At 58.5% G+C, this 42311-nt stretch carries 38 protein-coding genes, 1 other RNA gene and 1 pseudogene; 20 read left to right on the forward strand and 20 right to left on the reverse strand.

All coding sequences use genetic code 11. From position 1 onward, the window contains the following. Window positions 1-93: 93 nt before the first annotated feature. Window positions 94-231: non-coding RNA, RtT sRNA (locus ABLV52_RS23440), on the forward strand. An 88-nt stretch (window positions 232-319) separates the two neighbouring features. Here ABLV52_RS23440 and ABLV52_RS23445 read toward each other — a convergent pair. Next, window positions 320-466, reverse strand: a pseudogene (locus ABLV52_RS23445) (hypothetical protein); the annotation flags it as partial. Between the two features lie 69 nt (window positions 467-535). Here ABLV52_RS23445 and nadA point away from each other — a divergent pair. Further along, window positions 536-1579: a quinolinate synthase NadA gene (gene nadA, locus ABLV52_RS23450; RefSeq protein WP_023288879.1), complete on the forward strand. Its 1044-nt coding sequence runs from the start codon at window positions 536-538 to the stop codon at window positions 1577-1579. Between the two features lie 35 nt (window positions 1580-1614). Continuing rightward, window positions 1615-2334: a nicotinamide riboside transporter PnuC gene (pnuC, locus tag ABLV52_RS23455; protein ID WP_004151689.1), complete on the forward strand. Its 720-nt coding sequence runs from the start codon at window positions 1615-1617 to the stop codon at window positions 2332-2334. Here the strand turns inward: pnuC and zitB are convergent. After that, window positions 2331-3275, reverse strand: coding sequence for a CDF family zinc transporter ZitB (gene zitB / locus ABLV52_RS23460; protein WP_348890989.1), 945 nt, complete (start codon window positions 3273-3275; stop codon window positions 2331-2333). The two genes, pnuC and zitB, sit on opposite strands and share 4 nt — an antisense overlap. A gap of 118 nt (window positions 3276-3393) precedes the next feature. Next, window positions 3394-3795: a YbgS-like family protein gene (locus tag ABLV52_RS23465; protein WP_226327895.1), complete on the reverse strand. Its 402-nt coding sequence runs from the start codon at window positions 3793-3795 to the stop codon at window positions 3394-3396. Window positions 3796-4110: 315 nt separating this feature from the next. On the opposite strand from ABLV52_RS23465, the gene aroG reads away from it, so the two are divergent. Beyond that, window positions 4111-5163 carry a 3-deoxy-7-phosphoheptulonate synthase AroG gene (gene aroG / locus ABLV52_RS23470; RefSeq protein WP_023288882.1) on the forward strand — a complete coding sequence of 351 codons (1053 nt, stop codon included), beginning with the start codon at window positions 4111-4113 and terminating at the stop codon, window positions 5161-5163. A 73-nt stretch (window positions 5164-5236) separates the two neighbouring features. On the opposite strand, the gene gpmA is transcribed toward aroG, so the two are convergent. The 7 genes from gpmA to modE all read right to left on the reverse strand — a co-directional run bounded on the left by gpmA (window position 5237) and on the right by modE (window position 13079). After that, a complete protein-coding gene (gene gpmA, locus ABLV52_RS23475; RefSeq protein ID WP_002895089.1) occupies window positions 5237-5989 on the reverse strand; it encodes a 2,3-diphosphoglycerate-dependent phosphoglycerate mutase in 753 nt (250 codons plus the stop codon). Window positions 5990-6280: 291 nt separating this feature from the next. Further along, entirely contained in the window at window positions 6281-7324 is a 1044-nt protein-coding gene (galM, locus tag ABLV52_RS23480; protein ID WP_023288883.1) for a galactose-1-epimerase, read from the reverse strand. Beyond that, the gene (gene galK, locus ABLV52_RS23485; protein WP_032455171.1) at window positions 7318-8466 is read right to left on the reverse strand and encodes a galactokinase; all 1149 of its coding nucleotides are present in this window, start codon (window positions 8464-8466) and stop codon (window positions 7318-7320) included. The genes galM and galK overlap by 7 nt, the downstream gene beginning before the upstream one ends. A 2-nt stretch (window positions 8467-8468) precedes the next feature. After that, complete coding sequence (gene galT / locus ABLV52_RS23490) at window positions 8469-9515, reverse strand: galactose-1-phosphate uridylyltransferase (RefSeq protein WP_117135801.1); 1047 nt, start codon at window positions 9513-9515, stop codon at window positions 8469-8471. Window positions 9516-9524: 9 nt separating this feature from the next. Then, complete coding sequence (galE, locus tag ABLV52_RS23495) at window positions 9525-10541, reverse strand: UDP-glucose 4-epimerase GalE (RefSeq protein ID WP_023288886.1); 1017 nt, start codon at window positions 10539-10541, stop codon at window positions 9525-9527. Between the two features lie 209 nt (window positions 10542-10750). Next, window positions 10751-12223 (reverse strand): molybdate ABC transporter ATP-binding protein ModF, encoded by a 1473-nt coding sequence (gene modF, locus ABLV52_RS23500; protein WP_023288887.1) that lies wholly within the window; start codon window positions 12221-12223, stop codon window positions 10751-10753. Between the two features lie 67 nt (window positions 12224-12290). Next, window positions 12291-13079 (reverse strand): molybdenum-dependent transcriptional regulator, encoded by a 789-nt coding sequence (gene modE / locus ABLV52_RS23505; protein ID WP_348890990.1) that lies wholly within the window; start codon window positions 13077-13079, stop codon window positions 12291-12293. A gap of 152 nt (window positions 13080-13231) precedes the next feature. Here modE and ABLV52_RS23510 point away from each other — a divergent pair, with 152 nt between their 5' ends. The 4 genes from ABLV52_RS23510 (at window position 13232) to modC (ending at window position 16047) form a co-directional block, all read left to right on the forward strand. Then, window positions 13232-13381, forward strand: coding sequence for an AcrZ family multidrug efflux pump-associated protein (locus tag ABLV52_RS23510; protein ID WP_002895156.1), 150 nt, complete (start codon window positions 13232-13234; stop codon window positions 13379-13381). A gap of 142 nt (window positions 13382-13523) precedes the next feature. After that, a complete protein-coding gene (modA, locus tag ABLV52_RS23515; protein ID WP_023288888.1) occupies window positions 13524-14297 on the forward strand; it encodes a molybdate ABC transporter substrate-binding protein in 774 nt (257 codons plus the stop codon). Then, complete coding sequence (gene modB, locus ABLV52_RS23520) at window positions 14297-14989, forward strand: molybdate ABC transporter permease subunit (protein WP_023288889.1); 693 nt, start codon at window positions 14297-14299, stop codon at window positions 14987-14989. Before modA ends, modB begins: the two co-directional genes overlap by 1 nt. Next, the gene (modC, locus tag ABLV52_RS23525; protein WP_044521712.1) at window positions 14989-16047 is read left to right on the forward strand and encodes a molybdenum ABC transporter ATP-binding protein ModC; all 1059 of its coding nucleotides are present in this window, start codon (window positions 14989-14991) and stop codon (window positions 16045-16047) included. Before modB ends, modC begins: the two co-directional genes overlap by 1 nt. Here the strand turns inward: modC and ABLV52_RS23530 are convergent, their stop codons facing one another. Next, window positions 16048-16866 (reverse strand): pyridoxal phosphatase, encoded by an 819-nt coding sequence (locus tag ABLV52_RS23530; RefSeq protein ID WP_072413656.1) that lies wholly within the window; start codon window positions 16864-16866, stop codon window positions 16048-16050. Between the two features lie 227 nt (window positions 16867-17093). Between ABLV52_RS23530 and pgl the strand changes: the two genes are divergently transcribed. Next, window positions 17094-18089, forward strand: a complete 996-nt coding sequence (pgl, locus tag ABLV52_RS23535; protein WP_348890991.1) for a 6-phosphogluconolactonase — start codon at window positions 17094-17096, stop codon at window positions 18087-18089. 108 nt (window positions 18090-18197) lie between these two features. Here the strand turns inward: pgl and ABLV52_RS23540 are convergent, their stop codons facing one another. From ABLV52_RS23540 to ycgZ, 3 genes are all read right to left on the reverse strand, one after another. Beyond that, complete coding sequence (locus ABLV52_RS23540; protein ID WP_004886050.1) at window positions 18198-18464, reverse strand: biofilm development regulator YmgB/AriR family protein; 267 nt, start codon at window positions 18462-18464, stop codon at window positions 18198-18200. Between the two features lie 51 nt (window positions 18465-18515). Beyond that, entirely contained in the window at window positions 18516-18821 is a 306-nt protein-coding gene (locus ABLV52_RS23545; RefSeq protein ID WP_023288893.1) for a hypothetical protein, read from the reverse strand. Between the two features lie 124 nt (window positions 18822-18945). Next, on the reverse strand, window positions 18946-19191 hold the full coding sequence (gene ycgZ / locus ABLV52_RS23550) for a regulatory protein YcgZ (RefSeq protein WP_023288894.1): 246 nt from the start codon (window positions 19189-19191) through the stop codon (window positions 18946-18948). A 327-nt stretch (window positions 19192-19518) separates the two neighbouring features. Here ycgZ and ABLV52_RS23555 point away from each other — a divergent pair, with 327 nt between their 5' ends. Together ABLV52_RS23555 and ABLV52_RS23560 are read left to right on the forward strand one after the other, a co-directional pair. Further along, the gene (locus tag ABLV52_RS23555) at window positions 19519-20730 is read left to right on the forward strand and encodes a diguanylate phosphodiesterase (RefSeq protein WP_032455180.1); all 1212 of its coding nucleotides are present in this window, start codon (window positions 19519-19521) and stop codon (window positions 20728-20730) included. Between the two features lie 154 nt (window positions 20731-20884). Beyond that, the gene (locus ABLV52_RS23560; RefSeq protein ID WP_023288896.1) at window positions 20885-21619 is read left to right on the forward strand and encodes a MerR family transcriptional regulator; all 735 of its coding nucleotides are present in this window, start codon (window positions 20885-20887) and stop codon (window positions 21617-21619) included. A gap of 41 nt (window positions 21620-21660) precedes the next feature. Here ABLV52_RS23560 and ABLV52_RS23565 read toward each other — a convergent pair whose 3' ends face one another. Together ABLV52_RS23565 and ABLV52_RS23570 are read right to left on the reverse strand one after the other, a co-directional pair. Further along, the gene (locus ABLV52_RS23565) at window positions 21661-22215 is read right to left on the reverse strand and encodes a helix-turn-helix transcriptional regulator (protein WP_017899620.1); all 555 of its coding nucleotides are present in this window, start codon (window positions 22213-22215) and stop codon (window positions 21661-21663) included. Between the two features lie 82 nt (window positions 22216-22297). Then, window positions 22298-22510 carry a biofilm development regulator YmgB/AriR family protein gene (locus tag ABLV52_RS23570; RefSeq protein ID WP_023288897.1) on the reverse strand — a complete coding sequence of 71 codons (213 nt, stop codon included), beginning with the start codon at window positions 22508-22510 and terminating at the stop codon, window positions 22298-22300. Window positions 22511-23242: 732 nt separating this feature from the next. On the opposite strand from ABLV52_RS23570, the gene ABLV52_RS23575 reads away from it, so the two are divergent. After that, the gene (locus ABLV52_RS23575) at window positions 23243-23749 is read left to right on the forward strand and encodes a hypothetical protein (protein ID WP_032455181.1); all 507 of its coding nucleotides are present in this window, start codon (window positions 23243-23245) and stop codon (window positions 23747-23749) included. A gap of 16 nt (window positions 23750-23765) precedes the next feature. On the opposite strand, the gene ABLV52_RS23580 is transcribed toward ABLV52_RS23575, so the two are convergent. From ABLV52_RS23580 to ABLV52_RS23590, 3 genes are read right to left on the reverse strand one after another with little or no spacing between them, the layout of a single operon-like run. Beyond that, on the reverse strand, window positions 23766-24689 hold the full coding sequence (locus ABLV52_RS23580) for an acyltransferase family protein (protein ID WP_348890995.1): 924 nt from the start codon (window positions 24687-24689) through the stop codon (window positions 23766-23768). A gap of 38 nt (window positions 24690-24727) precedes the next feature. Beyond that, window positions 24728-27793, reverse strand: a complete 3066-nt coding sequence (locus ABLV52_RS23585; protein ID WP_180266175.1) for an efflux RND transporter permease subunit — start codon at window positions 27791-27793, stop codon at window positions 24728-24730. Continuing rightward, complete coding sequence (locus ABLV52_RS23590) at window positions 27794-28879, reverse strand: efflux RND transporter periplasmic adaptor subunit (protein WP_023288901.1); 1086 nt, start codon at window positions 28877-28879, stop codon at window positions 27794-27796. It abuts the gene before it with no gap. Between the two features lie 534 nt (window positions 28880-29413). Here ABLV52_RS23590 and ABLV52_RS23595 point away from each other — a divergent pair. Together ABLV52_RS23595 and ABLV52_RS23600 are read left to right on the forward strand one after the other, a co-directional pair. Then, window positions 29414-29845 (forward strand): universal stress protein, encoded by a 432-nt coding sequence (locus tag ABLV52_RS23595; RefSeq protein WP_023288902.1) that lies wholly within the window; start codon window positions 29414-29416, stop codon window positions 29843-29845. A gap of 51 nt (window positions 29846-29896) precedes the next feature. After that, a complete protein-coding gene (locus ABLV52_RS23600) occupies window positions 29897-32584 on the forward strand; it encodes a cation-transporting P-type ATPase (RefSeq protein WP_072413653.1) in 2688 nt (895 codons plus the stop codon). A gap of 77 nt (window positions 32585-32661) precedes the next feature. Here the strand turns inward: ABLV52_RS23600 and ABLV52_RS23605 are convergent, their stop codons facing one another. Then, the gene (locus ABLV52_RS23605) at window positions 32662-33945 is read right to left on the reverse strand and encodes a putative acyl-CoA thioester hydrolase (RefSeq protein WP_348890992.1); all 1284 of its coding nucleotides are present in this window, start codon (window positions 33943-33945) and stop codon (window positions 32662-32664) included. A gap of 214 nt (window positions 33946-34159) precedes the next feature. Between ABLV52_RS23605 and hutI the strand changes: the two genes are divergently transcribed. The 6 genes from hutI (at window position 34160) to ABLV52_RS23635 (ending at window position 41998) form a co-directional block, all read left to right on the forward strand. Next, window positions 34160-35419 (forward strand): imidazolonepropionase, encoded by a 1260-nt coding sequence (gene hutI / locus ABLV52_RS23610; protein ID WP_074423100.1) that lies wholly within the window; start codon window positions 34160-34162, stop codon window positions 35417-35419. Next, complete coding sequence (hutG, locus tag ABLV52_RS23615) at window positions 35416-36372, forward strand: formimidoylglutamase (RefSeq protein ID WP_348890993.1); 957 nt, start codon at window positions 35416-35418, stop codon at window positions 36370-36372. The genes hutI and hutG overlap by 4 nt, the downstream gene beginning before the upstream one ends. A 57-nt stretch (window positions 36373-36429) precedes the next feature. Continuing rightward, a complete protein-coding gene (locus ABLV52_RS23620; protein WP_023288907.1) occupies window positions 36430-37155 on the forward strand; it encodes a histidine utilization repressor in 726 nt (241 codons plus the stop codon). A 141-nt stretch (window positions 37156-37296) separates the two neighbouring features. Beyond that, window positions 37297-38985, forward strand: a complete 1689-nt coding sequence (gene hutU, locus ABLV52_RS23625; RefSeq protein WP_348890994.1) for a urocanate hydratase — start codon at window positions 37297-37299, stop codon at window positions 38983-38985. After that, window positions 38982-40517: a histidine ammonia-lyase gene (gene hutH, locus ABLV52_RS23630; protein WP_032455192.1), complete on the forward strand. Its 1536-nt coding sequence runs from the start codon at window positions 38982-38984 to the stop codon at window positions 40515-40517. Before hutU ends, hutH begins: the two co-directional genes overlap by 4 nt. A gap of 98 nt (window positions 40518-40615) precedes the next feature. Next, on the forward strand, window positions 40616-41998 hold the full coding sequence (locus ABLV52_RS23635; protein ID WP_023288910.1) for an amino acid permease: 1383 nt from the start codon (window positions 40616-40618) through the stop codon (window positions 41996-41998). The last annotated feature ends 313 nt before the right edge of the window (window positions 41999-42311 follow it).

Consider the following 42311-nt stretch of genomic DNA (forward strand, 5'->3'; position numbering starts at 1 on the left):
GTAAAAAGGCGCCCTAAAGGCGCCTTTTTGCTATCCGCGGAACTTAACGATTCGACAAAATTGTCGGGAACAATTTTGAACAACGCGGTGGCGTTGGCCCGCAGGGCGAGTCTCAGGATGAGACGAGTGTCTCTGCAGCAGGTTCGGGTCGAACGTAGTGAGACAACGGAGCCGCTTGCGGCGACGGCCCGAAGGGCGAGGCGAAGCCGAGTCATCCTGCACGACCCACCAATGTAAAAAGGCGCCCTAAAGGCGCCTTTTTGCTATCCGCCCTCCCATCAATTTCCACAATATTGTATTCAGCGCTTTCCCACGGTCGCGCTGCGCTTACCACGCCTGCACAGGGCGCGAACCGGTAGCCCGGACAGCGACGCAGCATCGTCCCCTGGAACAGGCGCTGATGTACAAAATTCATCACGACTTTTGGCGCGTAATCGGCTATCTTGTTTAGCATATAAAACACCATAACCGTATCATGGCGCGGGCAGGCCATACTGACGGTCTTAGAGTTAAGCCAGTAAAACGAGATTGCATGATGAGCGTAATGTTTGATCCTGAAACGGCGATTTATCCCTTCCCACCGAAACCGCAGCCGCTGACCGTCGACGAAAAGCAGTTTTACCGCGAAAAAATCAAGCGTCTGCTGCGCGAGCGCGATGCCGTGATGGTGGCGCATTACTACACCGATCCTGAAATTCAGCAGCTGGCGGAAGAGACCGGCGGCTGTATTGCCGACTCGCTGGAGATGGCGCGCTTTGGCGCCCGCCATTCGGCCTCTACGCTGCTGGTCGCCGGGGTGCGTTTTATGGGGGAAACCGCCAAAATCCTCAGCCCGGAAAAGACCATTCTGATGCCGACCCTGAACGCCGAGTGTTCCCTGGATCTGGGCTGTCCGATTGAGGAGTTCAACGCCTTTTGCGACGCTCATCCTGACCGCACTGTGGTGGTCTATGCCAATACGTCTGCCGCGGTGAAGGCTCGCGCCGACTGGGTGGTGACCTCCAGCATCGCCGTGGAACTCATTGACCATCTGGATAGCCTTGGTCAAAAAATCCTCTGGGCGCCGGACCGCCATCTTGGCCGTTACGTTCAGCGTCAGACCGGCGCAGATGTGCTCTGCTGGCAGGGGGCGTGCATCGTGCACGACGAGTTTAAAACCCAGGCGTTGATGCGGATGAAGGCTCTGCATCCCGAAGCCGCTGTGCTGGTCCATCCCGAGTCGCCGCAGGCGATCGTCGAGATGGCCGATGCCGTAGGCTCCACCAGCCAGCTGATCGCGGCGGCGAAAAGCCTGCCCCAGCGCCAGCTGATCGTGGCGACCGATCGCGGTATCTTTTATAAAATGCAGCAGGCGGTGCCGGAGAAAACGCTGCTGGAAGCGCCCACCGCCGGTGAAGGGGCGACCTGCCGCAGCTGCGCGCATTGTCCGTGGATGGCGATGAACGGCCTGAAAGCCATTGCCGAGGGTCTCGAGCAGGGCGGCGCTGAACATGAAATCCACGTCGACGAAGCGCTGCGGACTGGCGCATTAATTCCCCTTAACCGGATGCTGGATTTTGCGGCTACACTACGGGGATAACCTATTGCCGCGTCATCTGGCGCTGAGAGGATAAAATGGATTTTTTTAGCACGCAGAATATTTTAGTACATATACCCATCGGCGCCGGGGGGTACGATCTCTCCTGGATAGAGGCCGTGGGGACCATCGCCGGGCTGTTGTGCATCTGGCTGGCGAGCCTGGAGAAGATCAGTAACTATGCCTTCGGTCTGGTCAACGTCACGCTGTTCGCCATCATCTTCTTTCAGATCCAGCTGTATGCCAGCCTGTTGCTGCAGCTGTTCTTCTTTGCCGCTAACGTTTACGGCTGGTATGCCTGGTCGCGGCAAAGCAGCAACCATGAGGCTGAGTTGCAGATCCGCTGGCTACCGCGCAGTAAAGCCCTGGGCTGGCTGGCGGCCTGCGTGGTGGCGATCGGCTTGCTGACCCTGTTTATCAATCCGTTTTTTGCTTTCCTGACGCGGATCGCGGTCAGCCTGATGCAAGCGCTCGGTTTGCAGGTCACTATGCCGGAACTGCAGCCGGACGCCTTCCCGTTCTGGGACTCCTGTATGACGGTGCTGTCGGTAGTGGCGATGATCTTAATGACCCGCAAATACGTTGAGAACTGGCTGCTGTGGGTCATCGTCAACGTCATCAGCGTGGTGATTTTTGCCCGTCAGGGCGTCTATGCGATGTCGCTGGAATATCTCTTGCTGACGTTCATTGCGCTGAACGGCAGCCGGATGTGGATAAACAGCGCGCGTGAGCGAGGTTCTCACGCGTTTTCTGGCTAATGGTGGTGGTGATGATCGTGCCCGGCGTGCATCGTGTTGAGATGGCACTCCGGGCCGCTGCAGGGCTGGTACTCCATCTGTACCGTGGCATGCTCAATTTCATATTTATGTTCCAGGAAATGCAGGATGCGGTTGAGTAACGCATCATGATCGTGCGGCGGCACAACCTGCACATGCAGCGTCATCACCGGTTTTTCCCCCACCAGCCAGACGTGGACGTGGTGAACATCGCGCACCTCCGGGATAGAGCGGCGGATATCCCGCTGCAGGGCCGTCACATCCAGCGAACGCGGCGCGCCTTCCAGCAGCTCATTCAGACTCTCCTTCAGCAGACGCCAGGCGCTACTTAACACCAGGCAGGAAACCAGCACGGAAAGGATCGGGTCGACAGGCGTCCAGCCGGTGGTGAGGATCACCACGGCGGCCACAATCGCGCCAACCGAGCCCAGCAGATCGCCGAGCACGTGTAGCGCCGCGGCGCGCACGTTGAGGTTCCGCTCTTCGCTGCCACGATGCAGGATCCAGAAAGCCAGCACGTTGGCCAGCAGGCCAGCGACCGCAATCACCATCATCGTCACGCCGGCAACCGGCTGCGGGTGCTGGAAGCGCTGAATGGCCTCCCAGACAATCAGCATGGTGATCACCACCAGAGCAATGGCATTGAGAAACGCCGCCAGGGTGGTCAAACGCAGCCAGCCAAAGGTATGGCGGGCATTCGGGGGACGGCTGGCGAAGCGAACCGCCAGCAGCGCAAACAGCAGGGCGGCGGAGTCGGTGAGCATATGGCCGGCATCCGCCAGCAGGGCCAACGAGCCGGAGATCGCGCCGCCGATGGCTTCTACCAGCATAAAACCGGCGGTGACGATGAACGCCCAGAGCAGCCGGCGGGCGTTGCCGCTATCCGGAGCCTGGGCGGGGGAGTGCGAATGCGAGTGCGCCATAGTGTCGTCCCTTGATAGTTATCATTATCACGCTATGACATCATAAACAGAGAACGATAACAAACAGAGAAAAGGCGAGCCCGGCTCGCCTTTTCTCTGTTTGCACTCACCGCATCAATTATTGGGTGGTGCCGTCGGTTTTGCTGTTGTCATGGTTCATGCTGTCGCCGTTGTCCAGCTTCTTACCGGTGTCCGGACAGCGGCCGTCTTTACACATCGAGTTTTTATGGACCTCATCGCTCGACATATTGTCCTGGCTCATCGTCGAGCCGTCAGGATGAAGCATGGTGCCGCCAGTGCCAGTGCCAGTGCCAGTGCCAGAGCCAGAATTGATTTGGCTATTATCGACGTTATTCGGCGCCACGTTTTCACGGGCGTCCGGCGCCACCTGACCGGCATCAGCGGAAGAGTTGGCCTGGCCATTGTTGGACTGGGCGCCGGCGTCTGCCGCCAGGGCCGCGCCGCTGGCAAGACCTAAGGTGGCGGTGAGCAAAAGGGTCGTCAGTTTTTTCATGTTCATCGGATACTCCTGTTGGGTCGGGAAGCGGTAACTACGCCTCCAGCGGTAAGTGTGCCAGGGATCTGACTCGCTATGGTTAAAGACTCCGCAGACGATCGCAGTGTCACTATATAATCCTGAAACGTAAGACTTAATTAGCTTTAACAGTTAAATATTGTAGTTCATGAGTCTGGTTTCGCTACTTTATGGCGTATTTTTGCCTATTTCCAGGATTATTCCATCACTACTGTAAAATCACGTTTACACTATTTCAGCGAAGAGATAGATTGGAGGGATTGCATTTCATTGAATAAGTATGGCAACGCTGGAAAGAAGATGAATTATCAGAACGACGATTTACGCATTAAAGAGATCAACGAATTATTACCTCCCGTTGCGCTCCTGGAAAAATTCCCTGCTACCGAAAATGCTGCAAACACCGTTGCACATGCTCGCAAAGCGATCCACCAGATCCTCAAAGGTGATGATGACCGCCTGCTGGTGGTGATTGGGCCCTGTTCTATTCACGACCCGGCGGCGGCGAAAGAGTACGCTTCCCGTCTGCTGACCCTGCGCGAGGCGCTGAAGGGCGAGCTCGAGATCGTCATGCGCGTCTATTTTGAGAAACCGCGCACCACCGTCGGCTGGAAAGGGCTTATCAACGATCCCCATATGGATAACAGCTTCCGCATCAACGACGGGTTGCGCATTGCGCGCAAACTGCTGCTGGACATTAACGACAGCGGCCTGCCGGCGGCAGGGGAATTCCTCGATATGATCACCCCGCAGTATGTCGCCGATCTGATGAGCTGGGGCGCCATCGGGGCGCGCACCACCGAATCCCAGGTGCACCGCGAGCTCGCCTCGGGGCTCTCCTGCCCGGTGGGCTTTAAAAACGGTACCGATGGCACCATCAAGGTGGCTATCGATGCGATTAACGCCGCCGGCGCGCCGCACTGTTTCCTGTCGGTCACCAAGTGGGGCCACTCCGCTATCGTTAATACCAGCGGCAACGGCGACTGCCATATTATTCTGCGCGGCGGCAAAGAGCCGAACTACAGCGCGAAGCACGTGGCGGAGGTGAAAATCGGTCTGGCGAAAGCGGGCCTGCCGGCCCAGGTGATGATCGACTTCAGCCACGCCAACTCCAGCAAGCAGTTCAAGAAGCAGATGGAAGTAGGCGCCGACGTATGCCAGCAGATTGCCGGCGGCGAGCGCGCCATTATGGGCGTGATGATTGAAAGCCATTTGGTGGAAGGCAACCAGAGCCTCGAGAGCGGTGAACCGCTGACCTACGGCAAGAGCGTCACCGACGCCTGCATCGGCTGGGAGGATACCGAAGCGATCCTGCGTCAGCTGGCGGAAGCGGTGAAAACCCGCCGCGGCTAAGCTACGTTGCGCTCGCGCAAGCCATAAAAAAAGCGTGGAGATTTCCACGCTTTTTTATTTTCACCGGGGGAAATTACTTCGCTTTACCCTGGTTGGCGACGGCAGCCGCTTTCGCCGCGATCTCTTCCGCATTGCCCAGATAGTAATGTTTGATCGGCTTGAAGTTTTCATCGAACTCATACACCAGCGGTACGCCGGTCGGGATGTTCAGTTCGAGGATTTCGTCTTCGCCCATGTTGTCGAGGTATTTAACCAGCGCGCGCAGGGAGTTACCGTGAGCGGCGATGATCACGCGCTCACCGCTTTTCAGGCGCGGCAGAATGGTTTCGTTCCAGTAAGGCACGACGCGGTCGATGGTCAGCGCCAGGCTTTCAGTGGTCGGCAGTTCCGCGTCGGTCAGTTTTGCATAGCGCGGATCGTGGCCCGGGTAGCGCTCGTCGTCTTTGGTCAGCTCCGGCGGAGTAACGGCGAAGCCGCGACGCCACTGTTTAACCTGCTCGTCACCGTATTTCTCAGCAGTTTCCGCTTTGTTCAGGCCCTGCAGCGCGCCGTAATGACGCTCGTTCAGCTTCCAGGATTTCTCAACCGGCAGCCAGGCCTGATCCAGTTCGTCCAGCACGTTCCACAGGGTGTGGATGGCACGTTTCAGCACGGAGGTATAAGCAAAATCAAAGCTGAAGCCTTCAGCCTTCAGCAGTTTACCTGCTGCTTTCGCTTCGCTAACGCCTTTCTCGGACAGATCAACGTCGTACCAACCGGTGAAGCGGTTTTCGTTGTTCCACTGGCTTTCGCCATGACGAACCAGTACCAGCTTAGTTACAGCCATTCTCTTACTCCTCTCTACACGCCATCCCTCGCGCCGCGAACGGTGCGCTGAATATGTTGGTGTATGTGTTATTGATTGATAACTATTCTCATTATATTGCCGTGATTTGGCTCACGGCAATGCTTATCCCTAACCATAGCGAAAATAGTGGCTCAGTGTAAGGTGCTTGTAAAACACAGGTTATTTTTTTGTCCTTTGATGACGGAAAATAGAGCAGGTTGCTGAAAAAAGAGGCAGGAGAGAAGAGGGCGGGGACGAAACTCAGCGCCCCCCGGCGGAGGGCGCTGGCGATTAGCGGGCGATAAACTGATATTCCGTCAGGCTGACGTACTCCTGGCCTGGACGTAACACACAGTCCGGCTGCGGCCATTCCGGATGATTCGGCGAATCCGGCAGGAATTCGCTCTCCAGCGCCAGCCCCTGCCAGTCGGCGTAGGGTTCCGTCGTCTGCGACGGGGTGCCGCCGAGATAGTTGCCGGAATAAAACTGTAGCGCCGGAGCGGAGGTATAGACCGTCATCTGCAGCTTACCGTCCTGCGACCAGACCTGCGCCGCAGGTTGACTGGCGTCGCCTCTGGCGTCCAGCAGGAAGGCATGGTCGTAACCCTTCACCTTTTGCTGATCGGCATCCGCGAGGAAGTCGGCGGCGATGGTTTTCGGCTGGCGGAAATCAAAGCTGGTGCCGGCGACGTCTTTGAGTCCGCCGCCCGGGATACCATCGCTTTCCACCGGCAAATAGCGATGGGCGAGGATCTGCAGCTGGTGCTGGCGCACGTCGCCCTGGTCACCGTCGAGGTTGAAATAGACGTGATTGGTCATGTTCACCGGGCAGGGTTGGTCCACGGTGGCGCGATAGGTAATCGCGATACGGTTATCGTCGGTCAGACGATAGTGCGCGGTGGCCTGCAGAGTACCCGGAAAGCCTTGATCGCCATCGGGCGAGGTCAGGGCGAACAGCGCTTCCTGCTCGTCGGCGCGGACGATGCGCCAGCGGCGTTTATCAAAACCTTCCGGGCCGCCGTGAAGCTGGTGGCCCGCGTCGTTTGACGGCGTGACGGTGACGAGCTGGCCGTCAAGCGGGAAGCGGCTATTGCCGATACGGTTGGCGTAGCGGCCTACCGAGGCGCCAAGAAACGCGGCCTGGCGGGCATAGTCTTCCAGCTTTGCGCAGCCCAGCAGCGGATGGCGCACGCTGCCATCGGCCAGCGGCACCTCGGCGCTGAGCAGCGTCGCGCCCCAGTCCGCCACGATGACGGTCATCCCCGCCTTATTGCGCAGGGTTACCTGCTGCCATGGCTGGCCGTCCGGCGCCAGCGCGGTAGTTTGCGTTACCATTGGCCAGCCCCCTGTGACGGTTTGCAGACATAAAACGTCTCTTTAATTCCGGTTTTCGCTTCATACTCGTTGGCAACGGCCTGCTGAACGGTATCGACCAGATCCTCCGGGACCAGCGCTACCACACAGCCGCCAAAACCGCCGCCGGTCATGCGCACGCCGCCCTTATCGCCGATTGTCGCCTTGACGATCTCCACCAGGGTGTCGATCTGCGGGACGGTGATCTCGAAATCATCGCGCATCGAGGCGTGGGATTCGGCCATCAGCTCGCCCATCCGCTTCAGGTCGCCTTTTTCAAGGGCGCTGGCGGCTTCCACGGTGCGGGCATTCTCCGTCAGCACATGACGTACCCGCTTCGCCACCACCGGATCCAGCTCATGGGCGACAGCGTTGAATTGCTCAAGGGTGACATCGCGCAGAGCGGGCTGCTGGAAGAAGCGCGCGCCGGTCTCGCACTGTTCACGACGGGTGTTGTACTCGCTGCCGACGAGGGTGCGCTTAAAGTTGCTGTTGATGATCACCACCGCCACGCCTTTCGGCATCGAGACGGCTTTGGTGCCCAGCGAGCGGCAGTCGATCAGCAGCGCATGGTCTTTTTTGCCCAGCGCCGAAATCAGCTGATCCATGATCCCGCAGTTGCAGCCGACGAACTGATTTTCCGCCTCCTGGCCGTTGAGGGCGATTTGCGCGCCGTCCAGCGGTAGATGGTAGAGCTGCTGGAACACGGTGCCGACGGCAACCTCCAGCGAGGCTGAGGAGCTTAAGCCTGCGCCCTGCGGCACATTGCCGCTGATCACCAGATCTGCGCCGCCGAAGTGGCTGTTCCGCTGTTGCAGATGCTTCACCACGCCGCGGACATAGTTCGACCACTGCTGGGTGTCGTGGCTGAGAATCGGCGCGTCGAGAGAGAATTCGTCGGTCTGATTGTCGTAATCGGCGGCAATCACCCGCACGGTACGATCGTCGCGCGGCGCACAGCTGATCACCGTCTGGTAGTCGATGGCGCAGGGCAGCACAAAGCCGTCGTTGTAATCGGTATGCTCGCCGATCAGGTTGACGCGGCCTGGTGCCTGAATGACATGGCTGGCCGGGTAGCCGAAGGCCTCAGCAAACAGGGTTTGGGTTTTCTCTTTCAGACTCATCATTACACTCCGGATTCACGAAAATGGACGTCGCTGACGGCGCGCAGTCGTTCGGCAGCTTGCTCGGCGGTGAGATCGCGCTGCGTTTCGGCCAGCATTTCGTAGCCAACCATAAACTTGCGGACCGTCGCGGAGCGCAGCAGCGGCGGATAAAAGTGGGCGTGAAGCTGCCAGTGGTTATGGTCTTCATCGTTAAACGGCGCGCCGTGCCAGCCCATGGAGTAGGGGAATGAGCACTGGAACAGGTTGTCGTAACGGCTGGTCAGCTTTTTCAACGCCAGCGCCAGATCGCTGCGCTGGGCGTCGGTTAAATCGGTAATACGCTGCACGGGCGCTTTCGGCAGCAGCAGCGTTTCGAACGGCCATGCGGCCCAGTAGGGCACGACCGCCAGCCAGTGATCGGTGTCGACCACCGTGCGGCTGCCGTCGGCCAGTTCGCGCCGGGCATAGTCCAGCAGCATCGGCTGGCCCTGGCTGGCGTAATACGCTTTCTGCAGACGGTCTTCCCGTTCCGCTTCATTAGGCATGAAGCTGTTGGCCCATACCTGACCGTGCGGGTGTGGGTTGGAGCAGCCCATCGCTGCTCCTTTGTTTTCAAAGACCTGCACCCACGGGTAGCTTTTCCCGAGGTCCGCGGTCTGTTCCTGCCACGCTTTAACCACGCCTTCCAGCGCTTCAAGGCTCAGTTCCGGCAGCGTTTTGCTGTGGTCTGGCGAGAAGCAGATCACCCGACTGGTGCCGCGCGCGCTCTGGCAGCGCATCAGCGGATCGTCACTCTCCGGGGCATCGGGGGTGTCGGTCATCAGGGCCGCAAAGTCGTTGGTAAACACGTAGGTGCCGGTGTAATTCGGATTCGTGTCGCCGGTGACCCGGGTGTTGCCCGGGCACAGGAAACAGTCCGGATCGTGGGCCGGCAAGGTCTGTTTTGCCGGCGTCTCCTGCGCTCCCTGCCAGGGGCGCTTGGCGCGATGCGGAGAAACCAGAATCCACTGCCCGGTTAACGGGTTATAACGACGATGCGGATGGTCAACGGGGTTAAATACGCTCATGAAGGTTCCTTAGTCTGGATAACCCTGCGGATGGCGGGACTGCCAGTTCCAGGTGTCCTGCGCCATTTCGTCCAGGTTGCGCGTCACGCGCCAGTTCAGCTCGCGGTCGGCCTTGGCGGCATCCGCCCAGTAGGCCGGGAGGTCGCCATCGCGGCGCGGCGCGAAATGGTAGTTAATCGGTTTGCCGCATGCCTTGCTGAAAGCATTGACCACGTCGAGCACGCTGCTGCCGACGCCGGCGCCAAGGTTGTAGATATGGACCCCGGCTTTGTCAGCCAGTTTTTCCATGGCCGCGACGTGGCCGTCGGCAAGGTCCATCACGTGGATATAATCGCGCACGCCGGTGCCATCTTCGGTCGGGTAGTCGTTACCAAACACGGCCAGCGATTCGCGACGGCCAACGGCGACCTGGGCGATATACGGCATCAGGTTATTCGGGATCCCCTGCGGGTCTTCGCCCATGTCGCCCGACGGGTGGGCGCCGACCGGGTTGAAGTAGCGCAGCAGGGCAATGCTCCACTCCGGCTGCGCTTTTTGCAGGTCGGTCAGGATCTGCTCCACCATCAGTTTGCTTTTACCGTAGGGGCTTTGCGGGGTGCCGGTCGGGAAGCTTTCGACATACGGGATTTTCGGCTGGTCGCCGTAGACGGTGGCGGAGGAGCTAAAGATGAAGTTCTTCACGCCCGCGGCGCGCATGGCGGAGACTAATTTCAGTGTGCCGGTGACGTTATTGTCGTAATATTCCAGCGGCTTGGCGACGGACTCCCCGACGGCTTTCAGCCCGGCGAAGTGGATCACCGCTTCAATGGCGTGATCGTGGAGGATCTCGGTCATCAGCGCTTCGTTACGAATATCGCCTTCAATAAAGGTGGCTTCTTTGCCGCCGAGACGCTCAATCACCGGCAGTACGCTGCGCTTGCTGTTGCAGAGATTGTCGAGGATCACCACCTCATGCCCCTGCAGCAGCAGTTGAACGCAGGTATGACTTCCAATGTAACCGCTACCACCTGTAACCAGAACTTTCATGATTCGCTCCATTCGGCTTATCGTGTATGAGGAAGATAGCATATCAAAGAAGTGAAAAGTGTGACACAGAACAAGTTAGTGGAATCGTTTACACTCGGGGATGAAACGGCATCGTTTAATATATTTTGTTTAAAATACATATTGTTAGGTGAGTAAGGCGCTATTTTTCTGAAAAATACCAGGGATCTTGCGATCCCCGGCAGGGGGCGTCAGGCCACGGGGCCGAGCTGATAAGTGTAACCGTCTCCACTGGGAACGAACGCCAGGCGATGGGTAATACAGTCCGGGGCATCTTCCGCATGGTGCGAGACAAACAGCAGCTGCGTAGCGCCTTCGCCAATCAGGACGTCGACGAAGCGGCGCACCAGCTGGCGATTGAGGGGATCCAGCCCCTGCAGCGGTTCATCAAGGATCAGCAGGGTGGGATGCTTCACCAGCGCGCGGACGATAAGCGCCAGCCGCTGCTGGCCCCACGACAGGCTGTGAAATGGCGCGTCGGCGGTGCGCTTATCGATGCCGAGAATATCCAGCCATTGCTGCACCAGCTTATGCTGTTTATCCGACACCGCCTGATAAATGCCGATCGAGTCAAAATAGCCCGACAGAATCACGTTGCGGACGTTGGTGCTGACCCGGTAGTCCAGATGCAGACTGCTGCTGACGTAGCCGATATGCTTTTTAATATCCCAGATGGTCTCGCCGCTGCCGCGCCGACGGCCAAAGAGGGTGAGATCGTTGCTGTAGCCCTGGGGGTGATCGCCGGTGATAAGGCTTAAGAGGGTGGATTTACCCGCGCCGTTGGGGCCGACGATCTGCCAGTGTTCACCCGGGTTTACGGTCCAGGAGAGGTGGTTGATAACCGGGCGATCGTTGTAGGAGACCACCCCGTCATTGAGGACGATACGCGGCGCCGTCTCCGTCAGCGTATGGCGGGCCGGTGGGGCATCCGGCTCCGGCAGGGTGATACCGTCCAGTTTTTCACTGTGCGCCAGCTGGGCGACCAGCGCCTGCTGCAGCAGAGCGTGCTTCTCGCCGGTCTCGCTGAGGAGGCAGTCAGCCAGCACGCCGGCGTATTGCACAAAGTCCGGGATCTCATCGAAACGGTTGAGCACCAGCACCAGGGTGATGCCGGCGCGATGCAGGTCGGCCAGCAGGGCGGCCAGCTGCTGGCGGGAGTTGACGTCGAGGCCGTCGAACGGCTCGTCGAGGATCAGCAGTTGCGGATCGCTCATCAGGGCCTGGCACAGCAGGGTCTTACGCGTTTCGCCAGTGGACAGATACTTAAAGCGGCGGTCCAACAGGGCGCTGATGGCAAACTGTTCGGCAAGCTGCGCGCAGCGGGCCGGATCTTTCACCTCATCCTGAATAATCTCCGCGGTAGTGCGTCCGGTATCTTCTTCTCCGGGACTGAGCAGGTCGGTGTTATTGCGCTGCCACTCGTCGCTGACCAGCTTCTGCAGCTGTTCGAAGGAGAGGCGGGTTACGCGGGAGAAGAGGCTTTCGCGCTGGCCGCTGAGCAGGGTCAGGTCGCCGGCCAGGGCCCGCGCGAGGGCGGACTTGCCGCTGCCGTTGCTGCCGACGAACGCCCAGCTTTCACCCGCCGCCACGCTCAGGTGGTCTATTTTTAAGGTTTTTGTATCGCTCAGGCGAAACGTGCCTTGCGAAATTTGCAATGATGACATGATGTATCCCATTTTTTGCAGCGATGTGCATCAGGGATACGACTTCAGGCGCGCAATGTCAATGGGGTCAGCATAACGTAGCGAGAATGATGCGATCGGCGCTGAAGTAAGCGATCGCCTCCGTCCCTTCCGTCAGGCCAGAGGTCTGGGCCTGCGGCAGGGTGGCGCACAGGGTCTGGCCGTCCGCAAGGGTCATCAGCACTTCGCACTGCCCGGAGCCGCATTCGATATGGCTGATGCGACCCGACAGCTGGTTCTCGGCCTGGCGGGCCACCGCCGGGTCGAGGGTGATGCCAACCCAGGGCGCTTTCAACAGGACCAGCACCTCCTGGCCCTCATCGAGCCCCAGCTTTTCAGCGCTCTGGGCGGTAATGGCGACGTTCAGGCGGGTCTGCCCGTCGGCCAGCAGCACCTCGACGTGCTGCTGCACCTGCTGGCGATCGCGGCCAGTGATAGTGCCGAACCACTGGTTGCGGGCGCTGGTTTGCAGGGAAAAGCGCGAGATGGCCGCCAGCAGGCTGTCCAGCGGCAGGGCGTCGTCATCGCTGAGCACATCAAACGCTTTCTGCTGGATCTGCGCCAGCAGATCGTACAGTTGGATCAGACGCTGCCCGTAGCGGGTCAGCACCGCGCCGCCGCCGCCTTTGCCGCCGGTGGCGCGATCCACCAGCGGCTGTTCGCTGAGCTGGTTCATCTCGTTGATGGCATCCCACGCGCTTTTATAGCTGATACCCGCGTGCTTCGCCCCCTGGCTTATCGAACCGGTCTGGTCAATCTGTTTGAGCAGGGCGATCCGCCGGGGGTCGGCAAACAGGCGCTGCTGAAGCTTAAGGGTGAGAAGAATTTCGGCCTGCATAATCGTTTCCTGACAAAAAAGCGTATTGTGACCGATAGTCACCCCGTTGCAAAACCTCTCTGCGCGGTTTGTCATTAACCACCGCACAAATGGGGCGTGTTTTTTCGGCTGAAACCGTTACAATCAGGGAATCATACTATCTGGAGTGAACCATGTTAGAGCTTTTGAAAAGTCTGGTTTTTGCGGTCATCATGGTACCGGTGGTGATGGCGGTCATCCTGGGATTGATTTACGGTCTTGGCGAAGTGTTCAACCTCTTCTCCGGCGTCGGCCACAAAGATCGCAGCCAGCAAAATCATTGATTTCCCGGCGCCCGGTTTAACCGGGCGCTGTGCTATTTCCCTCCTGTATCATTTCCCTTCATTTTATTGTCCTGCGTCACTATAAAAACGCTTCGCATATCGTTATATTGTCGAGTACATAACGCATTGACAGGAGATTCAGATGACAGGTTCTTGGTTACGCGGGGTGGTCGGGGTATCGCTCACGCTGTGCGTCGCGGGTCAGGCGCTGGCGGCAGAAGGGAAAGTGACCGTTTTCGCGGCCGCGTCGTTAACCAACGCGATGCAGGATATCGCCCAGGCGTATAAGAAAGCGAAAAACGTCGAGGTCGTCTCGTCGTTTGCCTCGTCGTCGACGCTGGCGCGGCAGATTGAAGCAGGCGCCCCGGCGGACCTGTTTATCTCCGCCGATCAAAAGTGGATGGATTACGCGGCAGACAAAAAGGCCATCGATCCGGCGACCCGCGCCACCCTGCTTGGCAACAGCCTGGTGGTGGTGGCGCCGAAAGCCAGCGCGCAGGGGGCGATAACCATTGATGAGAAAACCGACTGGACCAGCCTGCTGAAAGGGGGCCGTCTGGCGGTGGGCGATCCGCAGCACGTTCCGGCAGGTATCTACGCCAAAGAAGCGCTGCAGAAACTGGGCGCCTGGGAGACCCTGTCGCCGAAGCTCGCCCCGGCGGAAGACGTGCGCGGCGCGCTGGCGCTGGTGGAGCGTAGCGAAGCGCCGCTGGGCATCGTCTACGGATCGGATGCCGTGGCCAGCAAAGGGGTGAAAGTGGTTGGCACTTTCCCTGAGGCGTCGCATCAGAAAGTCGAGTACCCGCTGGCGATTGTCGATGGCCACCGCAATGCGGCCGTGAGCGCTTTCTATGACTACCTGAAAGGGCCGGAAGCGTCGGCGATTTTTCAACGTTACGGATTTACCACCCGCTGATGTTTCTGAGCGAACCCGAATGGCAGGCGGTGCTGCTGAGCCTGAAAGTCTCCTCCCTGGCGGTGGCCCTGAGCCTGCCCTTTGGCATCTTTTTTTCCTGGCTGCTGGTCCGGCGCACCTTCCCCGGCAAGGCGCTGCTCGACAGCCTTCTCCATCTGCCGCTGGTGCTGCCGCCGGTGGTGGTGGGGTATCTGCTGCTGGTGGCCATGGGGCGGCGCGGGTTTATTGGCAGCTGGCTGTATGACTGGTTCGGCATCAGCTTTGCCTTCAGCTGGCGCGGGGCGGTGCTGGCGGCGGCGGTGATGTCTTTCCCGCTGATGGTGCGCGCCATCCGCCTGGCGCTGGAGGGGGTGGACATCAAACTGGAGCAGGCGGCGAGAACCCTCGGGGCCAGCCGCTGGCGGGTATTTTTCACCATTACGCTGCCGCTGACTTTGCCGGGAATTATTGTCGGCACGGTGCTGGCCTTCGCCCGCTCGTTAGGGGAGTTTGGCGCGACCATCACGTTCGTCTCCAATATTCCCGGTGAAACGCGCACCCTGCCTTCGGCGATGTACACCTTGATCCAGACCCCAGGCGGGGAGGGGGCGGCGGCCCGCCTCTGCCTCATCGCTATCGGTCTGGCGCTGGTCTCGCTCTTGATTTCAGAATGGCTGGCCCGCGTGAGCCGCCAGCGAATGGGAGGATCATGATGCTCGAGCTGGACTTTACCCAGACCCTCGGCAGCCACTGTCTGCAGATCCGTGAAACGCTGCCCAGCAGCGGGATCACCGCCATCTTTGGCGTCTCAGGCGCCGGGAAAACGTCGTTGATCAACGCTATCAGCGGCCTGACCCGGCCGCAGGCGGGGCGGATTGTCCTAAACGGAAGGGTGCTGAACGACACCGCGCAGCGTATCTGCCTGGCGCCGGAGCAGCGGCGGATCGGCTATGTATTTCAGGATGCGCGCCTGTTTCCCCACTATAAAGTGCGCGGCAATCTGCAGTACGGAATGGCGAAATCCATGGTCAGCCAGTTCGATAAGCTGGTGGAACTGCTGGGAATTGCGCCCTTGCTGGATCGGCTGCCGGGCCGGTTATCCGGCGGCGAAAAGCAGCGCGTGGCCATCGGCCGCGCCCTGCTGACCGCGCCGGAGCTGCTGCTGCTGGACGAGCCGTTGGCCTCGCTGGATATTCCGCGCAAACGCGAACTGTTGCCCTATCTGCAGCGGCTGGCGCAGGAGATCCATATTCCGATGCTCTACGTCAGCCACTCGCTGGACGAGATCCAGCATCTGGCCGATCGCGTGCTGGTGCTGGAGGCCGGTAAGGTGAAGGCTTTCGGTCCGCTGGAGGAGGTCTGGAGCAGCAGCGTGATGCACCCCTGGCTGCCGGCGGAACAGCAGAGTACGATCCTCAGCGCCACCGTCGCCGCGCAGCATCCGCAGTACGCGATGACCGCGCTGACGCTGGGGGATCAAATGCTGTGGGTTAACCGGCTCGATCGTCCCGCCGGGGAGAGCGCGCGGATCCGCATCCAGGCGTCGGACGTCTCGCTGGTGCTGGCCCAGCCGTCCGCAACCAGCATCCGCAATATCTTACGCGCCGAGGTGGTTCAGTGTCTGGAGGTCAACGGGCAGATTGAGGTTCAGCTCAGGGTGAGCGGCCATCCGCTGTGGGCTCGAATCAGCCCGTGGGCGCGGGATGACCTGGCGATAGCGCCAGGCCAGCAGGTATTTGCCCAGATCAAAAGCGTGTCGATTGCCGCCTGATCACAGCAGCTGACGGTAGATAAACTCGGCGATGCTGGGGGACTCATTGTCGCCGATGACCACGTTGGCGCGGGCTTTGACGTCGTCCACCGCATTACCCATCGCCACCCCGGTGCCGGCCGCTTCCAGCATACTCAGATCGTTGTAGTTATCGCCGAAGGCCACCACGTTCTGCATCGACAGCCCCTGGTCAGCGACCCACTGCGCCAGGCGTTTGCCTTTGCTGTTGCCGGCGCGAGCGATATCCACCTGGTCGTGCCACGACCATTCGCACTCGAGGCCCAGCGTCTCGCCGACCTCCTGCGCAAAGCGCTGCAGACGGGGAATGTCGTCGTCGGTGAGGGCGAATTTCCATACCGCCTTGACCTCGCGGACCGCCTGCGCCAGCGAGTCGACCTGGCTGAAGACCGGGCGCTGATCCTCCGGTAACGCCTGCGCCCAGTTGCGGGTGCGGATCACATGCCCGGTGGGCTGTTCGTAAAGCATCGCGTCATCCACATAGGCCAGGCCGTGGATCTGCTGTTCGGCGAGCATGGCGGTGAGGCTTACCGCGTGTTCCACCGACATAGGATCGGCCGCCAAAACCTTTTTTGCGTGATAATCATACAAATAAGTGCCATTACAACAAATTGCAGGTGTATCGAGAGCCAGTGCCTGATAAAAAGGATGAATAGCGACGTGATGACGTCCGGTAACGACGATCACCTGGTAGCCCGCCTCTCTGGCGCGGGCCAGCGCTTCCAGCGAAGCGGGCAGGATGGTTTTTTTGCTGGTGAGCAGGGTGCCGTCTAAATCCAGGGCAATCACGCGTGTTGTCATGTGTTATTTCCGGTTGATGTTGAAAAGTGACCTGGCCATGATGGTACACCGCCGTGGCGTCAGGACCAATTTTTCCACATCTGCCGTGAATGTCTGTATGCCTTTGTGCCGCCGTCCGTCGGTAATTCGGCGGGCGATGCGAGTATCATGGGCGGATGTCTTATAATTTTCGGGGTGCAGTTATCCTGAAAATGAAAAATCCACGTGCAGTGAGGGAAGGAGTAGTCATGAAACAAACCGTTTATACCGCCAGCCCGGAAAGCCAACAAATCCACGTCTGGAGTCTTGAAGCGGACGGCAAACTGACGCTGGTGCAGGTGGTTGATGCCCCGGGGCAGGTCCAGCCGATGGTGGTCAGCCCCAATAAGGAGTATCTGTACGTTGGCGTTCGTCCGGAGTTTCGCGTGTTAGCTTATCGCATCACGCCGGATAACGGGGCGTTGACCTTCGCAGGGGAAGCGGCGCTGCCGGGCAGCCCGACCCACATCTCTACCGATCATCATGGTCGCTTTGTCTTCAGCGCCTCCTACAATCAGGGCTGCGTCAGCGTGACCCCGCTGCAGGATGGTCTGCCGGGCGAAACCATCACCGTGGTGGACGGGCTGGAAGGCTGCCACTCGGCCAATATCTCCCCGGACAATCGTACCCTGTGGGTGCCGGCGCTGAAGCAGGATCGCATCTGCCTGTTTACCCTCAGCGAGGATGGTTTCCTCTCCGCCCAGGAGCCCGCGGAAGTCAGCACCGTCGAAGGGGCGGGTCCGCGCCACATGGTGTTCCATCCGAACCAGCAGTATGGTTACTGCGTCAATGAGCTGAACAGCTCAATTGACGTCTGGGAGCTGAAAGACCCGAATGGCAACATCGAATGTGTACAAACGCTGGATATGATGCCGTCTGATTTCACCGGCGTGCGCTGGGCGGCGGATATTCATATCACTCCGGACGGTCGTCACCTGTACGCCTGCGATCGTACCGCCAGCATCATCACGGTGTTCAGCGTGTCGGAAGATGGCAGCGTGCTGGCGGTGGAGGGCTATCAGCCGACCGAGACCCAGCCGCGCGGCTTTAATCTCGATCACAGCGGTAAGTATCTGATTGCCGCCGGGCAGAAGTCGCACCATATCGCGGTGTACGAAATTACCGGCGAGCAGGGGCTGCTGCAGGAGAAAGGTCGCTATGCGGTCGGGCAGGGGCCGATGTGGGTGGTAGTCAACGCCCACTGATCCGTCAGGTGTAAAAGAAAAAACCTCGCGTCAGCGAGGTTTTTTTTAACAGAGCGGACAGGCTCTGTCGGAAAGGGGTTGCCCTGGCGGGCCTGAAGCGTGACGGCCTTAGATATCGTCCATGGTGTAGCCGACGACAATCTCCAGCGTTTTACGGATCACGTCTGCGGTCACCACGTCATCGGTGCTTTCCAGCGCCTGAATCAGCCATAAAATAATGGCCTTATTGTTCAGGTGACCTTCGGACTGGAGAATACTGTTGATGGCCAGCGACATCACGGCGGACTCATCAACCAGCTTATCACCGGCGTTACGGAAATAGTCGGAGAGCGCGGTGTCCTGCAGTCCTGCGTAAATATCGGGTTGCTGATGCATAGTCTGTCTCATCACATTCTCACTCTGTGTTATTCACCACGGTTAGGATACTCAGTGGATCTTTTTACCTTCCGGCGCCATGGCGCTTTGCGCCGGCGATCCTCGGGTTTCCCAACGGCCATTGATTTTCTTTACCTGCAAAGGCGCTTGCTTCCGCTGACGGGCAAGCTTCGCGCAAATTTCTTCAATCACGGCAGCGATGACCTTTCTTCGCTGTCGGTCTGACTCTGTCGCCTGCATCAACCGAAGTCGAACCAGCAGGGTCGGGGTGGTAATAGGGCGATTCGTTTTCAGAAGCGCGAGTACCGCCTCGCCGATGATCTCATCGGTGATTTCCTCAGTTTCACTGCTATTCATAACCGTCTCACTGCATGCCACTCTCTCCCTGAATCTGCGAACGGACATTCAGGTCAGCAGCAGGTTTATGGAAGCGATCGCCCCTCATCTGCTACTGCGGCGCAACAGGCGACGATCGATGACGTTATTCCTGATCGGCAAACAGCAGACCAATTAAGGTCTGATAGTGACTCTCTTCCTCGGGGGCACGGGCCCGGTCGAGTCGGCTCAACAGTTTAGTGCACAGCGCCTTGCGGTTGAGATGACGCCCTTCGTTGAGAATATCCATCACAATCTGACCCAGCGTTTCCTGCTGGGAAGGTAACGATGCTTTGTTGAAATACTGGGCAATTGCGTTCGCTGTATCTGGAATGTAACCATTCTGCTGCATATCTGCTCCTTACATTTCATTCATCTGTTAACTGCCATTAAACTTATACAATAATTATTAACCTGTACACACAAAGTTGCACAATAATGATTCATTTGTGGTTAAGTTATTGATTTTTAATTGTTTATTTTTATGTGTTTGGTGCGGTTCTGGCTTGTAAAGGTAGGGTTAAACGGTGCACGTTGTACAAGAAAAGAAAAATGAAAAAGCCTTGCACAAAAAAGGGATTTTTAGTGTATCTTTTTTGTTAAGACAAAACGTAGTTTTACAAGACGATTAGCCTGATAACTGCTACTGTGAATGCTTACCCTCCCATCTGGAATCACTATGCTAACCACCATCATTTATCGCAGCCATATTTGCGACAATGTCTCATTCAAATCGATCGAGGCCATGGTTGCCAGGGCAAACGAAAGAAATGGGCAGGCGGACGTCACCGGTATTTTACTTTTTAACGGGACGCATTTTTTTCAACTCATTGAGGGGCCTGAAGAAAAGGTTCAGGATATTTATCAGCATATTTGCCGCGATCCCCGCCATTATAACCTGGTGGAGCTTCTGTGCGATTATGCGCCGTCCCGCCGTTTCGGTAAGGTCGGCATGGAACTGTTTGATTTACGGGAACATGATCGCGAGGAGGTGCTGCAGGCGGTGATGGACCGCGGGACCACAAAATATCAGCTCACCTATGACGACCGGGCACTGCAATTTTTCCGCACCTTTGTCGAATCAACGGAAAAAGCGAACTATTTTGAGATTCCTTCCGCTGACAGCTGGGTATTTATCCCCGATCAGAATACTTTCTATCCTGATACGCCGATAATTGATAATAAGGAAAGCTGGTCCTTTGCCTTTCAGCCGATTGTCGACCCTTTCGCCTGCGAAATTATTTCGTGGGAAGCGCTGTTACGCACACCGGATGGCCAGTCGCCTGGCGCCTATTTTGCCGGGCTTTCCGGGGACGATATTTATCTCGCCGATCTGCACAGTAAACGCGTCGCGCTGTCGCTGGCCGGGCAATTAGGCTTACGTAATAAGGCGTTAAGTATTAATTTACTGCCGATGACGCTGGTTAAAGCGCCGAACGCGGTGGGTTTCCTGCTCGATCAAATTCAGCGTAATGATCTTATTCCTGAACAGATTATTGTCGAGTTTACCGAACGGGAAGTGATTTCGCGGATGGATGATTTTACCGATGCGGTGCGAAAGCTAAAAGGGGCGGGTATCAATCTTGCCATCGATCACTTCGGCGCCGGGTTTGCCGGGCTGTCGCTGCTGGCGCAATACCAGCCCGACAGAATTAAAATCGACCATGAGCTGATCCGCAATATCCACCAGGATGGACCGCGCCAGTCAATTGTACAGGCGATTATCAAATGCTGTTTTTCGCTGGAGATTGCGGTCTCTGCCGTCGGCGTTGAGCGTGCTGAAGAGTGGATGTGGCTGGAATCAGCCGGTATTTCGCAGTTTCAGGGGAATTTGTTCGCCAGCGCGCGCCTGGGGGGCTTACCCGCCGTCGCCTGGCCGGAAAAAAAATAATCCACCGCGAAATCAGCCAACTATTTTTTCATCTTTTTCCCAAGCGCTGTGAGCCACAACCTGTTATCTTTATCTGTACAAGAAAATAGAGTTGTACAGGATGCCTGAATTCGTTAGTTTAGGTATTAAAGTATCAGGTTGATGTGAGGCTGCTATGGCGTTTTACAGTATCGGTGAAGTCGCCGAACGTTGCGGAATCAATCCGGTCACACTGCGCGCCTGGCAGCGTCGTTACGGTCTACTGAAACCGCAGCGTAGCGAAGGCGGGCATCGGCAATTTGATGAAGAAGATATCCTGCGCATTGAAGAGATCAAGCGCTGGATAGAGCGCGGCGTATCCGTCGGGAAAGTCAAAGCGCTGCTGGAGGGTAACCTGCCGGCGGCGCGCGACGAATCCGCGCATCTTCAGGAAGAGATGATGTCCATTCTGCGTTATATGCAGCCCGCCAGAATCCGTGCCAAATTACTGGCGCTAAGCCATCAACACCCCGTCGACACGCTCATCGACAGCCTGTTAGTGCCGGTACGTCAGCGTCTGAAGCTCGATCAGAATACCTCTCTGGTGATTAGTAGTTTGCTGGATGGTCTGCTGATTGACTGCGTGGCGCTGTTTCTCGCCGAAGCGCGTAAAAAGAACGGCAGGGAGACGCTGCTGGTGGGCTGGAGCAATGAGGACAGGACGCGTCTGTGGCTGGAGGCATGGCGTCTTTCCCAGCGCGGCTGGCACGTCAACGTCCTCGCCGAACCGCTGGAGTCGCCGCGGCCCGAGCTGTTCCCCGGGCAGCATATCTTCGTCTGGACCGGACGCGCCGCCACCCCTCTCCAGGAAGAGCTGCTCAGCCACTGGCAGGAGCAGGGCTTCAGCATCCATTTTCACGGTAATAATTAATCGCCCCGATCCGCAAAGCAGACCGGGGCTAATGTGCCGGGTTACAGGTGGATCTGGCTCCAGGATTTAAAGGTCTCGCTGCGGCTGATATTAAAAAAATCGGTCCTACCGCTACAGCCGAGCTTTTTAATCAGATTCAGCCGGATCTGATAAATGGTTTTAATATGCAGATTCAGCGACCGGCCAATGCTGGCGACCGCTTCGCCATTGCTGATAAGTTGAATCACTTTCTTTTCCCGCTCGGTAAACTGCACCGAGGCGCCCGGCGCCGGGTGGGTTTTATAGTAGCGGGTTGGCTGGTGCAGAAATATCTTTAACTCTTCCGGCGTTGAATTGGCCGGTAAGCGCAGCATAGGCAGTTCACTAAGAAAATTAAGATCGTTGCCTTCGGTTAACAGAATAAATAACGTATCCCGACGATTATAGTTGTGCTGTAGTACCGCGAAATAATTGTCGCTGGTAAAGAAAACATGTTTTTTGCGAAAGTAAGATGCCGGCAGACTATTCAGGATCAGCGACATCCCATAGAGAAGAAAACGATTATCAAACCACAGATCGTAATGTTCAGTACGATAGCAGGTATTATGGTGTGACATTTTATTTGCCTCAGTTAGCCGATAGAGACCCAGGCGTGCCGGCACCGCAGGCTTAAGTCTGCTGCCAGCTCCGCGAGTTTAATTAATGATGAGGTTTGCTGTACAGCATATCCAGCGCCTGCAAATAGAGGTCGGAGAGTATTTCATTACTTTCCGTTTGCAGGCGATGCTGAATTTCCGTAATCATCCGCTCATTATTTATCGTTCTGTGCTGCTTAATGAGCGTATTTTCAATATTCTTCATCAGGGCCGAATTGAAGACAAACTCTGCTGGAATGGTATTTTTAATATGCATAGCTCGAACTCTCCCACGTATAACGCAAACTGACAATAAAAGTCGCTACGTACCATTGGTACGCGCCAAGTCACGAACAGGAAATGCAAAACCAGGAACCACCGCCTGACTTGCCGCGCCACCGTTAAACATCCCCGCTTCGTTGCGCAACAAGCAGTTAACACTCCAAACTATAGACGGTGATCCCATTATGTACAACTTTTTTCAGAACTATATGTACAACAGAACGGCTGATTTTTAGTTTGTGTTTTTAGTTATTGATTTTAAATAGTTTAATTGCTTGCATAACTTGTACATAAAAGCCGGTTTGTGCAGGATCCACCTGTAAAACTAGCGGGAAGAGGCTGACGACAGGCGTGAGCTCAATATGAAAATATTGTTCTGACAGGGGTGTTGGATGAAATCGCGCCGACGCAGGAAGGGGTACACAGCAACTCTGTCGTCGACAGGTGGCTTTCTTCCGCGTCGGACGCTGATCATAGCGGATATTAGGTGAGGTTTTGTCTGTTTTTTGCACAATCAGGTAAAGAGCAACACATCGGCCATTTCGTTAACGCTTCGGTCGGTTTGTTGGCGGATAAGGCGTGTGCTACGCTTTTTACTAGCGATGCGATGGTTCGGCATCGTTATCTTTCCCCCATTTCCCTGTCGGGTCTTTTACCCCTGTCACGACCGGTAAATACGGCAAAGGTAGTCTGTCTATGGACAGGCGTAGAGGTGTGAGGAGGGGAAATGCGCGGTAAAAGCGTGATGCTCCTGGCCGGGTTAGCGACTCTCGCGCAGGCGAAAGAGATTAACCTCTATTCGGTGAATACCGGTTCCTATGTTTACCATCTGACCAATAATCACGGTCAATATACTGAGAATTTCGAGAATCACTTTTTCTCGGTGGAGCGGAAATTCTCTGACGACTCGAAATACAGCCTGCTGATTGGCACCATGAATAACAGTTTCGACGATCGCTGTCTGGCGCTGGGGGTGAGAAGAGACTGGTACCACAACGGCAGCGGGTGGACCTTCAAAGGCGTTTACGGTTATACCGGCGAATTCTTCTTCGACGCCTTCGAGCATTGCGGCGATCATGGCTCCTATAAAGATTTTAAGGACGCCACCGGGATCGGCTTTTCACCCTATATCTACCATGCTATCCAGTACAACTTTACCGACTATTTCGCCCTTGAGAGCGGCATTATTATTCCCAGCGTGTTTGTGATCAGCATCCAGTGGAGCTTCCGCTAAGTTGCCGCGTCGTTTGTTACAGGGTTATCACCTTCCTGAGCAGCGTGCTGGAGAGCGCGGCGAGGGAAATGAGCACCGACAGGACAAACGTTAGGACAATCACTCCCAGCTTGGTGGCTAACGAGTGAATAGGGATCAGCATCACCAGCAGGTGAAAAACGGAGTAGTGCAAAATATAGACCCCGGTCATCGCTTTGCTAACCGTCGCCAGCACGGCCTCCTTCAGCTCGCGGTTCTTTTTAAACTGCACGGCGTTAGCGGCGATCACCAGCAGGACGATCAGAATATAAATCTGCGACCCCGTGAGAATGAACGCATTGCGATCGGCTTTAAACAGCGCGAAGAAAAAGTGGCGTTCATAAAACCAGGTAAATAAATAGACAAAGGGCAGGGCGATAATGGCGGCTTTAATCACCCGCGGGTTGCGTATCCACTCCGTGACCCGCGGATCGTTAAATAACTGCCCGGTTAAATAAAAAAGTAGCCACGTCCACAGACGATACTGCGGCGCCAGGCTGAAAAGATGTCTTTCCGGGTAGAGCACCGAGAGCAGGTCGTAACCATAAGAGCAGCACAGTAGCGTCAGGACCACGGAGAAAAACAGACCGCGCCGCTGGCTGAGCCAGGCAATCAGGGGATGGAAGGTATAGATGACAATCAGGGCGAAAATAAACCAGGGCTGGATCAGATAGCCGCGCTGGTAAGGCTCCCAGACATAATAGACCGTCACCCAAAACAGAAAGACGATCACCACGCTTTTAATTTTACCAATTTGCCAGTTGGCGTCGTGTCGCGTTTGCGCATCAAGATAGCCGGCAACCACAAAAAACAGCGGCGTGGCGATGGTCGAGACAAAGGTCAGCAGCCCGAGGATCCAGTGATAGTCATAATCAAAGCGATCCCAGGTGTTATAGATGGTGAAAAAAGTCACCGCTGTCATACAGCCGAGTGTCTTAATAATGCTCAGACCGGTACTGTTCATCGTTGAGGCGTCATATCCTTATGGTGAAAGCAGGCGTAAATCACCGGCAGAACCAGCAACGTTAGCACGGTGGCGAAGGCCAGACCGAACATAATCACCACTGCCATACTCTGGAAAAAAACATCGCGCAGCAGCGGGGCAAGGCCAAGCACGGTGGTGAAGGCGGTCAGCAGGATCGGCCGCAGACGAGATGTTGCCGCATCAATGATCGCTTGTCGTTGATCTTTCTCCTGTTTTTGTTGCTCTATCTCTTCCACCAGCACAATGCCGTTGCGGATCAGCATGCCGCTGAGGCTGAGAAGGCCGATTAAGGCCATAAAGCCGAAGGGGATGCCGGTCAGCAAAAAGCCGGGCGTGACGCCGATCAGCGCCAGCGGGACGGTCAGCCAGATGGCGACAGCGTTTTTCAACGAACTGAACATCAGCACCGTAATGATAAACATCACCAGATAGCCAAGCGGCAGGGTCGTGAACAGCCCTTGCTGTGCTTCACTGGAGTTCTCGGCATCGCCGCCCCATTCGATGCGATAGCCATGCGGCAGCGTCAATGCGTCAATGCGCGGTTTCACCCGGGCGAGAATATCACCCGAGGTTTGGCCGCTTTGCGGGCTGGGATCGGTCTGGACCGTCAGCACCCGGGTGCGATCCCGGCGGAGAATCAAGGGATCTTCCCACTCCAGGGAGAAGCCATGGATGACGTTACTCAACGGGATATACTGCTGGCGGCTCTGGCTCCAGACCAGCACGTTATGCAGATGGTTGGCATCCTGTCGCTCCGCTGCAGGCGGCCGGACGATCACCGGCAGCAGATCGGCGCCCTCGCGATATAATCCGGCGCGACTGCCGGAGAAATTCATCTCCAGCGCGTTATCAATGTCCTGTTTATCCACTCCCAGCTCGCGCCCCAGCGCTAGGGAGTACTGCGGGCGGATCACCTTGCTGCGGTTCTGCCAGTCGTTACGCACGCTGTCGGTCGCCGGATCCTCAGCGAGAATATCGCTCACCTGACTGGCCAGCGCGCGCAGCGTATCCGGGTCAGGGCCCTTAATGCGCACTTCAATCGCGCTATCCCCGGAGGGGCCGAACATAATGCGTTTGGTGCTGGCGTTCACCTGCGGGTAGTTTCTGGCGATCCAGGTTTCGACGTGGCGGGTGACGGGGGCGATGCCGCGCTGGTCGTCCATCCGCACCATAATCTGCGCGTAGTTGCTGTACTGCCGCTGACCGCTGTAGGTAAGAATAAAACGCATACTGCCCTGGCCAATGGTGGCGACGGTGGTGACCACCCCCGGCTGGCCGGCGATCGACCGCTCAATATCGCGGGTCATCTGCTCGGTGGCGTTAATATCGGTACCGTAGGGCAGCCACAGGTCGACAAAGAAAATGGGCGTATTCGATGATGGAAAGAAATTCTGCCGCACGAAGGTGAAGCCCCAGATCGCCGCGGCCAGCAGGGCGCCCATCAGTACCAGGGTCAGGGTCTTTTGCTGCAGCAGTATTCGCAGCGTCTGCTGATAGCCACGGTAAAAGCGGCCGCGGTAGGGATCGGCTTTCTCCTCCCGCGCGGCGGCCGGCGGGGCGTGTTTAAACAACCACCACTTAATGAGCACCGGAGTGATGGTCAGGGCGGAGAACCAGCTGAGCATCAGGGAGATCAGCAGCACCTGGAACAGGGATTTGCAATACTCTCCGGTGGAGTCCTGCGAGAGGCCAATCGGCGCGAAGGCGAGGATGGCGATGACCGTGGCGCCGAGCAGCGGCAGGGCGGAGCGGCGGATCACATAGTTAATGGCGCCCAGCAGCGGCGATCCTTGCTGGCGGGCGATCAGCACCCCTTCGACAATGACAATGGCATTATCCACCAGCATACTCAGGGCGATGATCAGCGCCCCGAGGGAGATCCGCTGTAACTCGATCCCCCAGACAAACATGATAAGCAGGGTGCCGAGGACGTTGAGCGCCAGCGACAGGGCGATAATGATCCCGCTGCGTACTCCCATGAACACCAGCAGCACGCCGACCACGATCGCCAGGGCCATCAGGAAGTTGGTAATAAAGCCATTGACCGAGTGGGCGACCTCAGCCGCCTGATCGTAAAAAATGGCGATGTCGATACCTGCCGGTTTGTCGGCGGCCATCTGCTGGAGGCGGGCTTCAAGGGCGTGCCCGACGTCAATAACGTTGACGCCAGGAATAAAAGAGACCCCCATGGTCACCGCCTGGCGGCCGTTGGCATGATAAATACTGGACGGCGAGTCAGTCAGCCCGCGCGACAGCGTGGCAATATCCCGCAGTCGAGTGGTGGCGCTGGCGCCGTGAGGGCTGACCAGCAGATCCCCCAGTTCATCGATGCTCTGAAACTCCCCGGTGGGGTGTAGGCGGATCGATTCGCTGCCAACGCGGATCTCTCCGGCGCTGGACACCACGTTGAGCCGGGTCAGGATAGCGGCGAGCTGGTTGAGCGTGATCCCGCGCGCCGCCATTTTCGCCAGCGAGATATCAACATTGATCTGTTGCGGAATGACGCCGCCGATAGCGACTTTACCGACCCCAGGAACCAGCACCAGCTCCCGACGCAGCTGTTCGGCATAGCGCACCAGCTCGGGGTTGGTAAAACTGTCGCCCGAGATAGCGAAGAAAAAGCCAAACACATCGCCAAAGTCATCGTTGACGAAGGGGGTCACTACGCCAGGGGGGAAAAGTCGGCTGGCGTCACCGACGCGGCGACGTAGCTCATCCCAGATTTGCGGCAGCTCGCTGGAATGGTACTGCGAAGCGATATTCACCGTAATTTGCGATAAGCCATTTGAGGAGATGGAGCTGACGTTATCCAGTGAGGGAAGCTGCTGAATCGCGTTTTCCAGCGGCAGGGTCACCTCCTCCTCCACCTGTTGAGCGGACGCGCCCGGGTAGTGGGTCACGATCACCGCCGTTTTGATGGTGAAGGCAGGATCTTCCAGACGGCCGATATTGAGCAGGGCGAACAGACCACCCACCCCCAGCAGCAGAATGGCTAACCAGACGCGGGTCGGGTTATTAATAAACTGACGGGAAATGTCCATTTATAATCCTCGTTCACGCGTCCAGATCCGCACCGGCTGCCCGGCGTGCAGCTCGCTCACGCCCGCCGCGACCACCTCTTCACCCGCGCGGAGACCGTCGGTGATGGCCACTCCCTGCGAGGTCACCTCGCCGACCGTGACCTTGCGCTCCTCAAGAAACCGATGCGCGTTGTCGCCTTTCACCACCCAGACGACCGGTTCATTCTTCGGCCGGTTATCCGGGTTAAACACCGCCTCTACCGGCACCATGAGCGTTTCCCTTCCGGCGCTGGCCGGTAAATTGCCGAGATTGACCGTCACGGTGCCGCTGACCCCGCCGACGGTGGGAAAATCATCCGGCCGCGGCATGGTTAAAATGATCTGCCAGGTAAGGGTGCTGTTGTCGCTGCTGCCGGTATGCTCTTTGTATTCCGCCGTAAATTCGCGGCCCGGCAGGGTATTGATCCTGACGACGGGGCGGTAGGCGGTATTGCGGATATCCAGGGAGGTGAACAGATTTTCGGGAATGCTGAAGACCACATCCAGCAGGTCGGTACGCGTCAGGGTGATCACCGGCTGGCCGGCGGCGACCACCTGATGGTTGCGGATATGCACGCCGGCGGCAATCCCGCCGAAGGGCGCGGTGAGGCTCATTTGCGCCAGCTCTTCACGGGCGATTTTTAAGGCCGCGTTGGCGGCATCGCGATTGGCGCGCTGCACGTCCATCTCCGCCTGGGAAATCGCCTGACGTCCCGCCAGGGTCTGGAAGCGATCAAACTGACGCTGGGCGAGGGTGGCCGCCGTTTGTCGCTCATTGACCCGCTGTTGGGCCTCGCGGGCATTCAGGCGCGCCAGCGTTTGCCCCTGGGCGATGGTCGCCCCCTGGCGAATATCCAGCGATTCCACCTGGCCCCCCCGCTTAAACGACAGCTCGGTGGAGTCGCCAGACTCGATACGTGCCGGAAACGTTCGCTGCTGGGTATTGCCCACGGCGGTCACCTGCGCCACCTTGACCATGCGCGGGGCGGACTCGACGGACGGCGATTTCTGATCGCAAGCGGTTGTAAATAAAATAACAACCGGGATGAGAGAAAAATAACGGTTCACAGTATTCCCCTCAGATTCAGGATTTATTTTACATTTTTATTACGCGGCGCACGCTTATTCGGCGAGGGCGGCGACAACCAGATAGGTGAATAGTCCCACCAGCGTGCAGGCGACAATGGCCAGCGCGACAAATAATCCCAGACGTAACAGGCTATAACCAAACATGATTTTCTCCCTTTACTCCCACCCGAACCGCGAATGTCATTTAATTCGGCCCCCACGGTGACCATCGGACATTCGGAGCGGCACTCCTGCTTGTAATCAGCATAGTCGGAGAAAAGGTGAAGTGTTAAAAAAGAGCATACCGCGAGCGGCAGCGGCACTGTTGGGGAAAACGCAGGAGATCTGCAGGGAATATATGGTTTTTATAATATTTTTCAGTCTATTAATCCGTCATTTTCTAATGTTAATTTTCCTGTGCTACGTTTAATAACATCTATTCCGCTCGCCGCTTCTGTTGTTGAGATTTCGTTCCTCCCCAAGTATGGGGTTATTCATCACTACGCATTGTATTGGTAATAAAAGGATTATCTCATGTATAAAAATATCGTTGTTCCCGTTGACGTGTTTGATGCAGGCCTGGCCGACAAAGCCCTTTCTCATGCGAAATTCCTCGCCCAGCATTCTTCCGGGCAAATTCATCTTGTCCATGTCATTCCGGCATTCTCTCCGGTGTTAACGCGCGGATTTATCTCTGATGCCCGAAAGATGGAAGACCATTTGATTAATACCGCTAAGGAAAAACTGACTGAGCTGGTCAAAAAAAATGGCCTTGCGGAAGACGCCAGCCATCTTTATGTGCGCAGTGGCAATGTTCGCGATCAAGTGATTGCTCTGGCCGATGAGCTACAAGCGGACGTGGTGATTGTCGGTTCGCGCAATCCGGGGATTCAGACTCACCTGCTGGGCTCGGAAGCGGCCAATATCGTGCGCTATGCCCATGTACCGGTTTTCGTTGTGCGCTGATGACGGCGGGATGTCGTCCTGACTTCCGCTTCAGAAATCGAGGGAGAGAGTATGAATACAGATAAACCGGGGGCGCCCTATTATCAGCGCTCCGTCGAGGAGACGCTCGCCAGCGTACAGAGTTCGCCGGACGGGATTAGCGGAACAGAGGCGGCCACGCGCCTGCAGCAGTATGGCGAAAACGCCCTGCCGCAGAAGCCGGGTAAACCCGCCTGGCTGCGTTTTATTGTGCATTTTAACGATGTGCTGATCTACGTCCTGCTGGCGGCGGCGCTGCTGAAGGCGGTAATGGGCCACTGGATCGACATGTCAGTGATCCTCGCGGTGGCGGTGGTCAATGCGCTGATCGGCTTCATTCAGGAGAGTAATGCGGAAAAATCCCTGCAGAGTATCCGCAATATGCTGTCCAGCGAGGCGGTGGTGATCCGACAGGGCAACCATGAAACCATCCCCACCACCTCGCTGGTACCCGGCGATATCGTGGTGATCCGCGCCGGCGACCGTATCCCCGCCGATTTACGGGTGATTGAGGCGCACAACCTGCGGGTGGAAGAGGCGATCCTCACCGGCGAGTCGACGGTGGTGGAAAAAACCACCGAGCCGCTAAGCGGCGATTTACCGCTCGGCGATCGAAGCAACCTGTTGTTTTCCGGGACCACCGTCAGCTCAGGGGCGGGGAAAGGGATCGTGGTGGCCACCGGCGGCGATACCGAGCTGGGCCACATCAACCAAATGATGGCGGGCATTGAGAAGCACCGCACGCCGCTGCTGGTGCAGATGGACAAGCTGGGCAAAGCCATCTTCATCCTGATTCTGGTGATGATGGCGGCGCTGTTCGTCTTTAGCCTGCTGTTCCGTGATATGCCGGTCTCCGAACTGATGCTGTCGTTGATTAGCCTCGCGGTGGCCTCGGTCCCGGAAGGGTTGCCGGCGATTATCTCGATTATTCTGTCGCTCGGCGTGCAGGCGATGGCCCGCCAGAAAGCGATTATTCGCAAGCTGCCGACGGTAGAAACCCTCGGCGCGATGACCGTTATCTGTTCGGATAAAACCGGGACCCTGACCATGAACGAAATGACGGTGAAGGCGGTGATCACCGCGGACAGCGTCTATCGGGTAGAAGGGGACAGCTATGAGCCGGTCGGTAAAATCCATGCTATCGACGACCCGACGCCGGTTGCGGTGGCGCCTGGATCGCTTCTTGAGCGCTATCTGCGCACCATCGATCTGTGTAACGACAGCCAGCTTATCAAAGAGGAAAGCGGGCTGTGGAAAATCACCGGCGGCCCCACCGAGGGGGCATTGAAGGTGCTGGCGGCGAAGATAACCCTGCCGCCGCAGCCCAGCGAGTTGCGCAGTAAAATTCCTTTTGATTCGCAATATAAATACATGTCGACGCTTTACCGGCTGGGCGAAGAGGAGGTGGTGCTGGTCACCGGCGCGCCGGATGTTCTGTTCCGCCTGTGCCAGTATCAGCAGAGCGACAGCGGGTTGCAGCCGCTGGATCTCCCGTACTGGGAAAGCAAAATTGAAGAGTACGCCCGGGAGGGGCTGCGAATGGTGGCCGCGGCCTGGAAGCCGGCTGCCGCAGGGCAGACCGAGCTGACCCATCAGGATCTGCAGCAGGGGGTCATTTTATTAGGGGTTGCCGGGATGATGGATCCGCCGCGTCCGGAAGCGATCACGGCGATTGCCGACTGCCTGCAGGCCGGGATCCGCGTCAAGATGATCACCGGCGACCACCCGCAAACGGCGATGAGCATCGGCAAAATGCTGGGGATTGGCAATGCGGGGAACGCCATTACCGGGCGCGAGCTGGAGGTGATGGACGACGCGCAGCTGAGCGTGGCCGCGCAGCAGTTCGATATCTTCGCCCGCACCAGCCCGGAAGATAAGTTCCGTCTGGTGCAGGCTCTGCAGAGCAAGAAAGAGATTGTCGGCATGACCGGAGACGGGGTGAACGATGCCCCGGCGCTGAAGCAGGCTGACGTCGGCGTGGCGATGGGGATCAAGGGGACCGAGGTGACCAAGGAAGCCGCCGATATGGTGCTGACCGATGACAACTTCGCCACCATCGCCAGCGCGGTCCGCGAGGGGCGCCGGGTGTATGACAACCTGAAAAAAACTATTCTTTTTGTCATGCCGACCAACCTTGCGCAGGGGTTACTGATCGTGATCGCGCTGCTGGCGGGCAACGTACTGCCGCTGACGCCGGTGCTGATCCTGTGGATGAACATGGCCACCTCCGCCACGCTGTCGTTTGGTCTGGCGTTTGAAGCCGGTGAGAAAAATATTATGCGGCGGCCGCCGCGCGACCCGAAACTGCACGTGATGGACGGCTTTGCCATCTGGCGCGTGGCGTTTGTGGGGTCGATGATTGCGGTCAGCGCTTTTATTCTCGAAGCCTGGCTGCAGCCGCGCGGCTATTCGCCGGAGTTTATCCGTACCGTGCTGTTGCAGACTCTGGTCACCGCCCAGTGGTTCTATATGCTGAACTGCCGCGTGTCGGATGGTTTCTCGTTGACCAAAGGTCTGCTGGCTAACAAAGGGATCTGGATCGTCAGCGGCGTGCTGCTGGTGCTGCAGTTGCTGATTATCTATGCGCCGTTTATGCAGATGCTGTTCGGCACCACCGGGCTGCCGTTCCGCTACTGGGTGATCACCTTTATCATCGGCTTCGCCATGTTCCTGATTGTGGAGCTGGAAAAACCGCTGACCCGCAAATGGCGAACCGCCTGACGGCGTGAAGCGTTGAACGAAAAAGGAAAGAGGGGGCATCGCCCCCTCTTTTTATTGTGCTGTGCCGGTATCGCGGTTTATTGTTTCGGCTCGGCGACCACGCTGCTTCCCACGCCGCGGTTGTTATATTCCCACATACGGTTGAAGCCGTTGTCGTTGAGGTTGCGCTGCAGATTGCCTTTGTCATCCGCGCTGCCGGTATTGCCGCTGAACGGACGGCCGGAGCCTACCGCCGCCGCCCACGGCTGGGCGATGTTAAAGCCTTCATTGATGGCGCTGTCGCGGATCACGACCTGGCCGTTGCTGTTGCCGTCAACGTCCAGCGCGCGGCCGAGCTGCGCGACGTTATCCCCGGAGGCGGTGAAGCGGCTGTTGGTCGCCAGGAAGCCGTAGGTCACGCTCTTCAGGGTGGCCGGCGCGAAGACGTAGGCTTCTTTCTGAGTACGCGAGTTCACCACGCGGAAGTCGGTGTTATCAAACACCACGGCGCCGCGGCCAGAAACGATATCCACGTCGCCTTCAATATAGCTGTTCGTCACCAGGGTGCGGGTCTGACGGTTGTCCTGCAGACGGTTCTGCACGCCGCTGTTGGTCACGAAGAAGGTGTTCTGGCGGCCAAGAATGTTCACTTTATCGATCTGCACCTGGTCACCATCGCTGCGCAGAGCAACGGCCTGGTGGGTGCCGGCATCGACGCTGTCGCCCAGGTTGTTGGCGATGGTCAGGTTCTGCAGCTGCAGGCCGTTATTCTGCGACCAGAAGACCGCGGAGCACATCACGCCGACGGTGGCGGTGGATTTGCTCTGGCAGCTGTCGAACATATACCACGCTGGTTTGCCCGGCATGTATTTGCCACCCGGATTGACCAGACGACGCCAGGTGTTGCGATCCATTTCGGAATCAATGGCTTCGCTGATTTTCACGTCGATCGGTTTATCGCCGGTACCATACAGGGTCAGGGCGCCCGGCGCCGCCGGAACGTAGACGGTGCCCGGGTATTCGCCCGGCATGATGGCGATAAACAGACGACGGTTAGAGTGGCGGGCAATCGCCGCATCCACCGCCGCCTGGACGGTGGTATGCGTCACGCCCTGGGTTCCCGCCGGGCCGACGATAAAGTCAGGCTGCGCCGGCAGGCTGATGGCGGACGGCGTCCAGACCGCGGCATTGGGGGTCAGCGACTGGAAATAGGCCGCCTGGGTAAAGTTTTTCGCTTCATCGGCGTTCAGAATGGGACGCGCGGTGGTGCCCGGTGCAGTCTGCGTTGAGGGCTGTTGATCGGCAGGCGTCGAGCTACAGGCGGACAGCGTCACGCCGAAGGCCAGCGCCAGCGCCAGACGGGAAACGGAATATGTGTTCATGTTGCTCCGGGCAAAATTAAGCGTAGTGAAATACCCCGGCTGAGACGCCAGGGTATAAGTCCTTTAAAACCTGCTGTTTTATACTAACTTGAACGAAACGGGAAGACGTGGGCTGAAAAACTTACCTTCTTTACGCAATACGCCGCGTCGCCGGACGGTCTCCAGTCACAAATAAATAACATTTACTCGCGCTTTTGTTGACATTCCCGGCGTTATGAAAATAAATGTCTATACAACCCATGACAAGTTGAACGCTATGACTGAAGCCACCTCCGAACGCGTTATCTGGCGAAACGCCCGTCTCGCCACCCTGAACCCTGATGCTTCCCAACCGTACGGTCTGCTGGAGCGCCACGCGCTACTGGTTCGCGACGGTCGCATTGCGGCGATCGTCCCCGAAGATGACCTCCCCAGCGGGCGCAGGATCGATCTCGAAGGCCGGCTGGTCACGCCGGGATTAATCGACTGCCATACCCACCTGATCTTCGGCGGCAGCCGGGCGCAGGAGTGGGAGCAGCGGCTGAACGGCGTCTCCTATCAGACCATCAGCGCCAGCGGCGGGGGGATTAATGCCACCGTGCGCGCCACCCGCGACAGCAGCGAAGCTGAATTACTGGCGCTGGCGCAGCCGCGTCTGGCCCGCCTGCTGCGTGAAGGGGTGACCACCCTGGAGATCAAATCCGGCTACGGTCTCGATCTGCAAAACGAACGCAAAATGCTGCGGGTCGCCCGCCAGCTGGCGCGCGATAACGCGGTGGAACTCTCGGCGACGCTGCTCTCCGCCCACGCCACGCCGCCGGAATATCAAGGCGACGCCGACGGCTATATTACGCTGGTCTGCGACACTATCCTGCCGACGCTGTGGCGGGAGGGACTGTTTGAAAGCGTTGACGTCTTCTGCGAAAACGTCGGCTTCAGCCCGCAGCAAACCGAGCGGGTGTTTCAGGCGGCGCAGGCGTTGGGCATTCCGGTTAAAGGTCACGTTGAGCAGCTCTCCTCGCTGGGCGGCGCCCAGCTGGTGAGCCGTTATCACGGACTGTCCGCCGACCATATTGAATATCTGACGGAAGAGGGAGTGGCGGCGATGCGCGAAAGCGGCACCGTGGCGGCCCTGCTGCCCGGCGCGTTTTACTTCCTCAATGAAACCCGCAAACCGCCGGTGGAACTGCTGCGCAAGTACCAGGTGCCGATGGCGGTGGCGACCGATTTCAACCCCGGCACCAGCCCCTTCGCCAGCCTGCATCTGGCGATGAATATGGCCTGCGTCAAGTTTGGTTTAACGCCGGAGGAGGCGTGGGCCGGCGTGACGCGCCATGCCGCGCGGGCGCTGGGGCGGCAGAACAGCCACGGTCAGCTGGCGGCGGGCTTTGTGGCGAACTTTGCCATCTGGGATGCCGAGCATCCGGTCGAGATGGTGTATGAGCCGGGGCGCAGTCCGCTCTGGGGACGCGTGGTACAAGGAGAATGGCAATGATGCTGTGGCAAGCTACGCCCGCCAACCTTTGGCAGGGGCGCGATGATAGTGCGGAAGCGCCGAATGCGCTGCGCCTGTTTCAGACCATCCCCCGCGCGGAACGCTTCGCGCCGCAGGCGCTGCCCGGCGATATCGCGCTGCTTGGCTTCGCCTGTGACGAAGGCGTCCGGCGCAACAAAGGGCGTACCGGAGCGGCTGACGGCTCGGCGACCCTACGCCGGGCGCTGGCCAATATGGCCAGCCATCAGGGCCACGACCGCTGCGTGGATATGGGCACGATTAGCGTCGATGGCGACCAGCTGGAAGCCGCGCATCAGGCGCTGCGCGAGGCGGTGACCGCCTGCCAGCGCGCCGGGAAACGCACGCTGGTTCTGGGCGGCGGCCACGAGACCGCCTTCGGTCATGGCGCGGGGGTACTGGATGCCTTCCCGGGCGAAAAAGTGGGCATTATTAATCTCGATGCGCATCTTGATCTGCGCATTGCCGAGCGCGCCAGCTCCGGGACGCCGTTCCGCCAGCTGGCGCTGGAGTGTGACGCGCAGCAACGCGCTTTTCACTATACCTGCATCGGCGTCAGTCGGGCGGCCAACACCCAGGCGCTCTGGGAGGAAGCGGCGCGGCGCGAGGTGGCTATCGTGGAGGATCTCCAGGTGCTGGAGGCCTTCGAAACCCGGGTGCTGGCGGAGCTTGAGCGCAACATCGCGCAGTACGATCGTCTGTATCTGACCATCGATCTCGACGTGCTCCCGGCGCGGGAAATGCCGGCGGTGTCGGCCCCGGCGGCGCTGGGCGTGCCGCTGGCGACCCTGCTGCGCATCGTTGAGCCGCTGTGCCGCAGCGGTAAGCTGCAGGCGGTGGATCTGGTGGAGTTCAACCCGCAGTTTGACATTGACGGTCAGGGCGCCCGCGCGGCCGCCCGTCTGGCATGGCAAATCGTCCATTGGTGGCAGTAGCCATTCCGGTATATTCTGGGTGTTTCGCCGCCCATTTTGCAAAAGGAAAGCCAGGCTATGTTTTCACAGCAACCCCGTTCCGCGCCCGCGCCTTTTTATGAGAAGGTGAAGCAGGCTATCGGTGAAAAAATTCACAGCGGCGTCTGGCGACCGCATGACCGTATCCCTTCCGAAGCGGAGCTGGTGGCCCAGTTCGGCTTCAGCCGGATGACCATCAACCGCGCGCTGCGCGAGCTAACGGATGAAGGCCTGCTGGTCAGGTTGCAAGGGGTGGGGACCTTTGTCGCCGAGCCGAAAGGGCAGTCGGCGCTGTTTGAGGTGCGCAGCATTGCCGAAGAAATTATTGCCCGCCACCATCAGCACCGCTGCGAGGTGCTGCTGCTGGAGGAGACCCGGGCGGATCATATTCAGGCGGCGGCGCTCAGCGTAGCGGAAGGCACCCGCATCTTTCACTCGCTGATGGTGCATTACGAAAACGAGGTGCCGGTGCAAATCGAAGATCGCTGCGTCAATGCCGCGGTGGTGCCGGACTATCTTCAGCAGGATTATACCGCCACCACGCCCCATGATTATCTGTCGCTGATCGCCCCGTTAACCGAAGGTGAACATATTGTTGAAGCGGTGCAGGCCACGGCGGAAGAGTGCGCGCTGCTGCATATTCACGCCCACGATCCCTGCCTGCTGATCCGCCGCCGCACCTGGTCGACAACCCACATCGTCTCCCACGCGCGCTTGCTGTTTCCCGGTAGCCGCTATCGTCTGCAGGGCCGCTTTGGCTCCTGATCCACGCTGGCGTCAGCAAAACGTGATTGCTGACGCAATATAACAAAATTGTATCATTTCTGTTAAATCCTGGCTTGCGCATGCTTGTATAGACAAGTATATGTATCTACGTAAACAACGTTCATTGTCAGGAGAACCCCGATGTCGCAAAGCAAATATCGCCAGCTGGACGTCCGTGCGCCAAGAGGCACGACGCTGACCGCCAAGAGCTGGTTGACCGAAGCCCCGCTGCGTATGTTAATGAATAACCTCGATCCCGATGTCGCCGAAAACCCGCACGAGCTGGTGGTCTATGGCGGTATTGGTCGCGCAGCGCGCAACTGGGAATGCTATGACGCTATCGTGAAGGCGCTGAAGAACCTGGAAAACGACGAGACCCTGCTGGTCCAGTCCGGCAAGCCAGTGGGCGTTTTCAAAACCCATGAACACTCGCCGCGCGTGCTGATCGCTAACTCCAACCTGGTTCCGCACTGGGCGACCTGGGAACACTTTAACGAGCTGGATGCCAAAGGGCTGGCGATGTACGGCCAGATGACCGCCGGCAGCTGGATCTACATTGGCAGCCAGGGCATCGTCCAGGGCACCTACGAAACCTTCGTCGAAGCCGGTCGCCAGCACTATCAGGGCAGCCTGAAAGGCCGCTGGGTGCTAACCGCCGGGCTGGGCGGCATGGGCGGCGCGCAGCCGCTGGCCGCGACGCTGGCCGGCGCCTGCTCGCTGAATATTGAATGCCAGCAGAGCCGCATCGATTTCCGTCTGCGCACCCGCTACGTGGACGAACAGGCCACTTCTCTGGATGACGCCCTGGCGCGTATCAAGAAATACACCGCCGAAGGCCGGGCTATCTCCATCGCGCTGTGCGGCAACGCCGCGGAGATTGTGCCGGAGCTGGTGAAACGCGGCGTGCGCCCGGATATGGTCACCGACCAGACCAGCGCCCACGACCCGCTGCACGGCTATCTGCCGAAAGGCTGGAGCTGGGAAGCGTATCAGCAGAAAGCTGAATCCGATCCGCAGGGCACCATTCTGGCGGCGAAACGCTCGATGGCCGACCACGTGCAGGCGATGCTGGCCTTCCATGAGATGGGGGTGCCGACTTTCGACTACGGTAACAACATTCGCCAGATGGCTCAGGAAGTGGGCGTCAGCAACGCCTTCGATTTCCCGGGCTTCGTGCCGGCCTATATCCGCCCGCTGTTCTGCCGCGGTATCGGTCCGTTCCGCTGGGTTGCGCTCTCCGGCGATCCGCAGGATATCTACAAGACTGACGCGAAAGTGAAAGAGATCATCAAGGATGATAAGCATCTGCACCATTGGCTGGATATGGCGCGCGAGCGCATCAGCTTCCAGGGACTGCCGGCGCGTATTTGCTGGGTCGGTCTGGAATGGCGGCAGAAGCTGGGCCTGGCGTTTAACGAAATGGTGCGCAGCGGCGAAGTCTCCGCGCCGATCGTGATTGGCCGCGATCATCTTGACTCCGGCTCCGTCGCCAGCCCGAACCGCGAAACCGAAGCGATGCGCGACGGCTCTGACGCGGTCTCTGACTGGCCGCTGCTGAATGCGCTGCTCAACACCGCCAGCGGCGCGACCTGGGTGTCGCTGCACCACGGCGGCGGGGTAGGCATGGGCTTCTCGCAACACTCCGGGATGGTTATCGTCTGCGATGGCACCGATGAAGCGGCAGCGCGTATCGCCCGTGTCCTGCACAATGACCCGGCCACCGGCGTGATGCGTCATGCCGACGCGGGGTACGAGATTGCCATTGAATGCGCGGCAGAACAGGGTCTGAATCTTCCGATGGTGGCGGCAACGCAGGGGAACGCGAAATGAAATCTTTAACTCTGATCCCGGGTCAACTCAGCCTGTCGCAGCTCCGCGACATCTACAGCCACCCGGTGAATATTGCCCTCGACAGCGGCGCGTTTGCCGCCATTGACGAGAGCGTGGCCTGCGTCAACGCTATCCTTGCCGAAGGGCGGACCGCCTACGGCATCAACACCGGTTTTGGCCTGCTGGCGCAGACCCGTATCTCGACGGAAGATCTGGAGAACCTGCAGCGTTCGCTGGTGCTGTCCCATGCGGCGGGCGTAGGCGAGCCGCTGGACGATGACCTGGCGCGCCTGATTATGGTGCTGAAGATTAACAGTCTGTCCCGCGGATTCTCCGGGATCCGCCTGAGCGTGATCCAGGCGCTGATTGGCCTGGTGAATGCCGGCGTGACGCCGTGGATCCCGGCGAAAGGCTCCGTCGGCGCCTCCGGCGACCTCGCGCCGCTGGCCCATATGTCGCTGACCCTGCTTGGCGAAGGTAAAGCGCGGGTACGCGGCGGCGACTGGCTGCCGGCCACCGAAGCGCTGCGTCAGGCGGGGCTGGAGCCGATTACCCTGGCGGCGAAAGAGGGGCTGGCGCTGCTCAACGGCACCCAGGCGTCGACCGCTTTTGCCCTGCGCGGTCTGTTCGAAGCCGAAGATTTGTTCGCCTCCGCGGTCGTCTGCGGGGCGTTAACCACCGAAGCGGCGCTGGGCTCCCGTCGTCCGTTTGATGCGCGCATCCATGAAGTGCGCGGCCAGCGCGGGCAGATTGACGCGGCGGCGCTGTATCGCCATCTGCTGACCGACGACAGCGCGATCTCGCTGTCGCATCATAACTGCAGCAAGGTGCAGGACCCGTACTCCCTGCGCTGTCAGCCGCAGGTGATGGGCGCCTGCCTGACCCAGATCCGCCAGGCGGCTGAGGTGCTGCTGGCCGAAGCCAACGCGGTGTCCGATAACCCGCTGGTCTTCGCCGCCGAGAATGACGTGATCTCCGGCGGTAACTTCCACGCCGAGCCGGTGGCGATGGCGGCGGATAATATCGCGCTGGCGATTGCCGAAATCGGCTCGCTCTCCGAGCGTCGCATCGCACTGATGATGGACAGCCATATGTCGCAGCTGCCGCCGTTCCTCGTCAAAAACGGCGGGGTGAACTCCGGGTTTATGATTGCCCAGGTCACGGCGGCGGCGCTGGCCAGTGAAAACAAAGCGCTGTCGCACCCGCACAGCGTCGACAGCCTGCCGACCTCCGCCAACCAGGAAGACCACGTCTCGATGGCGCCGGCGGCCGGTCGCCGCCTGTGGGCGATGGCCGAGAACACCCGCGGCGTACTGGCCGTCGAGTGGCTGGCGGCGGCGCAGGGGCTGGATATGCGCGAAGGGCTGACCACCAGCCCGCTGCTGGAAGAGGCGCGCCATCTGCTGCGCGAACGCGTCCCTCACTATACGCAGGATCGCTACTTTGCCCCGGATATCGATAATGCCATTGCGCTTCTGGCGGCCCGTCACCTGACGCGTCTGCTGCCTGCCGTACTGCCAGGCCTGCACTAATCACCGTTGTTCTCTGTACCCGCGTCGGGGGAAATCATTCCCCCGACCGCCCTACATCGCATATTTGTCGTCAAATAAAAAAACCAGGACACCTGTATATGCAACAACAACACAAGCCACATCTGCTGCGCGGGCTCAATGCCCGACACATTCGATTTATTGCGCTCGGCTCCGCGATCGGCACCGGGCTGTTCTATGGCTCGGCTTCCGCCATCAAGGCGGCGGGCCCGGCGGTGCTGCTGGCCTATTTGATTGGCGGCGCGGCGGTGTTTATCGTCATGCGCGCGCTGGGCGAGATGGCGGTGCGCAACCCGGTTTCCGGCTCCTTCGGCAGCTATGCCCGCCAGTATCTCGGCCCGCTGGCCGGGTTTATTACCGGCTGGACCTACACTTTTGAAATGGTAATCGTCGCCCTGGCCGACGTGACCGCCTTCGGCATCTATATGGGATTGTGGTATCCCGATGTCCCGCGCTGGATCTGGATCCTCAGCATCATCTTCTTTATCGGCGCCATGAACCTGTGCAACGTGCGGGTGTTCGGCGAGATGGAGTTCTGGCTGTCGCTGGTGAAGGTGGTGGCGATTATCGCCATGATGCTGGCGGGGGCGGGGATCATCTTCTTTGGCTTCGGCCATAGCTTCCCGGCCACCGGGCTGGAAAATCTCTGGAGCCACGGCGGCTTTGCCCCTAACGGCTGGCAGGGCGTTATCGCTTCGCTTGGCATCGTGATGTTCGCCTTCGGCGGGGTGGAGATTATCGGCGTCACCGCCGCGGAAGCGAAGGATCCGAAGAAGGTCATCCCGCAGGCCATCAATACCATTCCGCTGCGCATTATCCTGTTTTACGTCTGCACCCTGGCGGTGCTGATGGCGATTTTCCCGTGGAACAGCTTTGGCGAGCAGGGGAGTCCGTTTGTGCTGATTTTCGACGGTCTGGGGATCCCGGCGGCGGCGACAATCCTTAACATCATCGTGATCAGCGCCAGCATCTCGGCGATTAACAGCGATATCTTCGGCGCCGGACGCATGATGTACGGCATGTCGAAGGAGGGGCTGGCGCCGAAAAGCTTCCAGCGCATCGCCAGCAACGGCGTACCCTGGATGACGGTGGTGGTCATGGGCGGCGCGCTGCTGGCGGCGGTGGTGCTGAACTATCTGATCCCCGAGCAGGTATTTGTGCTGATTGCTTCGCTGGCGGCATTCGCCACGGTGTGGGTATGGCTGATGATCCTGCTGTCCCATTTCGCCATGCGCCGTAGTTTGTCTGCCGAAGAGCGCAGCCAGATTGCCTTCCCCGTTCCGTTCTGGCCGGTGGCACCGCTGTTAACGCTGCTGTTTATGGGGCTGGTCATCGCTGTGCTGGGGATGTTTGCCGAGACGCGGATGGCGCTGATCGCCGGCCTGGTCTGGCTCGGGCTGCTGACGGTGGTGTGGTACGCGCGGGTGCGTAAAACCGCGCTGCAGGTTGTCACTGAGCAGTAAATCAGATCTCCCCGGCGGCGCTGCGCTTGCCGGGGCTACGAGGTGTAGGCCTGGGAGAGGACCCCGTAGCCGCCACCCGGCACAAAATCGGCTCTGTGCCTGCTGTCATCGCCCGGCGGCGCGGCGCTTACCGGGCCTACGAGGTATGAGCCAGTGAGAGGACCCCGTAGGCCGGGTAAGGCGCAGCCGCCACCCGGCAAAATAACGGCACAACCGAAAATGTCTTGTTCGCACTGCGCCTGGCAGGGCTACAACTTCTATGTCAATTCCGGGCAGATTGCGCTCCCGGTTAATTTTCTGCGTTATGTCTCTT

Source organism: Klebsiella sp. GB_Kp056 (assembly GCF_040064755.1).
In the GTDB taxonomy this organism is placed as follows: Bacteria; Pseudomonadota; Gammaproteobacteria; order Enterobacterales; family Enterobacteriaceae; genus Klebsiella; species Klebsiella quasipneumoniae.

Excerpts from the sequence above, each read along its gene's own strand:
- nadA (WP_023288879.1), top strand. The coding sequence starts at position 536 with ATGAGCGTAATGTTTGATCCTGAAACGGCGATTTATCCCTTCCCACCG.
- pnuC (WP_004151689.1), top strand. The coding sequence starts at position 1,615 with ATGGATTTTTTTAGCACGCAGAATATTTTAGTACATATACCCATCGGC.
- zitB (WP_348890989.1), bottom strand. The coding sequence starts at position 3,275 with ATGGCGCACTCGCATTCGCACTCCCCCGCCCAGGCTCCGGATAGCGGC.
- ABLV52_RS23465 (WP_226327895.1), bottom strand. The coding sequence starts at position 3,795 with ATGAACATGAAAAAACTGACGACCCTTTTGCTCACCGCCACCTTAGGT.
- aroG (WP_023288882.1), top strand. The coding sequence starts at position 4,111 with ATGAATTATCAGAACGACGATTTACGCATTAAAGAGATCAACGAATTA.
- gpmA (WP_002895089.1), bottom strand. The coding sequence starts at position 5,989 with ATGGCTGTAACTAAGCTGGTACTGGTTCGTCATGGCGAAAGCCAGTGG.
- galM (WP_023288883.1), bottom strand. The coding sequence starts at position 7,324 with ATGGTAACGCAAACTACCGCGCTGGCGCCGGACGGCCAGCCATGGCAG.
- galK (WP_032455171.1), bottom strand. The coding sequence starts at position 8,466 with ATGAGTCTGAAAGAGAAAACCCAAACCCTGTTTGCTGAGGCCTTCGGC.
- galT (WP_117135801.1), bottom strand. The coding sequence starts at position 9,515 with ATGAGCGTATTTAACCCCGTTGACCATCCGCATCGTCGTTATAACCCG.
- galE (WP_023288886.1), bottom strand. The coding sequence starts at position 10,541 with ATGAAAGTTCTGGTTACAGGTGGTAGCGGTTACATTGGAAGTCATACC.
- modF (WP_023288887.1), bottom strand. The coding sequence starts at position 12,223 with ATGTCATCATTGCAAATTTCGCAAGGCACGTTTCGCCTGAGCGATACA.
- modE (WP_348890990.1), bottom strand. The coding sequence starts at position 13,079 with ATGCAGGCCGAAATTCTTCTCACCCTTAAGCTTCAGCAGCGCCTGTTT.
- ABLV52_RS23510 (WP_002895156.1), top strand. The coding sequence starts at position 13,232 with ATGTTAGAGCTTTTGAAAAGTCTGGTTTTTGCGGTCATCATGGTACCG.
- modA (WP_023288888.1), top strand. The coding sequence starts at position 13,524 with ATGACAGGTTCTTGGTTACGCGGGGTGGTCGGGGTATCGCTCACGCTG.
- modB (WP_023288889.1), top strand. The coding sequence starts at position 14,297 with ATGTTTCTGAGCGAACCCGAATGGCAGGCGGTGCTGCTGAGCCTGAAA.
- modC (WP_044521712.1), top strand. The coding sequence starts at position 14,989 with ATGCTCGAGCTGGACTTTACCCAGACCCTCGGCAGCCACTGTCTGCAG.
- ABLV52_RS23530 (WP_072413656.1), bottom strand. The coding sequence starts at position 16,866 with ATGACAACACGCGTGATTGCCCTGGATTTAGACGGCACCCTGCTCACC.
- pgl (WP_348890991.1), top strand. The coding sequence starts at position 17,094 with ATGAAACAAACCGTTTATACCGCCAGCCCGGAAAGCCAACAAATCCAC.
- ABLV52_RS23540 (WP_004886050.1), bottom strand. The coding sequence starts at position 18,464 with ATGCATCAGCAACCCGATATTTACGCAGGACTGCAGGACACCGCGCTC.
- ABLV52_RS23545 (WP_023288893.1), bottom strand. The coding sequence starts at position 18,821 with ATGAATAGCAGTGAAACTGAGGAAATCACCGATGAGATCATCGGCGAG.
- ycgZ (WP_023288894.1), bottom strand. The coding sequence starts at position 19,191 with ATGCAGCAGAATGGTTACATTCCAGATACAGCGAACGCAATTGCCCAG.
- ABLV52_RS23555 (WP_032455180.1), top strand. The coding sequence starts at position 19,519 with ATGCTAACCACCATCATTTATCGCAGCCATATTTGCGACAATGTCTCA.
- ABLV52_RS23560 (WP_023288896.1), top strand. The coding sequence starts at position 20,885 with ATGGCGTTTTACAGTATCGGTGAAGTCGCCGAACGTTGCGGAATCAAT.
- ABLV52_RS23565 (WP_017899620.1), bottom strand. The coding sequence starts at position 22,215 with ATGTCACACCATAATACCTGCTATCGTACTGAACATTACGATCTGTGG.
- ABLV52_RS23570 (WP_023288897.1), bottom strand. The coding sequence starts at position 22,510 with ATGCATATTAAAAATACCATTCCAGCAGAGTTTGTCTTCAATTCGGCC.
- ABLV52_RS23575 (WP_032455181.1), top strand. The coding sequence starts at position 23,243 with ATGCGCGGTAAAAGCGTGATGCTCCTGGCCGGGTTAGCGACTCTCGCG.
- ABLV52_RS23580 (WP_348890995.1), bottom strand. The coding sequence starts at position 24,689 with ATGACAGCGGTGACTTTTTTCACCATCTATAACACCTGGGATCGCTTT.
- ABLV52_RS23585 (WP_180266175.1), bottom strand. The coding sequence starts at position 27,793 with ATGGACATTTCCCGTCAGTTTATTAATAACCCGACCCGCGTCTGGTTA.
- ABLV52_RS23595 (WP_023288902.1), top strand. The coding sequence starts at position 29,414 with ATGTATAAAAATATCGTTGTTCCCGTTGACGTGTTTGATGCAGGCCTG.
- ABLV52_RS23600 (WP_072413653.1), top strand. The coding sequence starts at position 29,897 with ATGAATACAGATAAACCGGGGGCGCCCTATTATCAGCGCTCCGTCGAG.
- ABLV52_RS23605 (WP_348890992.1), bottom strand. The coding sequence starts at position 33,945 with ATGAACACATATTCCGTTTCCCGTCTGGCGCTGGCGCTGGCCTTCGGC.
- hutI (WP_074423100.1), top strand. The coding sequence starts at position 34,160 with ATGAAAATAAATGTCTATACAACCCATGACAAGTTGAACGCTATGACT.
- hutG (WP_348890993.1), top strand. The coding sequence starts at position 35,416 with ATGATGCTGTGGCAAGCTACGCCCGCCAACCTTTGGCAGGGGCGCGAT.
- ABLV52_RS23620 (WP_023288907.1), top strand. The coding sequence starts at position 36,430 with ATGTTTTCACAGCAACCCCGTTCCGCGCCCGCGCCTTTTTATGAGAAG.
- hutU (WP_348890994.1), top strand. The coding sequence starts at position 37,297 with ATGTCGCAAAGCAAATATCGCCAGCTGGACGTCCGTGCGCCAAGAGGC.
- hutH (WP_032455192.1), top strand. The coding sequence starts at position 38,982 with ATGAAATCTTTAACTCTGATCCCGGGTCAACTCAGCCTGTCGCAGCTC.
- ABLV52_RS23635 (WP_023288910.1), top strand. The coding sequence starts at position 40,616 with ATGCAACAACAACACAAGCCACATCTGCTGCGCGGGCTCAATGCCCGA.